Genomic DNA, 55,994 nt, shown 5'->3' with positions numbered 1-55,994 from the left:
ATGCTCACCGACGGTCCCTACGTCGAGGGCAAGGAGCACATCGGCGGGAACTAGGTGATCACCGCGTCCGACCTGGAAGCGGCACTGGCGTGGGGCCGCAAGGCGTCAGCCGCAACGACGCTGCCGATCGAGGTCCGTCCGTTCCAGGACGTCGCACCGTATTGAATCCGACACCAGAGGAGATTGCGGCCCTGTTCCGCGCCGAGTACGGCAGAGCCGTTGCCGTACCCGTGCGCGGACTCGGCGACATCAGCACGGCCGACGACGCCGTCGCCGACGCGTTCACGGCTGCCTTGCAACGCTGGCCGGTCGACGGTACGCCACCCAGCCCGGCGGCCTGAATCATTCACCACCGCCCGCAACCGGGCCACCGACCAACTACGCCGCGGATCGGTCCGCGCGCACAAGCACGCCGAGGCGCATCGCCTGCATGGCCCGGCCGAACCCGACGAGGAAGGTCCCGTGCGCGACGACCGTCTGCGGTTGGTGTTCCCCTGCTGCCACCCGGCCCTGGCCCGCCCCGCGCAGGTGGCGCTCACCCTGCGCCTTGTTCGGCGGGCTCACCGCATCCAAGATCGCCAACGCCTTTCTCGTGCCCGAACCGACGATGGCGCCGCGCATCGTTCGGGCGAAGGCGAAGATGCGCGATGCCCAGATCCCCTACCGGGTGCCCCGTGACACCGATCTGCCCGATCGTCTCGGCGCGGTACTCGCGGCCTCCCTTCGGACTGGATCTCGCAGCGGATGCCGATGGCGGCGAGGCGGGCCAGGACCGCGTGGAGGACCGTCTGTTCGGTGGCCTGTACTGTCATGAACGTGCTCCCTTGAAGAGGCAAGCCGGCGTGCGTCAGGACTGTCACAGGAGCAGCAGTTGGCCGTGCAACCACATTGACCGGCCCGGCATGGCCGGAGGCTGCCGTCGTGTCGGGCGGAGGGTGAGACGGCGGGGTCTGGATCAGGGCAGCACGGTGCCGGAGCCCGAGCCGGTGCAACGAGCCGACGAACTCGTGAAGGCTCGCGGGCAAGTCTCGAAGCGAAGTGCACGGGAGCGAGTGCCAAGGCCCAGGGCTGTTCCCATGCGTGGCGGGAACAGCCGATCCGGCCGGCGCTGTTGCACCGGCGGAGGGACTGGGCCGCGCGGGCGGGGAACAGGGAGACCAAAAGATCGTCCGCCCGACGCGATCCGGGACCTCGGGTCCGGTACGCCGGCCACCCGATATCGGGGCGACCGCTCGTACGCCTGCCCCGGAGTCGGACCGAGATCCATTCACACAGGAGGACTGTTTTATGAATGACCGACCCTTGACGCTCATGGCGGTCCACGCCCACCCCGATGATGAGGCCACTGGAACGGGAGGCGTCCTCGCGCGATACGCGGCGGAGGGCATTCGCACGGTCCTCGTTACGTGCACCGACGGCCGTTGCGGTGACGGACCGGGGGGTGTCAAGCCGGGCGATCCCGGGCACGATCCGGCGGCCATCGCCTTGATGCGGCGTCAAGAACTCGAGGCAAGCTGCCAAGTCCTGAAGATCAGTCATCTGGAGATGCTGGACTACGCCGACTCCGGGATGATGGGCTGGCCGACCAATGAGGCCCCCGGCTCCTTCTGGCAGACCCCCGTGGAGGAGGGCGCTGCCCGACTCGCGGAACTCTTGCGGCGTTACCAGCCCGATGTGGTCGTCACCTACGACGAGAACGGCTTCTATGGCCACCCCGACCACATCCAGGCCAACCGCATCACGATGGCGGCGCTGGCGATGACCGCGCCGACACCGAAGGTGTACTGGACGACGGCGCCCCGCTCGATGATGCAGCGGTTCGGGGAGGTCATGCGTGAGTTCGGTGCGGACTGGCAGGAGCCGGATCCCGCCGAGGCCGCCGCGATGGCCGAGATCGGACTCCCCGACGAGGAGATCACCACCTGGGTGGACACCACCGCGTTCGGCGGCCAGAAGTTCGATGCGCTGGCCGCACACGCCAGCCAGGGCGAGAACATCTTCTTCCTCAGGATGGGCCAGGAGAGGTTCACCGAGTTGATGGGCGTCGAGACCTTCGTACGTGTCCAGGACACCACCGGAGCAACCGTTCCCGAGAACGACCTCTTCGCCGGACTGCGCTGATCCGCCCGCCCACCGGGGGTCAGAGAGCTCATGGTCCGTACAGCTCGATCGGGCGTGCTCGCACGCCCGGAGGCTTGTACACGTGGGTTCCGCCCGGCGGCCCTTGATCATCAGGGTGGCCCTGCTCGGTTGCGTGGCGGTTACGAGGAGGCCAGTCCCCACCACCCACCCGGGCAGGGCCGCTGAGCGGGAACGTTCGACACGCTGGGCGGCGATCAACCGGACGGGCTGGTGGCCGGTGGCCACGCCGAGCTGCGGGCCGCCCCGCACAGCCCGTCCCCGGAGCAGATGCGGGCACAGTTCCCCGCTCCGGCGCCGAATGGCGGGCAGGTCCGGCGGCCGTGCAGCGGCCGCTGCCTCGGAACGGGTCAGCGCGATGCGGTGCGCAGGGTCGACGCAGGCCAGCAGGACGTCACCATCACAGCACCCAAGCGGTGCATACACTCACGTGGGGTAAGCGCAAGGGCGAGCCACAGCCCCGTTCGCGTCCAGGCAGGCGAGCGAGGAAACACACCGTCCTTATGTCGACACGGGGCCTTCAGCCGACGGGGCGGAGCGCGGCAGCGCCGCAAGGCCGGGCCAGATCTGGAAGCCGAAGGCGAACTCCAGACGGGCGAGGGTACCGAGGTCGGGCAGCACCCTGCCGTTGACGACCCGACTGACGGTGGAGTGGGTGACCCCCGTGGCATCGGCCGGCGTTCGTGGGCTGTGACCCGTGGAGGCGAGGGCGCGGCCTCGTACCGCGCGGAGAAGGCTGAGCACCTACTCTCCTCGTTCGTCCGGCCGGTCCTTGAGGCTGAGCCCCGCGCCTCGCTGCCTGCTGCAAGTACCCCTTGCGGGACACGGAGCCCGAACGCTGCAGCCGAAGGCGAGCCGGTGACGCACCCTCACCGCCCTGCCCGCCGGGGCGCGGCGGGCAGGGCGGGTGTTGTTGCTTGATCCGGTCGTGTGGGGGCGTCAGTCGAGGAGGGTGGTACCGATTCCGGAGCCGGGCGCGACGCCGTAGTCCTTGGAGCCGAAGACGCTGACGTTGCTGGTGCTCGGTCCATTGCCGGCGCCGCGAAGCTGCCAGAGGGCGCCGCTGCCCTGATTGCGGTAGACGTCCTCCTCCGGGGCAGCGACGGCGAGGTCTGCTTTGCCGTCGCGGTTGAAGTCGGCGAGGCGGATCTGGGAGCCGAAGACGTCGTTGTTCTCGGCGCTGCCAGGGATACCGGGTGTGTTCTGCGAGTAGAGTGCCGCTCCGCTGGTGGTCACCCCGCGCGCGCTTCCGCGCAGTACCAGCACGTCGCCGCCCCTGAACGCCCGGCCGAAGGACTCGTATGGGACGCCGATGGCGAGCTCGGCGCGGTGGTCGCCGGTGATGTCGGCGATGGACAGGGCCGCGCCGAAGTTGTCGTCGCTCTCGTTGGAGCCGGGGATGCCGGCGGTGTTCTGGTGGTAGACGTGCCCTGTGGTGGCGAGGCCGCCGCTGATGTCGGGGTCGCCGTAGCGGACGGTGACATAGCCGGCGCCGTGGCTGGGATCGGCCAGGCCGTTGGGGTGGAGGCGGGGGTCGTACAGGCTGATGGCGAGGTCGTCGCGGCCGTCGCCGTTGAGGTCTCCGGCCGCTGCGCGGTCTCCGCCGGCGAGCCGCGCCTTCAAGGTGAAGGAGTCGGCGTCTGTGGTGCCGGGGTTCTGGCCGTAGACGAGGGTGGCCTTGCTCTCGACGACGGCCAGTTCGTCCTTGCCGTCGCCGGTGAAGTCACCGACTGCGAGGTTCCAGCTACCGGTGAGATCGGGGTCGGTTACGTCGGTCCCGGCCGGTGCTTTGGTGCGGGTGAATCTGCCGGAGTACAGCCGCAGTGATGTCTGGCCGCTGACGGCGATGTCGGGGGCGGAGTCGCCGGTGAAGTCACCCACGGCGATGTCGGCACCGAACAGGCGGGAGGGATACGACGGTCCTGACGGCAGGGCGAGACCGCTGCGGAACGGCGAGGTGCCGCCCCACAGCACGGTCACCGAGCCGTTTCCGGATGTGCCGGCGGTGCTGTCCCCTTCGCTGCCGACCAGCAGGTCGGCGTACCCGTCGCGGTCCACATCGCCGCTGGCGAGGCTGCTGCCGAAGAAGTCCTGGTACCCGGCCGTGCCGGGGATGCCGGTGGAGTTCTGAGTGATGTAGACGTGCTTGCCGGTCAGGCCGTGGGCGGAGCCGAAGGTGAGGAGAACGGCACCGGCGCCTTCCTTGCCGTTGATCGTCTTTCCGGGCATGCCGATGGCCAGGTCCCGGTATCCGTCGCCGTTGAAGTCGTCCGCGAGCTTGGACGGAGCGGCGACGGCGCGGTCGACCGAGACGGCCATCAGACTGCCGGTCAGAGAAGCCGCTACGGCAGCTGCCACGGCGAGACGGACTGAGTGACGCACGAAAACCCCCTGCACAACCACCGGACGCCCGGCGGCGTCCGCAAACCAGATCGGTCGCCCGCATCCCCGTGCCCGGCGGGTTCCCCGCTTGATCACATGGTGCGCAGCGAAGAAGAGACTCCCCACCGGCATCGATGGTTGTACCGCGCCTCCTGAGAGGCGTCCGGAGCACCACAGCCCGGCCCCGTACTCATGCCCCGTATGTCGCCCAGGGCGGGGTGCTGCGGATGTCTCGGTGCCGGCGGCGCATCAGGGCGGTGGGGATACGCGTGCGGCCCCTTACCCACAGGGCCAGCAGAGCGTGCTGCACAGGTTCTGCAGGACTTTCCGGTCATGCGCGGGGAGATGGGGGGCGAGGCCGACGTCGATGTCGATGTCGAGCAGGCCCGGCTGGTCCAGGTCCTGGCGCAGGACAGCGAGCGCGGCGAAGGGGTAGTCGGGCGTGAAGTGCGCGGAAGCAGCGCGCTGGCCAGCGTGGCACGATCCGCGCCCGGCTGTCTCAGCAGTTCGCGCTGTAGCGGATGCAAGCGGGTGACGGGGAGTGGCTGTTGTCCCACTCATGCCGCGAGGCCGTCAGCACTCCGCCCGCCAGGAGGGCCACCAGCAGGTGTGCGATCACCGTCCAGCGGGCACGGAAGATTCCCGCGAGAACTGCCAGGATGAGTACGGCGATCAGCAGCATATGTACCCGCCCGATGTGTGCGAGGCCGGCCGCGTCGATCCGTGCTTGGTCGCCTTGCGCTGCCCATTCCTCCAGGCCGAGGCCGTATATCCAGTCCAGCGCGAGCCACGCAGTCTCCATCAAGAACAGCGGGATCGCGAAGGCGAGGTCCGCTCCCAGGCGTGTTCTGTGCGACCAGGGGCGCCGGCGTTCCGGGGCTGAAAGGGTGTCTGTCATGGGTGCAGGGTGTCGCGGTTGGTGGTGATGCGCATGAGCACTCGTACTCAACTCCGGTCCGACGGAGCGGCAGGTACTGGGTGACTTCGTCAACTGATCGTCTCAGAACGAGATCCGTCGTCGGGCCTGGCAGTTGGGCCGCATGACGGCACAGTCTTGCGGGTGTCGGGTGCTCTTGTGCCTGATGACCTGTGGGAGCACGTGGCACCGTTGCTTCCGCCCCGCCCGCCGCGTCGTGGTCGCTATCAAGGCCGTCTGCCGGTGGACGACCGGGCGGCTCCTCGCGGGATCGTCTACGTGCGACACAAAGGAGTCGGCCGGCCGATGTGTTGGCCGAACGCATCGGCTGCACTGGGGTGACGGCCTGGCGACGGCTGCGGGACTGGACCAGACGGGCGTCTGGCCACCTCTGCACGAGGTCATCCTGGCCGAGCTGCGCGCCTGATCACCGTCCGGTGTGGGACGCCGCCGGCCGTCTTGGGGGCGGCCTGACTCAGGACGGCTGCACCGCCGCCGGCCAGCGCCGCCGCTAGTGCTGTGACCGGGAAGGTTTGCCGGGTTGGCGGGTGCCGGACGACGTGGCACTGATCGGCTTCGATGGCTCGCCGATCGCGTGGCACACCAACCCGCCGCTGACAGCGTGCGGCAGCCGACGGAGGAGATGGGGCGCACGCTGGCGCGGGTACTGCTGGAGGAGATCGCCGCGCACTCGACGGCTTGTGGTGCTTGCAGTAGGCCCTGGTGTCCTAGCTCAGACACCAGCCGCAAAGTAGATCGTGTGCAGCCGGACGAGTCCCGTTTCCCTGTCCGGCCCGCCGTCGTTGGTCTGATCGAGTGATCGAGGCCAAAGGGGCGGGCGTGCGGCAAGAGTGGTCGCCAGAGGATCTGTTGGCGAACTGGACGCTGGTAGACGGCGACTGGGACTTGGTGGCGAACAAAAGCGGGGCAACCCGGCTCGGCTTCAGCCTGTTACTGAAGTTCTTCGAGATGGAAGGCCGGTTCCCTGATGTGCTGGAAGAGGTCCCGTCGGCCGCGGTGGAGTACGTCGCCGATCTGGTGAAGGTCCCGGCCACCGACTTCGCGAAGTACACGCTGGTCGGCCGGACTGCCGAGTACCACCGCAAGCAGATCCGTGAGGCCCTGGGATTCCGGCCGTCGACGGTGGCGGACGAGAAGGCGCTGGCCGAGTGGCTGGCCGTGGAGGTCTGTCCGGTCGAGCTGGTGAGGGATCGGCAGCGCGAGGCCCTGCTGGTCGAGTGCCGGGCCCGGAAGATCGAGCCGCCGGGCCGGACCCGGGTCGAGAAGGTGCTTGTCGCGTCGCGGGGCAAGTGGGAGAAGACGTTCTGCGCCCGCACGATCAACCGTCTGGGCGAGGGGGGCACGGCTCGGCTGCTGTCCCTGGTCGTCGAGGACAACGAGGCGGGGACCGCCCTGCTGGCCGCGCTCAAGCGAGACCCTGGCGCGGTGGGTCTGGACTCCCTGCTCACGGAGATCAACAAACTCAACGACGTGCGCAAGCTCGGGCTGCCCGACGGGCTGTTCGCGGACTGCTCGGAAAAGCTGGTGGCCGCCTGGCGGGCACGGGCGATCAAGATGTACCCCTCGGACTTCCGCGACACGGCGGAGGACGTACGGATCACCTTGCTCGCGGCGCTGTGCTCGTCCCGGCAGGCGGAGATCACCGACGCCCTGGTCGACCTGCTGGTCGCCCTGGTCCACAAGATCAACGCCCGTGCCGAGCGGCGGGTGGAGAAGCAGCTCACCGCCGAGCTGAAGAAGGTCCGCGGCAAGGAGGGCATCCTCTTCAAGCTGGCAACGGCCGCCGTCGACAAGCCCGACGAGGTCGTACGCCGTGCCCTGTTCCCGGTAGTCGGGGAGAAGACACTGCGCGAGCTGGTGGCCGAGGCAAAGGCGAACGAGAAGGTCTTCAAGGCCAAGGTCCGCACCACGCTCCGGTCGTCATACAGCTCCTACTACCGGCAGATGCTGCCGCCGCTGCTGAACACCCTGGGCTTCAGGTGCAACAACACCGCCTACCGGCCGGTGATGGACGCGATGAAGCTGCTGAAGAAGTACGCCGACGTCGACGGCAAGACCCGCTTCTACGACGCCGGCGATGAGGTGCCGATGGACGGCGTGGTGCGCAAGGACTGGCGCGAGGCGGTCGTCGACGACAAGGGCAAGGTCGAGCGCATCCCCTACGAGCTGTGCGTCTTGGTCGCGCTGCGGGACGCGGTCCGCCGCCGCGAGATCTACGTCGAGGGTGCCGCCCGCTGGCGAAACCCGGAGGACGACCTGCCCGGCGACTTCGAGGCCACCCGCGCCGTGCACTACGCCGCGATCCGCCAGCCGCTGAACCCGAGGGCGTTCATCGCGGACCTGAAGAAGCGCATGACCGCGGGTCTGGACCGGTTCTCCGCTTCACTCACGGACGGTTCGGCGGTCGGGGTGAAGGTCACCACCCGCAAGGGCGAGCCGTGGATCACCGTCCCGAAGCTGGAGCCGCTGGCCGAGCCCACCGGCCTGGCGGCCCTCAAGGACGAGGTTGCACGCCGATGGGGCGTCCTCGACCTCCTGGACGTGCTGAAGAACGCCGACTTCCTCACCGGCTTCACCGAGGAGTTCTCCTCGGTGGCCGCCTACGAGCGCATCGAGCGTGAGGTCCTCCAGCGCCGTCTGCTGCTGGCCCTCTTCGCTCTGGGCACGAACATGGGCATCCGCGCGATCGTGGCGACCGGCGAGCACGGCGAGAGCGAGGCGGCACTGCGGCATGTGCGCCGGCACTTCATCACCGTCGACAACCTGCGGGCCGCCGTGACGAGGCTGGTGAACGCCACCTTCGCCGCTCGCGACACCGCGTGGTGGGGCTGCGGAACCGCCTGCGCGTCGGACTCGAAGAAGTTCGGGTCCTGGTCCAGTAACTTCATGACCGAGTATCACGCCCGCTACGGCGGCAACGGCGTGATGATCTACTGGCACGTCGAGCGGAAGAACGTCTGCATCTACTCCCAGCTCAAGAGCTGTTCGTCGTCCGAGGTCGCGGCGATGATCGAGGGCCTGCTGCGGCACTGCACGGATGCCGAGATCGAGGCGAACTACGTCGACACGCACGGCGCCAGCGTGGTCGGGTTCGCCTTCACCGAGCTGCTGAACTTCCGTCTGCTGCCCAGGCTGAAGAATATCGGCAGCATCCGCCTGTACCGCCCGGACGACACCCCGCCGGGCTGGCCGGCGCTCGGCGGCTCGCTGACCCGGCCGATCCGCTGGGAGCTGATCGAGCAGCAGTACGACCAGATGGTGAAGTACGCCACCGCGCTCCGCGCACGGCGGAAGCGGAGCAGGTGCTGCGGCGCTTCACTCGAGGTGGCCCCAAGCATCCGACCTACGCCGCGCTCGAAGAACTCGGCCGCGCGGTGCGCACCATCTTCGCCTGCGACTACCTGGCCAGTCCTGGCCTGCGCCGCGAGATCCACGGCGGGCCCCAGGTCGTGGAGAACTGGAACAGCGCGAACACCGTGCTGCACTACGGCAAGGACGGAGCCCTGACCGGCCCGGACAAGGAGCACGCCGAGACCTCGATGCTCGCCCTGCACCTGCTCCAGTCCGCGCTCGTCCACGTCAACACCCTGCTGGTCCAGCGGGTCCTGGCCGAACCGATCTGGGCGAAGAAGCTGAGCGACGAGGACCGGCGCGGCCTGACCGCGCTGTTCTGGTCCAACGTCAACCCGTACGGCACCTTCCGCCTCGACATGGACAAGCGTCTCGACCTAGGGTCAGCCGTGATTGTGCCCGGACCCCGCGCAACGGTTGATGGAGCCGAACGATCCCCTGTGGACAAGAGTTGACTGTCTTCAAGATCTCGCCGGCCTCCGGATGAGCCGCAGGACACTCGCTCACGCCAGCGCGAGGACGACCTGGCTGCGGTGGTTGCCGCAACTACCCTCCCGTTCCCGCATGGCATCTCCGGTCCGCGTGCGCCGCTACTTCTCCACGGTGTAGCGGAGCTGAGCGGAGCCGCCGACGTCGATGGCCGAGTCCAGGCGCAGCGGGACGTCCTGGGTCAGTTCCCCGAAGAGGCGGTGACCGGCGCCGATGAGGATCGGGGCTGATGGTGCAGAACCAGCAAAGGTTACTCATGCGCGGTGGCCAGGGCGTCTGCTTGGATTGTAGATCGTTTTGTCCCGGCTAACTCCCCGAGGCCGTGCTGGCCCGAAAAGAGAGGCACCTGATGGTCAGGCCAACGCTGCCTGTGGAGGTCCCCCCGACGCGCCGCGTCCCTGAGAGCGGATACACGCTGCATGGCCGGCGCTACGAGGACCCGTATGTGTGGCTGGAACGGCTCGACGACGACGAGACGGTCGCCTGGATCGCTGCCCAGGAGACGGTCACCCGCACGGTGCTCGACAGCGTCCCTGGACGCGATGGTTTGCGCACTGCCGTCGCCCGTTCCGCTCGCTACGCGCGTCTGTCCCCACCGATCCCTGCGGGCCGGGGCGGGCGCACTTTCCTTTGGCAGGCCGGTGCCGATGACGAGAAGTCCGCCCTGGTGATGCACCGTTCGACCGGCGCCCCTTCAGAAACCGTGCTCGACCCGGGCGCTTGGCCGGCCAGCGACGTCCTGGTGTTCGCCGAGCCGTCGCCCGACGGCACCTTGGTGGCATTCGGCCGGGCCAGTGGCAGCACCCACAACGCGGTGATCCATGTCCTTGACGTCGAGACCGGCCAGCTGTTGCCCGACCGACTGCGAGGCACCGACCACGGCTCAGTCGCCTGGCGACCCGATTCGTCCGGGTTCTTCTACACCGCCTACCCAGAGCCCGGCGAGGTCCCGCCCGACGAGGAGGCCTGCTGGCACGCCGTCTACGACCACCGGATCGGCTCGGACACCCCGGCCCGCAAGGTCTTCGGGGACGATCGCGACAAGGACCACTGGTGCACCGTGAGCACCAGCGAGTGTGGCCGGTACGCCGTCATCACCGTGTGGGACTTCGTGCACGCCAACGACGTTACCCTGCTGCGCCTCACCGACAACGAAGTGATCCCGGTGGCCACCGGAATGCGGTCGGTCAACCAGGTGCAGGTGATCGACGACTCGGTACTCGTGTGGACCGACCTCGACGCGCCACGCGGACGCCTGTGCAGGGCTCCCCTCACCGACCCGACCTCATGGCACACGCTCATCCCGGAAAGCCCGGACATCTTGCAGACCGTCACCGGGATCGGAGGCCGCCTCTATGCCGTTTACTCGCACGCCGCCTCGCACCGGGTGGCCGTCCACGCCGAGGACGGCACTCATTTGAGGGACCTGGCGCTCCCGTCCCTCGGCTCTGTCAACCGGAACGAGGGGGAGGGCGTCGTCAGCGGGGTCACCGGCTCCTGGCACGGCGACGACGTGTGGGTGGCCTTCACCTCGTTCGTGCAGCCGCCGTCGGTCTACAAGTACCACTATGCACACGACCGCCTGGAGGCCTACCACGTACCGGACGCCGGCCTCGACCCGGCCGCGTACACCACGCAGCAGGTCTGGTATGACTCGGCCGACGGCACCCCCGTGTCGATGTTCCTCGTCTACCGCACCGACCTGCCGCGCGACGGACGGCGACCGGTCCGGCTCAGCGGCTACGGAGGCTTCAACATCCCCGTGGAACCGCGCTTCTCAGCCGTCAGCGCCGCCTGGCTCAAACTCGGCGGAGTGCTGGCCCACGCCAACATACGCGGCGGCGGCGAATACGGCCGCACCTGGCACCAGGCAGCCGTCGGCATGCGCCGGCAGAATGCCTTCGACGACTACATCGCCGCGGCCCGCCATCTGGTCGCCACCGGATGGACCACCCCCGACAGGATCGCCTCGCGCGGCAACAGCAACGGGGGCCTGATGGTCGCCGTCACCGCACTGCAAGCGCCCGAAGCGTTCGGCGCCGTCTACTGCCGCGCACCCCTGCTCGACATGCTGCGCTTTCCCACCTTCCCCAACCTCAGTGGCACCACCGTTGAATACGGCTCGCCAGACGACCCCGACGAGTGCGCCTACCTCGCCGCCTACTCGCCCTACCACAACGTACGGCCCGACCGCCGCTACCCGGTGATGGCGATCGCGTCAGCACTCAACGATCGCACCGTACCGCCACACGACCCGCTCAAGATGATCGCGGCCCTCCAAGCCGACGCCCCGCAGGGCGGCCCCTACCTGCTGGTACCGCTGCGTGACTCTGGCCATGGCGGAGGAACCACCCTGTCGGCCCTCATCGAGCAGGACGTCGACGAGCTGAGCTTCCTCTGCTGGACGCTCGGCATCTCGGCGCGGCAGAGATGATCCGTGGCTGATCAGGCGGAGTCGGACCCCCTGCCCTCGAAGAACCGGGGGTCCGCCCGCCGTCCCACTGTTTCATAGGTGGTCGCTCGTGAAACACTCGCCCGCCCCGCGGTTCACCTGTGGCGATCATGTTTCATGAGTTGTTGCAAACGACTGGACTCCTGAAACACCCTCATGAAACGCTCCGGGGCGTGAGCGACGACTTCAAGCGCGTGGAATCGCGCGACTGCCCGATGTCCACCTGCGCGGCCCCCGCAGGCTCCCCGTGCCGGACCGGCAAAGGCAAGGTGGCCATCCAGTACCACACCGCCCGCTTCCGCCTCGTGCCCCAACTCGCCAAGACGCTCAGCGTGCCGACCCCGGCCGTACGCAAGCCGGGGTCGGTGTGGACCGAGCTGCCCCGGCCCGCGAGCGCCGGCGCCCAACCGGTCGGGCACGTCCGCCTCGGCTACGCACGGGCCTCGACCGCCCGGCAGTCCCTCGACGCACAACTCGACTCCCTCGCCGAGGCCGGGGTGACCCGCGTCTTCTCGGAGAAGATCTCCACCCGCGCCACCCGGCGCCCCGAGCTGGAGGCCGCCGTGAAGCTCGCCGGGGAGATCCGTTCATCCGGCGTCGCCGTGACCCTCGTCGTCCACGAGCACAAACGGCTCGGCCGCGGCATCGCACTCGCCATGCTCGCCGAGGAACTGAAGGCCAGCGACGTCGGCCTGGAGTTCCTCACCGGAGAACTGAAGGGCTCGCACGACCCCTCCGGGATCGTGTTCACCGTGCTCGCGGCCATGTCCGGCATGGAGCGCGAGTACATCCGCGACCGCACCCTCGAAGGCCACGAGTCCGCCCGCAAGCGCGGCAAAACCATCGGCGGCGCGGGCGTCACCGACGAGTCCATGCTGTCCATGGCCCTCCACCTGCGCGACCAGGAGATGAGTCTGCGCGACATCGCCAAGCGGCTCGTCATCACCACCGGCACGAAGAAGGGCCAGCACCCCTCACCCGCCACCGTCATGCGGATGCTCCGCGAACACGACGAGCAGGCCGCCACGGCGGCGAGCGCGTGATCACCCGCTACTTTGCGGCTGGTGTCTGGGCTAGGACTCCGAGGCCCAGTAGAACTGGTCCGGTGGGAGTCCGCGTAGGGCGGGGCTCGTACGTGCTCGGCCAGGCGTTGTCATACCCCCGGTGTAGCGTCCCGACCGGAGTCAGGTTCATGCTCTGCGGTTGACGGAGGCCGGCTGATGACGAGTACGACAGGCGAGCCCGTGGTGGCGGTGTCCCGGCGCATCGGGGCCCCGACGGGCGACATCTTCCGGATCCTGGCCGACCCCGGACGGCACCCAGACCTCGACGGCTCGGGGATGCTGCGCGGTGGCGTCTCCGACGCCGTGGTCTCGGGCGTCGGGGACGTCTTCGTGATGCGGATGCACTACCGGCGGTACGGCGACTACGAGATGAACAACCACGTCGTCGAGTACGAGCCGGACCGCCGTATCGGTTGGGAGCCGAGGCCCGGTCGCGGGCACCCGGACGCCACCGGGCCCGGGGCCGCATGGGGCCACCGGTGGATCTTCGACCTGCTCCCGGACGGGGCGGGGGCGGCGGCGACCGAGATCTTCGACGGTTCGCGCATGCCGGAGGACAAACGCGCGGAAGTGGACAGCGGGCGCGCCTGGTGGCGGACGCAGATGGCGAGCACCCTGGAACGCCTCGCCGAACTGTGCGCCGCCCGGTGAACGCCGAACTCGACGCCCTCAAGGGCGCCCTGGACCGCCAGCGCGAGCACGTCCTCGGGATCCTCGAAGGGCTCTCGGAGGAGGATCTGCGGCGGCCGGTGCTGCCCAGCGGCTGGAGCTGTCTGGCATTGCTGCGCCACCTCACCCTGGATGTCGAACGCTTCTGGTTCCCCGGCGTGATCGCGGGTGATCCGGATGTGGCCGGACAGCTCACGGCAGGCGCGGAGGCGCACTGGTACGTACCCGAGGGGATGAGCACCGAAGAGGTCTTCGCCGACTACCGGGCGGCCATCGCGCACGCGGACGCCGTGCTTGCCGCCGCCGCACCCGAACAGAAGCCCGCCGCCTGGCCCGTGGAGATCTGGCCGACCTGGCAGCTGCCTGACGTGCGGCACATCCTGATCCACGTACTCACCGAAGTCGCCTGCCACAGCGGCCACTTGGACACAGTCCGCGAACTGATCGACGGCACTACCTGGCTCGGCGGCAACCCATACGACTAATTTTGTGACCGGATTAGGTTCGCCGGGTTCATCAGGCCGCGGTGGCGAGGGGGCGTCCGCCCCACCGGATGTTCGGGGCGCCGTCCGAGCGGGCCGCGCGGATCGGCCTCAGCGCGGCCAGGGTGTTCACGGCGCCCTTCTTCCCGCGGTTGACGCCCCATAGGGAGTCGTCACCGACCGAGTAGCAGCCGTGGAAATAGCGCACCCCCCTGGATGCGGTGGTAGGTCGCGGGATGTCGCTCGGGCCGGCCCTGCTCGGCCCAGCACGACCCGGCGGTGGGCCGGATCCCGAGCGGCCCGAGCTCGTCGAACGCGAACACCCGGTCCGGGAAGCGCTCCATCACCTCCTCGATCCGGTCCAGCTTGGCGTCGCGCTCCGGGTCCGGCGACTCCTTCCACGTCTTGGTCCGCTGGAAGGTGACCCCTCGGCGGACGAGCAGGCGCCGTAACGCCTCGCGTCCGATCCTGATCACGCGGCCGTGCACTTTCCGCGGGTAGGCGGCGAGTTTGCGGATGGACCAGCGGGTGAAGGGCTGACCGAGCTTGGTCGGGCGGATGGCGGCCGTCGCCACGACGAAGTCCTCGTCGTCAAGGCTGAGCAGGCGGGGACGGCCTCCCGCCCACCGAGGGTCCAGACAGGCCAGGCCCATCTCGTTGAACCGATGGATCACGTCACGGACGGTGTCCTCGTCGGCCTGCACCAGCTTTGCGATCACGGGCACCCGGTTGCCGTCGGCCGAAGCGAGCAGCATCATCACGCGCCGGTACCGCACCGAGCTGGTGCTGCCCCGGCGCACGATCTGCTGCAGCTTCTGGCCTTCCTGGTCGGTCAACCTGCGCACACGGACAGGCTCAGCCGCCACACCCCCAGCAGTCGGATCGGACGACACGCCATATCCAACCGCTTCGACCACCAACCCCGGTGAACCTTCCTGGTCACAGCACTAGCTCGGTGACCTGCTCGCCTACAGCGTCGTCCACGTCCTCTACCGCAAGGCAGCAAGCCTGGTGCGGCCACCGTCCGCCGCACCCGCCGCGCGAACTGACGGTGCCGGGCCGTCGGGAACTGTTCGTCGTCACCGTAGTGATCGCCGTCGCCACCTTCGTCGTACGCCTGTGCTACCCACTGCACGAGTAAATCCCCGTCCTCGGCTTCCTCCAGGCAGAGCCCGGCCGCCTTCCTCAGTACGCGGCCGTCTTCATCGCCGGTCTCCACGCCCACCGCAACGGCCGGCTCGACCGCTTCGACGCCCGCACGGGGTGGGTGTGGCTGACCGGCGGAAACTCCTCGGCGTAGCCGCGCTGTTCGGGATCGGCGCCGACGCGCCGTGCTTCGCCGCGGGCGGCTTCAACGCCGCATCGGCGCTCTCGGCGTCGTACGAGAGCGGTGTGTGCGTGGCGCTGTGCGTGGGCCTGCTCACCCTGTGCCGGGAAACGCAGAGCCGTAGCCATCGCCTGTCCGCAGAGCTGGCGGCGGACTCGTACGGCGTGTGCATCGGCCACCTTCCGCTGCTGGTCGGCGCGCAGTACTACTCGTCTGGCCAGGGGCTGTCGGCGGTCGGGGCAAGGAGGATCGTGTGCGTGCTCGTGGTGCCGGTGGCCTTCCTGACCACGGCCGGCCTACGCCGGGTGCCTGGCTTTCGGCGGGCGCTTTGGCCAGTGTCTATCCTGAACAGAACGCCTCGATGCGCACATGCCTGGCACCGGGGCACAGGGCGGCCTCGTCATGTACGGCCGCACGGGGGAAGGGTGACTGATGGACTGGTTCTGGTGGGTGCTGATTCTCTTCTGGACGGGTGGCTTCGCCTGGGTCGCCGACACCGCGCGTACCGCGTTGCGGAACCGGCATCAACGGAAGCTGGAACTGATGGACGCGGCGCAGCAGGAACGTCTCGCCGTCGAAGCAGCACACCAGGCACCGGAGCCCGTGTGCGGGTGCACGCACCACTTGGCCAAGCACGACAAGCAGGGCCACTGCCATGAACGAGTCGAGGTCCCGACGGCCTGGGACGAGAACAAGAAGCCGCTGCGCTACGAGGCTGGGCAATGCAACTGCCAGCAGTACGTCGGCCCGCAGCCGCTGTCGCAGGTGTACGCCGAGGACCTGACGGACCGAATCTGAGAACATACCGGCGCGGCGTAAGGAGCTGTGAACGTCGTCGGCGTAGTTACACGAGGTGTTCACCGTTTCCGAGCAATGGCCAAGACCTGTGGATCGTGATCAGCAGGTGGTTGTGGGGATGTTGGGCTGTTCAATGAGGGGGATGAACTCACCTTGGTTGTCGGCCAGTAGGCCGGGCCAGGGCGGCGCCCGGCGTAACGGCGGTAACGGCGGTAACGCCGGTCTCCTCCGTGATCTCCCTGAGGACGGCGTCGGTGAGAAGCTCTCCGGGATCCACGCCCCCTGCCGGCACCTGCGTGCCCGCGTCAGGGTGGTCCCGGTGATCGAAAACGAGCAGTTCCCGGCCGCCGGGCACGTTGCGGGTCACGTAGGCAGCTGTTCTCACGCGTGCGGACTGCATCGGATCGTCCCTCCATTGGTTCGTCAACTGTGTCATGGCGGTGCTGTGGTCACGCTGCGGCGGCCTCAGGCCGTTCGACGAGGTGGCCGTTGTCGAACCTCGCGCCGGAGCGGACCAGGGCGGCGAGTGAGGCGCCCGTGATCGCGCGCCAGCGTTCCTGGGCGGGCTCGATGAGCTTGAACACCATCGCGAGGGCCGCGACCGTGCTGCCCGCCCCGCGGGTGACCTTGGTCCGCAGTTCGACCGTGGAGAAAGTCGACTCGATGGGGTTCGTGGTCCACAGGTGGATCCAGTGCTCGGCAGGGAAGTCTTGGAACGCCAGCAGCTCGTCCCGGTCCTGGGTGGCCGTACCGGTCGGGGTGGATCTTGCGGAGCCGTACGTCGAGCTGTCGTACGTGGATGCTGTACACGAGCGTCAGCGGCGTCCGCTGCTGGACTGCGCGACGGCGCGGTTCGAGGACGTGACCGCGGTACGGCCGTTTCGCTGGTCGCGCAGTGAACGTCACTTCTCCGGCTGGTACTGGGCGGTGACGACCGGACGGCGCGTCGGCAGTTCCTGCGAGAACCGGCTTGCTACCCAGCAAGTCCACACAGGTCGAACACACGCCGAGGCCCTTGTCATCTGAGGCGAGACCGCATCGCGCAGCAGCATTAACCAGAGGCGGTCACGGAGCGCTCTGGATAGCATCCGCAGTCGCTGAACTCCACCACCCACCGATGAAGGAACCCGCCCTATGCCGCGCCGTCCCACCCCTCCGATCGCAGAATTCCCCGTGTCCGGCAGGGACGCCGGCCCCTACGGAATCACCTGCGGCCCCGACAGCGCACTGTGGTTCACCATGGTCCACCACGGACGGATCGGCCGGGTCACCCCTGACGGCGACGTCACCTCCTACCAACTCGAACCCGCTTCCAGCGGACCGTCGATCATCACAACAGGGCCCGACGAGGCTCTGTGGTTCACCGAATTCCGCAGCCACCGGATCGGTCGCATCACCACGACCGGAAACATCGCCTCGTTCCCGCTGCCGACGCCGGATGCCGGGCCGTTCGGCATCACCGCCGGCCCCGACGAAGCACTGTGGTTCACCGAAGCAAGCACCGACCGCATCGGCCGCATCACACTCGACGGTGAAGTCACCGAGTTCCCTCTCCCGCTCTCCGGAGCCTTCCCGTCAGCCATCGCCACCGGCCCGGACGGCCGACTGTGGTTCACGATGAACCAGGCGAATGCGATCGGCGCCATCGGGCTCGACGGTGATGTCACCATCCACCCGCTACCCACACCGGCCGGTGCCCCGGTCGGCATCACCACGGGCACCGATGGTGCCATGTGGTTCGTCGAGATCGGCGCCGGTCAAATCGGACGGATCACGCCGGACGGAAAGATCGACGAATTCGCCCTGCCCGACCGCACGTCACGCCCACACGCCATCACAGCCGACGCCGACGGAAACTGCTGGTTCACCGAATGGGGAGCCAACCGCCTCGGCATGATCACCCCCGACGGCCGAATCGACGAACACGACCTCCCCAGCCCGTCCTCCGAACCACACGGCATCACACTGGGACCGGACGCTGCAATCTGGACAGCCCTGGAGATCGGAACGGTCGCACGACTGACACCGCGCTGAGACCCAAGCTCCCGGACGGGAGCGATGCCGCGGGCGCGGACCTGGTCGCGGTAGAGGTCGTGGTCGTGGTCGTGGTCGTAGCCACGATCGGGGAACAGTGAGTCGGGCTTGCGGCGGGGACGGCCGGCCCGGCCACGGGCCGGGATCGCGGCGGCACCAGTCCAGCCGGGAGGCTGCATTCAGTCCGGCGAGCAGATCCTCGTGCAGCCGCTGCCAGACGCCGGCCTGGTTCCAGTCCCGCAACCGCCGCCAGATGGGCGCGCGTCCGGGTAGCTGCTACTCCTTGAAGGAACCCGAAGAACGCACAAAGTGCAGTCTCGCCTGTGCCGGCGAAGGCCCTCGCCAGCCACTCGCTCAGCCCGTCGCCTCTCCTCCGCAACGTGGGACGTCGGCGGCTGTGAGGTCGGGGCGAAGCCCGTGGCATCCCGCTGAGATCAGTCCCGGGGGGGGCGACGCGCCGCCGGGGCATCACACGAAGTCGGCTGCCGACTCCATCCTCAGCAGGACGTCCCTCCATTCCGCCCCGGACAGCTGCATGGCCGCCCGGCGCAAGTCGAGGGGGTGACCTGCGGCAAGCGATGCGGCGATCTCCAGCACGGTCAGATGGGGACCCATGGTGCCGGGCTCTCGGCGATTGTCGTCCAGCAGCTCGGGGGTCCGCAGCAGCTCCAGGACACCCGCCCAGTTCACCGAGGTGGGGCGGACGTGCGGCTTCACGGCGCCCAGCGCGGGCTCCTCGGTGAACCGGCGCAGCCAGTAGCCGCCGCGGAAGGAGGCGAGGATCACCGTCGCCCTCTTCATCTGGTGATTGCCCACTGACTCCACAAGCTGCCGTGCCAGGACCGCGGCTTGGGGGGCTTGCAGAACGTACAGCTCGTCGGCCTGATCAATAGTCATGTCGCAACTATGCGGCGGCTGGAGAGAGGGGGTCTGTGCGGCGCCAGCCCCTGTCACGCGAACGGACCAGGTTCGCCGATGCAGGCAAGATCCTCGCCCTCGAGGCGGACCTGTTCGGCTTAGGCACCCGCGCAGAGGTCCCGCCTCGGCTTCGAGTGGCCCGTGAACGCGAACGTTGAAGACAAGGACCCCCGTGACCTGCACGGCCCGGAAGACTTGGGCGACATCTGACGCGCGGGGCTTTGCGGTGCTCCCAACCTGCGGGGTGGAACTCGATGCTGACGGCGCGCACCCGACTTCCGCAGCCGGCCCCCGCTCGGAGAGAGGGCCAGGCCCACACCTCGGTCGCTGTGTTTCGCCGGGTCGCTTGAGGTGGCGCGCCGACAGTGGAAGGCTCGTCGGCCAGGCGAAGGTCCGTGGTGCTCGGCGGCGCTGCGCAGTCCGACCAGTTCGGCGATCAGCAGGACTCGGCTGCGGGCCGGGCCTGCTCAGTGCCGGCGGTCATTCCGGCTGCCCGACGAGCACCGCCAGGCGCTCCATCTCGTCCAGGCCATGATTGCAGCAGCGCCCGCAGACCAGGCGAAGCTTGTTCGGCTTGTCCGGCGTCGGGATGTTGTACGGCAGCCGGTCCTCGTCATCGCGTTGGCGCAGTCGTAGTCGCATTCGGCGCACAGCAGGCGCGCGGCCCGCGCCTGCTTCTCGCTCCAGGTCGGCCAGTCCGCCGCCAGGGCGAAGCCCATTACGGCCAGGCCCTCGGCCTTCGGCTGGAAGATAGTGAAGCCCCAGCCGGGGCAGTCCTCGGGAACGTTGCCGATGGCTTCCTTCAACGAGGGCATCCAACGCACCAGATGCGTCAGGTCCTTCCTGACGATTCGGACCTCCTCACCGCGACGCAGCTGCTTGTCACGCGAATTGGCCAGAGGGAAGCGGCACGCGGACACGACCGTGTACGGCACCTCCAGCAGGTCCATGTCCCGGCCGATCTCGGCGGCGGTGGTCTTCCACTCCCCGCAGTCCACCTCACGCCACAGCGCCAACCCGTCGCCGTTGAGCACGCCGGAGACCCGCACCGTGCTGATGACACGCCGCTGAGCGGCCCGCACCTCTGGAGGTACTGCTTCCGCCATCGGCTTCCCCCTGTCTCTCGCGGTGCCCCCCGGACGGGCCCCGTCCATCGTGGTCAACGACCGGCCGCGCCAGGACGTTCGGTGCGCTGCACTGGTTCTGCCGCCTGCGCATCCACTGGGAGATCCGCGACGACATCCACGAAGCCTTCCTCGCTCTCGGATGCGCACGCATCTGCTGGAGACGCCTGAAGTCAACCCGCCAGGAGTTTCCTACTCCGACACGATCGGGGGAAGCGGTTCACGGGCTGCGTGCCAGGCAGGGGGGAGGGCGGCGACGCCCGTGCGAGCGGCGATCACCCCGCCCGCGATAGCGCAGGTGGTGTCGATGTCGCCGCGCCCGGCGACCGTGAACCACAGACCCTCGTGCAGATCGTCGAGGTGACCCGCCGCGCACCACAGGGCGTACGGGACGGTGTCGGGCCCGGACATCCGGTAGCCGGAGCCCAGGACCTCCGCGGCATGTCGAACCGAGGTGCGCTCCGGCATCCGGGCCGCGACCCGCACCCCCGACCGGACGTCGCTGTCGGGGAGTCGTTCGGCGACCGCCTGGAGGAAGTCCGGCCTGGCCGGGGTGTGCCCGCCCCGACTACGGGTTGCCAGCGCCGCGGCGAGGGCGACCGCCACCGCCGCGGCGACCGCCTCCGGGTGATGGTGCGAAACCGCGCCCTGGCGGGCGGCCTGCTCGGCGACCGCATCAAGGTCGGCGGCGTGCCAGGCGCCGAGCGGGGCGGCACGCATGGCTGCGCCGTTGCCCCAGGAGCCCTGGCCGCCGAACTGTCCGGCGACCACCTCCCGCCAGGGCTCACCCGCGCCGATCCGACGGAGCACGTCATGCATCGAGGCTCCGTAGCCGCGGTGCGTGTCGTCGGCGTAGGCTGCCGCGAAACGCAGGGCGAGGCGCTCCTGGTCGACGGCGCCGCCGCCCTCGACGAGCTCCCGGATGAGAACGAGCGCTTGAGCGGTGTCGTCACTCCACCGCCACAGCGGCTCCGGGGGCAGCGTCCGCGCCTCCAGGCCTGCCGGACCGTCCCGGCGCAGGATGCCGAACCAACGGTCGCCGAAGGCGTCACCGAAGGCGAGCCCGTGCAACGAGTCCAGCGCAGCGGTAGGCACGTTGATCATTGGCGCAGTATCGCAACGCGATGGCGCTCCTGCACTCCGATTTTGGCGCGGACATGATTCTGACCCGGACATGGAGCTGGGCAACCGCGGTTACGACCAAGGCGATTACCGCCGCCTGGTCCGGGATCTGGAAGCCGCTGATCGCCCGCCGGTGTGCCGAGCAAGGCTCTTGCCCGGCGACCTGGAACGTGCGCGTGCCCGGACCGGGGTTGACGCTGAACCCTGACCGCTGTCGCTGGCCCGTCAGGCCGGTCACGACAGTTGCCATGGGCGAAGTTTATCCGGGTTGCGCACCGCCCAGATGTGCGTGATCCGGTCGTCGTCGGCGACCTTGAACGCGAACACCGTCTCGATCCGGCCCTCGGACTCAACCGCCAGGCCCGGCAGCCCGTTGACGGTGCGCTGGAGGATCGTGCGGGGCGGCGCGAACCGGGCGATCATGAGGTAGAGGTGGGCGATCTGCTCTGCGCCCTCGAGCGGCAGCAGGTGGGCGATGGCGCGGCCACCGCCGTCGGAGATCGCGGTGGCGCCCGGGTCGAGCAGGCTCAGCAGGGCTTCGATGTCCTGCGCCTCCCAGGCCGCCTTGAACCGCCGCACGACGCTCGCCTGCCGGGCAGCGTTCGGGCTCGCCTCGGCCCGGGCGGCGGTGATGCGACGGCGGGCCGAGGACGCCAGTTGACGGCACGCCGCCGGGCTGCGGCCGACGATCTCGGCCACCTCGGCGAACCGGTAGCGGAATATGTCGTGCAGCACGAACGCCACCCGCTCGGCCGGGGTCATCGACTCGAACACGACCAGGAAGGCCATGGTCACCGACTCGTCGAGGGTGATCCGGTCAGCCGGGTCCACCCCGGGACCGCCCGCCGCCCCGGCGATCCACTCGGCGGGGTCGGGCAGCGGCTCCGGGATCCATTGGCCGACGTAGGTCTCCCGCCGGGTGCGTGCCGAGCCGAGCATGGTCAGGCAGATGCGGCTGGCCACCTTCGTCAGCCAGGCGCCCGGGGACTCGATGGCCTCCTGCTGCGCCCGTGACATCGCGTACCAGCGGGTGTAGGTCTCCTGGACGACGTCCTCCGCGTCGGCCAGGGACCCGAGCATTCGGTAGGCGAGATTGAGCAGCTGTCGCCGCTCGCTCATGATCCTGCTCAGTCCCGGGTCCTGCTGCTCGTCTGCCTGCCGCTGTGCCTGTCCCGACGGGGTGGTCATACGCTCTCCGGCTCCCTCGCTCACGTTCCCTCTTCCATTACGACGAATCAGAGCGGCGGAATGTGAGGACGGCTGCTCGCCTCACATTCGGCGGGGCTGCGTTGTCGGACTGGTGAAGGCGACTACACCATCCACAGAACAGGTAGATCAGCATGAACGACTTCCAGGAGATCGCTGACCGCGTCGAGATCGAGGCGCTGCGCGGCGAGTTCACCGACGCGGCGATGATGCGCGACCGCGCCCGACTCGCCGCACTGTTCACCCCCGACGGGGTTCTGCGCATGCCCAACGTCCCGGTCGAGCTCATCGGCCGGGAGGAGATCCGGACCGGTGGCGAACGCCTGCAAAGCCAGTGGGACTTCTTCGTGCAGAACAGCCACCCGGGCACAATCCGGATCGATGGCGATGCCGCCACCGGTCGCACCTACATGCAGGAGATCGCGCGTGTGCTCGACGGCCGATCGGGCCTGAACTTCGCCATCTACCACGACACCTACCTGCGTACTCCGGAGGGATGGAAGTTCGCCGAGCGGGTCTACGAGGTCAGGTACGTCGACACCACCCCGCTGCGGGGTTCTGCGCCTAGCCCCGACGCTCAGGCACATGGCTCCGGCAAGGCCGGGGACGCCGGTCGGACATCGGGTGCCGGTGAGGCGGACGCGCCGACCACCGGGGCGGTCGCCGAATACAGCGCACCGGCGTCCGCCGAACGGCTGGACCGCACGATCGCCGCGCTGCGGGCGAACGGCTTTACCGCCGAACTGCTCGACGACGCCGCGGCGGCCCGCGCCCGCATCAAGGATCTGATACCCGAGGGCGCGAGTGTGTTCACCGGGGCCAGCGAGACACTTCGGCTCTCCGGCATCGCGCAGGACATCGAGGCGGGCGACCGCTACCAGGCCATCCGGCCGCGAGTGCTGAACATGGACCGCGCCACCGAGTCGGACCAGATCCGCCGACTGGTCGCCACCCCCGACGTCTTCGTCGCCAGTGTCACGGCCGTCACCGAGACCGGCTCACTCGTCGTCGCCTCCGGCAGCGGTAGCCAGCTGCCCGCCTCCGCCGGCGGCGCCGCAAGGGCGATCTGGGTCGTCGGGGCACAGAAGGTGGTGCCCGACCTGAGCACCGCACTGCGCCGGGTCGAGGAGCACGCCCTCCCACTGGAAACCGCCCGCGCCCAGGCGGTCTACGGGCAGCCGAGCGCGGTCAACCGTCTGCTCGTCCTCAACGCCGAGCCGCAGCCCGGGCGCGGCACCGTCCTGCTGCTGCGCGAGGCCATCGGTTTCTGACATCCCGCGCGGTGAGGACGAAGGACGCCAGAACGCCGCGGCGGCGGAAGGCGAACCGTATCGGGCTCGCCGTCCGCCCCGCGCCCTGCCCTGGCGGCGTCGTTGGCGACGATCTCACGGTCGGCGACCTCGCGCTCGAGCTCGCCCTCGCGGAAATCGGGTTCGCGACGCGTGTACCAGAACGTGGTGGCCACCCATGAGATCTCCTCCAGTTGCTGGAGCGTCGCCGGGGTCGCGGCGGGGGTGAGGTCGTTCGTGCGGTGTCCCTCGTGGGTGATTTCGTGTGGTGGGCGGCAGAGGCCGGAGCCGCGGCGACCAGTGCGCGGCCGAGCTCACGTGGTCGGGCAAGATGTCACCGACCCCGAAGATGGTCCAGCGCGAACTGGCGCAGAGCGGTGAACCGGGCCTCGACACGGTTCAGCCAGGAGCTGTCGGTCGGCATGTGGGCGATCTCGACGTTGTCGGCCGCGGCCCAGTCGCCGACCCGGGCGTCATTTGGCACGTTGCAGGTGGTTCGCAACACAGGTCGCGGCGCATCACCACGATGGTCAGCGGTGTACGCGCCGAACATCGGCGCTGCCGTCGCCCAACGCCATCCGGTGGAACGCGGCAATCGCCTCGTCGAGGGGATGAGGCTGCGGCTTTCCTGATGAGCCGAGTCGGTTCCACCTTTGCAGGTTCACCGCGACGGACATCTGCCGTGTACCGTCGGCGCTGGTCATGGAGAGTGCTCCGCTGCCCCAGGCGCTACCGTCGTGGCCCCAGAAGGTTCCGCAGCCGGGAACCTGGGTCTTGTGCAGGCCGAGGCCGTAGTCGATGACTCTCCCTTCGAAGGAGACGACCGGTACCGTGCGCTGCATCTCCGCCAGCGACGACGGGGCGACAATCTCGCCGGCGAGCAGCAGGCCGAAGAAGCGGTTGAGGTCCGCGACGGTCGATATCAGCGAGGCCGCCGGCCCCACCCACGACATGTCGTAGACGCTGAAGTCGCGCGGCGGGTCGATCATGCCGAACCACGCCTCGTAGTGCAGTGCGTGTGGCCCGTCGATTTCCGGCTCCGAGGGCAGGGTTGTGTCCCGAAGCCCGGCGCGCTCGATGACGTTCTCGGTGATGCACTGCTCCGCGGCGAGACCGGTGACCTCCTCCAGGAGTTGACACAGCAGCAGGTAGTTGGTGTTGGAGTACACCCCGGGAGTGTCGCCGGGGCGACTGGGGGCGGGTGCCGCGATTCCCATCCCGATCAGCTCGGTCGGGTGGAATCGTGTCATCCGGTTGTCGGTGATGCTCTCGGGCGTAGTGTCCGCCAGGGCGGGAAACGCCTTCAGGGACGGGTAGGCGTACGGGAGGTAATCGGGCAGGCCGCTGCTGTGGTTGATCAGCATCCGGACGGTGATCGCGTCACCGCGCCGCCCGGGCACCAGCTTGGGGAGGTAGTGGCCGATGGGCATGTCGAGCCCGATCAGGCCGCTCTCGACCTGCTGCAGCACTGCGGCGGCGGTGAAGGTCTTGCTGATGCTGCCGACGCGATGCCTCATATCGGTGGAGACGGGACGGCCGGTGGCGAGATCGGCGACCCCGGCGGCGCCGCGCCAGACCTGGGCGTCGTCGCGCACCTCGGCGAACACTCCCGGCATTCCCGCGCGGTGGACGTCCTCCAGGGCGGCGTGCAGCTCCATGTGATCGAGCGGATTCTTCACTGCATATGACCCTTCGTCATCAAGGGGTGAGGTAAGCGGAGGGCGAGGCAGGGGACATGCTGTCCCGGCCCGGCTGCGCACCGGACACCAGCCCGTGCGCAGCGGGAAGGTCAGCGGGTGAGGATGCTGATCCCGAGCATGCGGGCTCCGGTCTCGGTGCGTGGGCGGTGCGTGCTCCCGGGTGCGAACACCACGTAGCTGCCCGGTCCGAGACGGTGCCCGCGGTCGATGAACTCTCCGGAGATCACGTAGTAGCGTTCCTCGCCCTCGTGCACGTCCTCCTCGGGCCACTGCGCCCCTGGGGCGAAGTCGTACATCCATCCTCGCGCCCAAGGCGTGGCGGGCAGTCGACGCCGGGTTATTCCGGGAGCGACCTCCACCGGTTCGACCTCGTGTGCGTTCAGGACCTGCATGGGTTCGTGGCTCATGTGTCCCACTGTCGTCGCGTGGATCACCGAATCCCAGTGTCCAGGATGACGTGTGAGGGTACTTTTCTGCCATGACTCCTCATCGCGTGGTCGCCTTGGCGATTCCGCCGCAGTCCACCTTCGAGCTGGCATGTGCCGCTGAGGTCTTCGGCCTGTCCCGCGATGGGTTGCCTTCCCGCTACGAGTTCGGCGTGTGCGCCGAACGACCGGGCCGGATTGCGACCCTGGCGGGCTACGACATGACGGTCAGCCAGGGTCTGGACGCGCTGCAGACCGCGGACACCGTGGTCATCCCCGGCTTGCAGTGCCGCCAGGAACCTGCCCCGCTCGCCGTGCTCGACGCGGTCCGGCGGGCCCACCGCCGCGGCGCCCGCATCGTCGCGATCTGCTCCGGCGCCTTCCTGATCGCACAGGCGGGGCTGCTGGACGGCCGGCGGGCGACCACCCACTGGCGGATGGCCGCCGAGTTCGCCGCCCGCTTCCCAAAGGTCGAGGTCGAGGCCGACACGCTCTACATCGACCTGGGCGATGTAGCCACCAGCGCCGGGACCGCCGCGGGCATCGACCTGTGCCTGCACCTGGTCCGCGCCGACCACGGCGCGGCCCACGCCGCGCATATCGCCCGGCACATGGTCATGCCGCCGCACCGGGAGGGCGGGCAGTTGCAGTACGCCGCGGCCGCCCGCACCGACGCACCGCCGGACTCCCTGGCCGCCGTCCTGGAGTGGGCTGTCGAACACCTCCACGAGCCTCTCACCGTCGACGACCTCGCCGCCCGGGTGGCCGTCTCGCCACGAACCCTCGCTCGCAGGTTCACCGAACAACTCGGCACCTCCCCCGGTCGATGGCTCCTCCACCAACGCGTCATGGCGGCCCGGACCCTGCTGGAGGACACCGACCTGGCCGTGGAGGCGATCGCCGCCAAGGTCGGGCTCTCTACGGCCACGAACCTCCGAAGGCGTTTCCACGCGACGTTGCACACCACCCCCGCCGCCTACCGTCGCGCCTTCGGTCGCCGACCCCAAACGACCGCCGGGTGATCCGGCCCCGGCGGCCGTGGATGACACTGCCACAGGTCGAACCGGCCACAGCGGAGGAGTGAGCGACTGGTACGACCACAACAGCCTCCGCGGTGAGATCGGTCAGGCGGCCAATGGCAACGGCATCCGCCTCCCCGGCCAGCGCAGGGAACTCGCGCTCGACGAGCCACGCCACCGCCTCCCGCAGGCGTGTGTGGGTGACATCCGGTGCCTGAGCCCAGTGGGAGATCTCGGACAGCCTGTCTTCCGGAGCCTGCCCAGATCAGCCGAACCAGACCACCAGGCGGACGTTCTCGTCCCCGTGCACGACAGCCAGTTCACGCATCGTCGCCCATACCGGTCCCCAACTTCCGTCCGGCGAGGCGAACATACGGGGCGTGAGAATCACCGGGCGGTACACGGCGCCGTTCAGACGGACCTCGCCACCCGGTGGCCATTCCGACGGCATCAGATCCTCGCCGAAGAGCTCCTCCGCCGCGTCGAGCACCTTGATCGGCGCCCAGACCACGTCGTCCAGGACGAGCTCGCCGTCCGGCCCCGGTCGCCACTCGCCCAGACGGTTCCCGTCGGGACCGTCGCAGAGCGGCGCGTCCCAGTCGACCGCCGCGATCTCGGCCCAGGTCGCGTACGAGTGGCTGTGGTTCAGTTCGTCACACTCCTTCGGCACTTCGTCGCAGGCGTCCTCTGGCCACCCCCGCTGGTCGAACAGTGGCCGCTCCACCCCGAGGCTCCCGCCGTAGCCGAACAGGCACTCGCGGGCGTGCCGGGCCTTCCAGAGGCCGAAGTCGAGCAGATCAACCGCCATCTCCCACGCCCCGCCTGCCATACGTGTCTCGATCAATCCGTCGATGTACGTCCCCATGGACGCCGATGCTAGGGGTGTCTCGTCGATCAGGCGGCCAGTGCTCTCGGACAACCCAAGCCGAAGAGCACCTGCTTGGCATCGGGGGGAACCGACGGTATGCCCTGATCAGGCAGTACTAGCCAGCTCTTGAAGATCGTTTCCCGTGAGCTTGTAGATCATTTCCCGCTGCCTGGCCGCAGGATGCCCTGACCGCGCTGTGCAACAGCGCGTCGACGTCGGTGCCGTCGACGGAGCGCATCGCGACATGGTCGTCGGGCCGGACGAGGATCGCTCCGGCGCCGATGATTCCGCACAGGGCGTGGCAGTCGCCGTCGCAGACGAGGTCGGATCCCACCGCCAAGACATCGATGTTGACCTCCGGGCGGCCGGTTGCCGCCAGCCAAGCCGCACCGTCTTCGCCGGCCAGGAGAAGGAACCGGCCCGGTTCGGTCAGAGGGGGTTTTCGTGGCCTTGGGCCGTGTCTGGGCTGTCGGCCGTTGAGGTGAGGTGATTCGGCTGTACCGGTCGAAGCCGGACGGCTCGGCTGGTCGTGACGGCCAGGCGACCACCGGTCCCGGTACTAAATCGGCATCCATGCGCTCAGCTGACGGCGAGGAGGCCGACGTTGCTATCAGTGACCCTATCGATCCCGCGTAAGCGGGGTCGGCGGTGCCGTCTGCGGCTCGCGTCGCTCCTTGCCCTGGTGGCGGTCTTGGTGGGAGTGCTGCCGGCGGCGGCCACCAATGGGACGGTGTGGACGACACTGCCGTCGATGCCCACGGCCCGCTGGGGGCTGGCCGCGGCATCCGCACCGTGCCCAACGGGGCAGACCGGCACCTGCGTCTACGCCGTGGGCGGCAACGGCAACGGCGGCACCACCGCCGAGTCGTACAACCGGCTCACCAATGCCTGGTCGACGCTGCGTTCGCTGACCACACCTCGTCGCGACCTGGCGGTGGCGGCCGCCCCGTGCCCGTCGGGACAGACCGGCACCTGTGTCTACGCCGTGGGCGGTCTCGATGCCGGCAACACCGTCGTGGGCACGGTGGAGTCGTACAACCCCGCCACCAACGCCTGGAGCACGGTGACCTCCCTGACCACGCCCCGGTCGCAACTGGCGGCGGCCGCAGCCCCCTGTCCGCCCGGGCAGACGGGCATCTGTGTCTACGCGGTCGGCGGCAACAATAACGGCCTGGCCGTGGGCACGGTGGAGTCGTACAACCCGGCCACCAACGCCTGGAGCACGGTGGCCTCGAACACGCCTCGGCTGCTTCTGGCGGCAGCGGCCGCCCCCTGCCCGTCGGGACAGACCGGCACCTGTGTCTACGCCGTGGGCGGTCTCGATGCCGGCAACACCGTCGTGGGCACGGTGGAGTCGTACAACCCCACCACCAACGCCTGGAGCCCGGTGGCCTCACTGCCCACACGCCGGGCGGGCCTGCCGGCGGCGGCCGCTCCCTGCCCGTCGGGGCAGACGGGCACCTGCGTCTACGCGGTGGGCGGCTTCACCCCCGGAACCGTGGGCACCGTGGAGTCGTACAACCCCGTCTCCAACGTCTGGACGACGCTCCCGACGGCGCCCACATCCCGGGCGCAACTGGCGGCGGCGACCACCAAGTGTCCGCCCGGACAGACGGGCACCTGCGTCTACACCGTGGGCGGCGTCATCCCAGGGGGCGCGCCCGTGGGTACGCTGGAAGCCCTCGACCCGCCGGCGGCCAAGCCCTCGCGCTGACCCGACCGAACGAACGAGGGGCTCCCACCTGCGTGGGAGCCCCTCACCCATGCCGCACCGACTTGTGCGCCCAGGCCGTGAAGGGGTCGGGTGGCCCGGGGGTGCGATTCCCCCGGGCCACCCGACCCCATTGTCAGCAGTACAGCGACCACTTCGAAGGAGCGCCTCGAACGCGGCACCGGCATCGTGCATGCGGGATCGGTCCACCGCCAGCCCGCCTCACGTGATCCGGAGATCGGGTCTAGTAGGACGTTTGCTGCGGCACTACAGCGGGCCTCGCTACTGCCCGATACGGATGCCGTGAGGCACATCTAGCCGCGGGCGTGTGCGTGATCGACTGTGGAGATCCCAACTGCGTGCCGGTGCCCACCCCGGTTCCGTGACCCTGTGCAGGCCCGTACTGAGGCGCTTCGCCACGTCCGTGAGCACGTTGCCCGCATCGAAGTGCAGGCTGACACGGCCTGCCGGTGTCGCATCGAATCGTGCGTGTGCGTGGTATCCCACGCCCGTCGCCCGGTGCTCTGGCCGGCCAGTTCTCGTCCTGATCCCCGACCTGCAGGGCAGGGTGTGGGTGATCGCGGAGGTGTGCTCGAGGTGTGCCCGGCAGCTGCCTCGGCGCAAGATCGTCAGAAAGAGTGCGCCGCCTACCGTCAGTCGGCGTGAGCCAAGCGTCACTGCAGGAACCAGCCCCTGGCCCGGAGACCTGCTCCGTCTCCGCGATGGAGACCCGCGTGCGGACTGCAGCCGGTTCATCATCGAGGACCTCTCCGACGCTCGTCCCGGGCTGGCCGATGATGCGCTGGAGGAGATGATCGCGGACGGCTGGCTGGAGACGTCCGTATCCTCTGTCCGTGCCGCCGTACCCGGTGCTCCCGCCGCGGTGTGCGCGATGCCTGCTTTGGCCGAGGAATGGCTGGCAACGGGCATTGCGCGGCACTCCCGTCGACCCTTCAACGGCTGGGTCCAGCGGCTCATCAGCCATCCACTGCTCGGGGGCCAGCCTGCCGGTGTCCGGCTAGCCGCGCTGTACGTGCCTGCCATGAGCCACGTAAAGGGCCTTAACCAGTCCGCGGATCCTGGCGAACCGCTGCCGCTTCACCTGCGAGGACGTCAGCGGTCCGGCACCCTATGGGCGTGGCCCGGACCTGCCGCTCAAACCGGCTCGGCCATCTGTACCGGATGAGCCGCGGCGCCGAGCTGAGAATGCCCATCAGGCACGCCCTGATGGTGCTATTTGAACCTGGCCCTGTCCGCAGTTCCGTGATCGGGCAACGCCTGTGTCCCCACTGGCTCAGTAGGCTGGCCGGGTGACTGATCACGGCATCGAGTTGCCCGCTTTTCGTCTGCATGTTGTGCCGGCGGTCCTCGCTCTGGCGAGTCCCTCATGGCAACGCGAAGTGTGGCTGCAACCGGATGAGTTCGAAGACCTGGACTATGTGGTCAACGTGCTTTTCGACGACTTCTGCAGCGCTGACGACCCGGCTCCATGGCTGGGCAAGAGCCTGCGGACCGAGGAGGAGGTCACGCTCGTCAAAAAGTTGGGCACGGCCTACTCGGCAGTGCAGGAGTCTGTGGGTCGCGGCGCCCCGGATGAGGCTTATCTCGATCATCCGGGGTGGGGCATCGTGATCACCATCGCGGCCAGACTGGCTCAGCTGATGGTGACCAATGACCTTCAAGCTGCGGCTCTCCTACATGAGCAACGTCAGCGCTCCTGACGACCAGGGTCGTGCTGCAGGGGAAACGGCGGCTGGGTGAGAATGCGGGTCCGGAGGAGCTCGAACAAGGCCCGACCATGAGCATCACGGAAGCCGGTGCAGCACTCCCTCGACGGTGAAGCTCCACCCAACGAGTCGGGACCCGGACCAGTTGACGCCGATGAGTAGACCGGCTCGGCATGCGGCTGGCAATTCCGCCTCCCACCAGGCATCCAGCGGCATCGACTCGATCCGCAGATCCGCACCCCAGACCTTGGCTGCTCGACGACCAGTAGGGGGCTACGACTGCCGTCAGCACCCAAAGGCGCAGGATTATCGGCCTTCCCGGACGGACCAGACCATCTCTGCCTCACGGACTTCCCGAAAGAAGGCTGCTGCCTGTGCACCACTTTGACTCCCGTCTCCGTTAGGAGCTCTTGCACCGACGAGGTCAGCACGGTGGAGCGGGTCACGAGAAAAGGAGGTGCTAAGTCGCGAGTCGTGCAGGCACGATGCCCGCATGTCTACCGAAGTCAGCGGGATGATCGAGTGTCGGCCGGGTGCCCGTCTCTGGGGCCCCGATGACGAGGACTCCGTGTGGCACGCAGCCATCGACCTCTTCCTGCTCAACACGGGCAACGCGTACGACGCCCTCGCCTGCCTCTTCGGTATCCGCAATTCCTTCAGCTTCCGCCCCCTGGCCGAAGGCCGCGGCATGCCCGCTTTATGGACCGGTGGATAACCACCCAACTGATCTGGGATACACGGGCCGACTTCCAACGCTCCGCCCGCTCTGCGCTCGCAGACGACATGACGGTGCCGGACTTCTCCGACCGCTGGCGTGAACTGGCTGTGCCCGGACGCAACGGCGACCCGGAGTCGAGGCTGAGGCGAGCCAGACGGTTCGCCCTCGGAACGAATGCCGGACGCAGCCCCTGGACCGCGGGGATCGACGCCGCGGGACGCGCCCAGCTACTGGCCCTGCCCTGGTCCGCGTACAAGGCCGCGACCAGCGGCACCGTAGGAGCGGACTACTTCATGCCGTTCCACCTGGACGCGATGTTCCAGACGCTCCGATTCACGCACTGGGCGCTCTACGGATTCGTCTACGGCTACTTCTACGCACTGGTGCGCGGACTCACCCCTGTCAGCAAGGCGGCCTGGCTCACGCTGGCGATCCTGCCGGCCGAAATCCTCCCTCTCGCGACCCTCACCGTGGACCCGCAGTACACACAAGCCCCTTCCGTGAATGACCTGGTCACGGGGTGCGCCGGTGTCGCGGGGCAGACCCTGGTCCTGTGCATGCTGCTGGCACTCTGGTGGGAATGGTCTCTGGCCCGGGCCGCCGGAATCAAGTGGTCGCAGGTCAGGAACTTCCGCCGGCTCTCGTCTATCACCGTCCCCGCCGGCACGATCCTTGTAGCCGGTGCCACCGCGTTCGCAACCACGGTCGCCGGGACCTGGGCGCAACCGGAGCTCAAGCCGCCCGATGCCGTGCAGTCCGCCCAGCCGACTCAGCAGTCGGAGCCAAAATCCTCCCCCACCGGCTGACAGGGACCGACGCTGGTCTGTGGGTTCCGGCTCGATCAGCGGCTTCTGCCTCACAGGGCTCCCCGATGCCCGGCACTGCCACACGGAACATGTCACCCGGACCGTGAAGCGCAAGCTCAAGGTGCGGCAGTATCGGCCCCATCTGCCCGACGGCTGCCTCACCGGCACCGGCCTGGCCTGGCCTGGCCTGGCCTTCGAGGCATGACCAGATTGGGAACCTGTCACCGAATGCGCGTTCGGTAACATCCCGTCGCCTGGATGAGGTTCCGCCTGACGAATCGAGTGAGCCCGTGGGTGACGATGTCCTCTCTGTCATTCCGACCGACCCGCACTGGCAGCCCGGGCAGGCCGCGGCTGAGCGTGCTGCGTCGATCGTGGAGGACCTGGCCCCCGGGCTCCCCGAGGGCGTCGACGTCGAGATCGACGTCACCTGGCACGACACACTCACCGTTGTCGACTGCGGTCAGAATCTGCAGAAGATCGGTTGTCCCCCATGCGGCGCGTCGATCGACACCGAGTGGTGGGCTGACCTACTAGAAGCTCACTGCGACGACGGCTTCGCAACGCTCGCCGTGGTGGTCCCCTGCTGCGGCGCCGCGACCTCGCTGGACGCGCTGGAGTACGACTGGCCCTGTGGCTTTGCCCGATTCGAGATCGCCATCTGGAACCCAGAGCGTGCCTGGTTCAGCGACGAGGAGCTGACCGCCATCGGGAACGCACTCGGTCATCCAGTGCAGCAAGTCAGGGCCCACATCTGACGCACGTCAGCCCGCGCGGAACCCGACACCACGAGTTCAAGTTCAGTAGCGGTAGCCGGCCAGCGCAGCGGCACTCAGCTGAAGGAACTGCATTACCAGCAGGCCGAATACGAGCGCACGGTGCGGAAGGCGAGCATCAGCGGCATCACTGAGCGGGTACGTGCGCGATCGGAGCGCATGAGCGGACAGGCGGTAGTCAGCGACGCCTGCAGGGGGTGAGGCCTGGCCATCCCCCCTGCGACGACAGATGGAGCACGACGCCTCACCGCCCCCACTAGGACCGCCGGCGCCTCGCCCATAGGATCAGGCAGCGTGTTGTGGGGGCACTCGACCTCCCTCCGGACTGACCGGTGATGTGCGTGATCAAGCGTTGCCCTCAGCGCGAGCACCGAGGTCAGCCGAGATAGGGCCGCCCCCGGTGCTCCAGGAAGTGACGGATCCGGAGCCGTTGCGTGTGATGCATCGACAGTTGATCAATCTCTTCTGGCTGGACGAACCGCAGCTCCGTGGACTCGTCCGAGATCGCGAGTCGGCCGGCGACCATACGGGCTGTGAAGCACCACTTCTAGGACTGGGCCCGGGCCGACATCACCGACGATCGGCCCGGCCACCGTCACCTACTCGTCCGCCGCAACCGCCGCACCGGCGAACTCGCCTTCTACCGTTGCTACTCGGCGGCGCGAGGGCCGCTGTCCACCCTCGTGAAAGTGGCAGGACGCAGGTGGACAGTCGAGGAGACCTCTCAGTCCGGCAAGGGCCTGGCCGGGCTCGACGAACACCAGGTCAGGCGCTGGACGTCCTGGCACCGCTGGGTCACCCTCGCGATGCTCGCCCACGCCTTGCTTGCCGCGGCCACCGCCGATGAACGTGCACAGGAATAGGCTCCGGACGACTTGGTCCCGCTGACCTGCAATGAGATGTCATCCACAATCTCCGTTGGTCCGAGTGGCGACGACGCCACCAGGCCCGGGCCCGCACCTGCCACTACCAACGGCGGACCGCCCAACAACCATGAAGATCACGATCTACGACTGGAGTACTAGGAGAGAAAGCAGGTCGGGAGGGCTCTTCAAGGGGCGGGAGCGCTGTACGAACGGCCGTCCGCCGCCCCCTCCTGAAAGTCCGTGGTGTCTTCCAGGGCGGGGAAGGAGCCGACAGCGCTCGCCCCGTATGCCGTCTGCCCCTTGGAAGGCCCTCAGGAGGAATTCCAGGTCGCGTCCTGGCGGGGCGTCACCTGATCACAGGGGTCATGAGCGTTGGGCAACAGCCGTCCTTGTGCGTTGGTGTTGGCGTACAGGTTGGCGTAGCCCTGCAACAAGTGAAGGCCTTTACATCGGCGGCTTTCAAGGCAGGTGTCTTGCGGAGCGCGGCCACGTCGCCCGAACCGTCTCATACGGCATCGAACCACTTCGTGACGGCAGTATCCATGTCCCGTAGTTGTTTCAGCAGGACGTCGGCGACATCTGCGATTACCTTCGGGCGGTAGTGGTGACTGGCAGTGTGTGCGAGAACGAGAGGCGTTTGTAGGGGCATTCGGGCGTCCCCGGGGCCCGGCCCGTGATCGATGTCGCTGAGTTTGAGAGTCACTGTGGCCTTCCGCTCGGGGCGAGTCGCCGTCTCACCCAGCTCAGTCGGGGCTCCCGTGTCCGGCAGCCGTCCAGGCCGTTGGACTGGTATGACGGACGGATGCAGTGCAGAACCACGCGGCTGGCGAGTCGGAAAGGGGCACCGCGAAGCTCCCCGCCGTGGCCTGCAGGGCATCGGCACCAGATTTCCGACGTCTGTTCGCTGAGCCCAACCACGGACCCGTGCGAAGCATGACGTCTCCACCCTCGACGGTGCCGGACCGAAGATGAGCGGCCTTCGGAAGAGGACGTCGTCGATTGCGAATCCGAGGCCGTGGGTGCCCCGGGCACCCGATTCCAGGACGGTGAGCGGCGCTGGCACCGATCTGCGCGGCGGGGATCGTCGGGAATAGCCTGGAGAAGAGCGGCACCGGGACGGAACGGACTCCCGATGCATTCCCTTGGCCTTCACCGAGAGGGACGTAAGAGAGGGAGGCGAAGAACCATGCCCTGGAATCTGAACGGCACGTATCTGGAGAGCTGCAACTGCGACGTGGTGTGCCCCTGCACCACCTCGGGCCTCACCGCACCGGCCGACCACGAACGCTGCCAGGTGACCTTCGCGTTTCACGTGGACAGGGGGAACGTGGATGGCGTGGACGTCTCTGACCGCAGCGTCGCCGTCTTCATCGACGCGCCCCGGGTGATGGCCGAAGGCGGCTGGCAGGTGGCACTGTACCTCGACGCTGCGGCCGACGACGGCCAGGCGGATGCGCTGGGCAAGGTCTTCTCCGGCCAGGCCGGCGGGCCGATGGCGGCGCTCACTCCACTCATCGGCGAGGTCCTCGGCGTGGAGCGCGTTCCCATCGACTACAGCAACGAGGGCCGCCGCCACGCCGCACGGGTGGGCGACGCCATCGACATCGAGATCGAGGACCAGGTTGCCCCGCAGTTCGGCGAGGACGGTCCGGTCATGGGCCTGACCGGCATGTTCCACCCGGCGAACAGCACGCTGACCATTGCCCGGTCCACCCGGGCGACGGGCGCCGGCGTGTACGGCCGTTCCTGGGACTTCTCCGGAGGCAACGGGCACTCGGCGCCCTTCACGTGGTCCGCGTGACCGGTCGACCGGTCCCCGTCCGGCTCAGGGCGGGCCCCGCCGGACTGCTGCTGGTTGCGGCGGCTGCCGCCTGGGTCTGGGTGGTGACGCGCTGGGGCGGTATGCAGGCGATGCCGGGCACCATGGGCCTGGGCCTGCCCGACTTCCTGGCCGTGTGGACACTGATGATGGCTGCCATGATGCTGCCCGCCACAACGCCGGTCGCCGCGCTGTACGCACGCACTATCACCGTGCACCGGGCGCCGCGCATGGTCGTTTTCACGGTCGCCTACCTGCTTGTCTGGGCCGCGGCCGGGCTGCCGGCGTACGGGCTGTCCGCCGGCCTGGGCCGGGTGGCGAGCCTCCCCGCCGTGGCGGGGACCGCAGTGGCCGCGGCCGTGTTCGCGGTCAACGGCGTCTACCAACTCTTGCCCTTCAAAGATCGCTGCCTGGCGAGGTGCCGCTCACCGATCGGGCTGATGCTGCGCTACGCCTCGTACCCGAGGCCCTCACGCGATCTGCGTGCCGGAGCCCACCACGGGGCCTTCTGCCTGGGCTGCTGTTGGTCGCTGATGGTGCTGCTGGCGGCGTTCGGTGTGATGAACCTGTGGGCCATGGTGGTCCTGACTGCCGTGATCACCGCTGAGAAGCTGGCTCCGGCCGGCCGCCTGGTGGCCCGTGGCGTGGGGATCGCCTCGATCGCCCTGGCCGTCGCCGTCTTCTGGGTCCCGGCGCTGGCTTCGGGCCTCACCGGTAGCGGTACGGCCGGGATGTGAGAACGGAGGCCGTGCCCGCCGGGAAATCACACGCCGGGCGCGCACGAGGGTGCGCCTCACCGGGCCGCCGGAGGGTGGGGGCAAGCTCGTCGGGGAGGTCCCGGTCGCCGGCCGACCGCTCGACGGTGAGGGTGGCGCGTGCGGCGGCCCGGCGATGGGGGCGCCGCTGATGCGGGTGAAGTAGATGTTGACCGGATGCGGGCAGAAAGTGTCGGCTGCTCTGCCCAGCCTTCCCCGAGCCGTGGGCCGGCGAGGTTCTGGGAGGGGCGCGACTTCGGCGGTGTCTGCCTGCTCGGCCGTGCGGTCGGTGACGGCGTAGACGCGCTCGAGGGGTGGGCTAAAGACCCGGGCCTGCGTCCGGGATCGTTGTTCAGGACTCGTCGGAGAGGAAATGCTCGGCGAGTGGGGTGCCAGCGAACTTCTCGCGCATCAGACGGGAAAAGAGCAGCAGCGAGTTGCGCGGCCGGTGGAGCACCGCGAGGTCCTGGGCCTGCCCCGCGGCGTTGCGGGTGACTGTAACGACAACCTTCAGGGGCTCACCCTGGACTGAAGACTCGTAGATCTCCAGGAAGCCGTTGTCGCCGAAGTCGCCGGTGAAGCTGAAGTCCTGGAACTCATACAGCTCGCGGGCCTTGACCACGATGGTTCGCACCGCTTCCGCCCCCTGTGCTGCGCCGTTCATCGCCCCGCCTTCCAGCGTGGCGTCGTCGGCCAGGTTGTCCAGCCACCACGGGTAGTAGCTCAGGCCTTGGCGATCAGCGTCGTCACGCTCCGTGTTCGCCACGTCATGCCTCCTTCGTGGTCCGGTCGCGGGCCGGATCGCGGGTGGGTCACATGCTTCAGCTCGTGGCCGTCTCGTACTGCGGGCGACCGGTGGTGCGGTAGGTCTGGATCGTCAGCCCCTTCGGGGTGGACTGCAAGTCGACCAGCTCGAGTCCTGTGTCCGGGCCGGTGGCGGGGAAGAGCCACGTGCCCTGGCAGACGACCATGGGGTAGGTGAGCAGGACGATCTCGTCGACCAGCCGCTGGTCAATGCCGTGGCCCCGGACGAGCTCGACGAAGACCGAGTCGAGCCAGCCGACCTGGCTCTCGCCCTTCCGGTGAGTGGCCATTTTGTCGCGGTGGGCGAGTACACGGCGGTGACGTCCAGTGGACCGGCCGTCGCCTCGCGCAGCCCCGGGACCCGCCGTGCGTCGGCGCGGGCCAGCACTGGCCTGGGCAGCGCCTTGCTCGGCTCACAGGCCCAGTACGAGCACTCGCCGCCGATGAGTTCGCTTTCCACGATCACGGTGCTGAGCCCCGCGGCGCGGGTCCGGTCGGCGACGTTCTCCCCGAGCGGGCCGGCCGGCGCCGATGACGACCACGTCGTAGGTTCGGGTCGTTTCACTTGCCGCCGATTCGCTCATCGCTGCTCCTGTGCATTTTCGTCTCGGTTGGGTGCTCCGGTTGTCGAGGTGCCGGCCGCGATGAGGCCTGGGCATCTCATGGGGCGCAGTACGGCTCCCGGCTGCGGTTCGGATCCGTGAGCCGGTGGGCGATGGCCCCTGCCGTGGCGCCCACGAGCGTGCCGCAGCCGCTACGAACTGCAGGTGAGGGCGCGGCCGCCTGGGTGCTCAGCAGACCGGCTCCCTGGGGCGCGGTCAACGTCCGGGCGCGCGCTGCGTGATCTCCTGCAGCACCCAGCCGTTGCCGTCCGGGTCGCTGAAGGTGGCGTAGGAGCCGTAGCTGGCGCGCTCGGGGTGCGGGCCGGCGTTGCGCCGTTGGCCCTGGCCGTTGTGGGTGACCTCTCCCGCGTCGTGGCCGTGGAAGAAGAGGCCCTTGTCGTCGTGGAAGACCTCGCTCACCTCGATGCCGCGTCCGGCAAGCTCCGCACGGGCCTTTTCGATGTCCGTGACGACGAGGTAAAGCCCCTGGGTTGAGCCGGGGGCAGCGGTGGTGAGGCCCTTACCGAAGATGATCGAGGCCTCGGAGCCCGGCGGCGTCAGGTGGACGACCCGGAAGTCCTCGGTGACGTCCTTGGCGAGGTCGAGCCGGAAGCCCGCCTTCTCGTAGAAGGCCCTGGCGCGGTCGACGTCCGAGACGGGCAGCACGAAGAGTTCGAGTTTCATGTTCATTTTCTGCATTCACCTTTTGTCGTCCGAGTCCCGTGCTTGGTGCGGGACATGGGGGTAGGGGTTCACCACCGGCTGTTCCACTCGTGAACGGGCGTTGGCGGATCAGGCCATGACCACCCGGGCCAAAGAGGACGCAGTGCGAAGGAATCGCCCCAGTAGGTCCGGGGTGTGCGGTGGGGGCGTGGCGCAACGGATGGACGTGCGGTCCCCGTATGCGGTGGACACTGCGCAGACGGCGGGCGGCGAGCCGCCCGGGAGCCTGTCAAGCCAAGTAGAAGTCCTTGCGGGCCGCCACGTACTCCTCGATCGTCTGGGCGGGGACGCCCGTCAGGCGCTCGACGTCGCCGGAGGCCCGGTCGTACCGGTTCTGCTGGTGCAGGCGGCACATGGTGACGATGTGCTGCTCGATGTGGGGCGACAGACCGATCTTCGAAAGCACCTGTGTGCGCCACTGTTCGAGCGGCACGTCCACGTACGAGACCTGCCGCCCCAGGGCTGTGGAGAAGGCGTCGGCCATCTCCGTCATGTCGACCGTGCGGGGCCCGGTCAGCTCGTAGACGTGGCCCACGTGGGGGACGGGATCGCGCAGCACGGTGGTGACCACTCTGGCAATGTCGTCCACGGCGATCGGAGAGGTTCGCCCGGTTCCGAATGGCAGCTCGATCGTGCCCCTCTTGCGGATCGTCTGCGCCGGCAGCGTGGTGAACAGCGGGTTGTCCAGGAACGACGTGGGCCGGATGTGGACGACCGGGAGGCCGGACCAGTTCAGTACCTGTTCGGCCAACCAGTGCAGCCGCTGCTGGTGGGACTCGGTGGTGCTGGTGGCGGTCATCTGCGACACCGTCATCTGCGACATGCCGATGAGGGCGTCCAACCTGCCGTACTCCCGTGCGACGCTCGCCACGACAGTGGCTGCGAGGAGGTGGTCGGGCGACACGGGCATGGCGAAGTACATGCTGGTGGCGCCGTCCAGGGCGGCAGCGACGGTCTCGGGTCGTGTGAGGTCACCGAGGACGACCTGCGCACCGAATGCCCGCAACTGCGCGGCACGGTCGTCGTCTTGGCGGACCATGACGCGCACGGGCACGTCGTGCGAACGCAGCTTCTCGAGCACGCTGCGGCCCACACCGCCTGCGCCCGTGATGAGGACGAGGTTGTTGTCGGTCATCGGCCGGTCTCCTTCCAGTGACGGGGCGAGATCGCGCCCTCCTGTGCCTGCGTATACGGGATCCGCGGCACGCAGGATGCCTTCGGCGGGTGTTGACGCAGGCGCCACGCAGACCGTGGGGAAGCGGATTCGCGTCGGCACCACCGGGCGACACTTAAGAGCATATGCTCGTATTTTCCAAGTGGCAAGCACTCACCGCCCGTCCCTACACGTGGTGGCGGACGGGCCGCTACATCCCGGACGTATGGCCACTCCTCCTCAGCGGCATTGCTCGACCCCTTCAGTCAGACCGTGCAGCAGGCCACCCGACGCCAGCCGAGTCGTGCGACCCGCCCCCGCGCGCCACTCCCACTCCGGGCACCTCGCCGCCTGGGTGACCCTCTTCCGATTAGGAGTAGGTACTCCTATCATGGAAGGGAGCCCTGGAGGAGAAAAATGGCCCTTAGCCCCACGGACCCCACCCCTTCACGTCCCCTGGAAGCGGACTCGATCGAGACGGACTCCGTCGGCTCGTGCAACAACCTGGCTCTGCGCAAGGCGGCCCGATACCTGGGTGCCACCTACGACAAGGCCCTCGCCCCGACAGGCCTGCGCGCCACGCAGTTCAGCATCCTTCAGCACCTGAGCAACCACGACGAAATAACGATCACCAGCCTCGCCGAGACGATCGCCATGGATCGCACCACTCTGGCCAGCAACCTCAAACCGCTCGCACGCGAAGGCCTCGTCACCGTCGAAACCTCAGCCACCGACCGCCGCGCCCGCATCGTCACCATCACCCCGGACGGCGTCGCCCGCATGGAGGCGGCCCTCCCCCACTGGCGCACCGCACAAGCCCAGTTCGAAGACAACTTCGGCGCAGAGAGGGCCGCCCAACTCCGCGCCATCCTCGAAGACGTCCTCGACACCGGTTTCCACCCCTGGGCCGAGTAGACGGCGACAGCCAGAGCATCGAACGGTCGGCGACAGCGCACCTCATACTGACCGACGCGTTCGCCTGCGCAGGCGCAGGCCCGGCGCCCAGGCCTTCTGCCGCGCACGTCCTTACGCGCGAAGGCGTGTCCTGATACCCCGCCGACGAGACAGGTGATGGGCCTGCAGCCTGAGGCCGATTGATCGGTGCTGCACTGGCGGTCCGTCTCGTGAGCAACCCTCGTATCCGATGTGACCGGCTTCGCAGAGCAGCTCTCCCGGGCCCGGCCCCGGTGGGACCGCGAGGACCGCCGCAACCGGTGCACCAGGGGCGAACCCGCCAGGCCGCCTTCCGCATCAAACGCTCCGGCGATGACTCCTGGCAGGCTTCGGCCAGAGGACGTGAAGGAAGCATCCGACCGCGACCGCTCCGGCGGCTGCGATCGATGTCAGCCGGACAGGGATCTTCCGGGACTTCCCAACGACCTCTCTCGGGACTCGTGCAGCGCACGAAGGACGGCGCTGCGCTGCGGATCCATGAGGACCCCAGTCGGAGCAGTACCCGGTCACGGTGGTGCCGACGGGCGGGCCCCCGGCCGGCCGGGGCAGCAACTCACAGGCCGCCCATGCGTATGAGCCACCAATCCGGGTTGTAGGCGCCGCTCACCGAGTCGTGCGCCACAGCCGGCCGCTCTTCCACGGTGTCCTTAAGCCGGATGGGCTCCGGCAGCTTGGAGAACCGCAGACTGCGCTGCCGATGTGCCTCGTCGGCGGATGTGCGTTCGTGTTCCATTCCAGCGTCTCCTCATTGCGGCGTTCACGCCGCGCTCGACGGCATCCGCCCTGTCGGCGACAGGGACGGAAGCGGACTTTGCGGTGACTTCGAGCAGCCCCGACGAGTCGCGCGTGGCGGCTCCGGCCAGTCGTTGGCGGCCGCGTCACCCCGAGGGCCCGGCCCCGGGCCCCGCAACTGCAGGTGCGGGGCCCGGGGCGTCGGTCAGGCGACGGCTGCTCGGCGTCGCATCAGGCGGGGACGCAGGCTCAGCAGGATCCCGGCGACGATGGCCCACACAGCCAGGGTGATCACGGGGCCGCCCAAGTGCGAGCCGTTGTAGTAGCTGAGATCGGCGATGCCCCTCACGGCCGCTCCGGGCGGCAGCAGGGCGGAGACCGCCCGGGCCCCGGCGGGCAGCAGGTCGGCTCCGATGACCGCGCCGCTCGTGGCGTTGCCGACGGTCAGCAGCAACAGCGTGGTGACCGGTAGCCCGATCGGGGCCGAGCACGGCGCCCAGGAGCTTGGTCGTGAACGCCGTCGCGACGGCCAGCAGGGCCAGGACGAAGACCAGCGGCACCAGCGGGGCCGGGGCGGCGCCCAGGACGGGGCCGACGACGAGCGCCCCGACGGCGCCGATGGCGGCGGAGGCTCCGATGAGCAGGAAGAACCGGTGGCGCAGACGCATGACGCCGGCCAGCCCCAGGACGTTCGAGCCCAGAACGAAGCCGGCCAGGCTCACGCCGAAGGCCACATAGAACCCGACCAGGCCCCGGGCGTCGTGCTCGGCCAGAGGGACGACGTCCGCGGTGGTCGCGTGCGCGCCGGCACCGCGGGCGTAGGCGTCGACAAGTGTGCGCACGGCCGATGTGGTGGACATACCGGCGGCTCCGGCGATCTCCAGTCTCAGGTGGCCAGGCGCTGCGGTACCGAGCACCGCCACGACGTCATGCCGCTCCAGCGCGTGGCGCGCCGTCGCGGCGTCCGCAGCGGGGTGGACCTCGACGGCGTCCCCCAGGGCCTGCTGTATCTCGCCCGGCAGGCTGGGCCCGGTGACGGCGACGGGCACCCGGTGGGGCTGCGGGTCGCGCTGGAGACCGACGTAGCACGCGATGAAGGCGGCCACGACGACCAGGGAGATCAGGGCCGGCTGGAGCCACGCCTTCACGGGCGGCCGACGAGCGCCCCGCCTCGGCCTGAGGGCCTGCTCCACCGCCGCGGCGCGCGTCCACTCACGCTCAGCGGCCGATCCAGTGGAGATAGTCATGGCACAACCTTTTGAGGGGAAAGCACGGGAGGGAAAGAAGGCTCGGTGTGGACCCCACTTGCAATACGAGCATATGCTCCTATCATGGAGACGGCAAGCGCGTGGAGGCCTTGTACCTGTGACCACCCACTCCACGGATGCCAGCAGCGGGGGAAAGCTGAGTGACATCGCGAATCACAGAGGAGAGATCACCATGCGCATCGCTGTCGCCGGAGCAACCGGGAACATCGGGGCCCGCACCGCCGCCGCCCTGGAACAGGCCGCACACGAAGTCGTGCGCATCAGTCGCTCACTCGGCGTGGACCTGATCACCGGGGACGGCCTCAACGCCGCCCTGAGGGGTGTCGACGCCGTCGTGGACGCCACGAGCTACGAGGCAGCCGACCGGGACGACGCGGTGGCGTACTTCGGCACCGCCACCCGCAACCTGCTCGCCGCCGAGGAACTGGCCGGTGTCCGGCACCACGTACTGCTCTCGATCGTCGGCATCGACCGTGTTGAAGGCAACGCACACTACGCCGGTAAGCGTGAGCAGGAGCGCCTCGTGGCCCAGAGCCCGGTGCCGTGGACGATCGTCCCCTTCACTCAGTTCCACGACTTCGCCGCGACGGTGACCAGCTGGACCGAACGGGACGGCGTCGCCCCGATCCCACCGCTACTCGTCCAGCCGATCGCGCCCGCGGATGTGGCCGACATCCTCGCCGAGATCGCCACGGGCACACCGCAGGGGCGCTACCGTGACGTCGCCGGCCCGGAACCGCAGGACCTGGTGGACATGGCCCGGCGTACCAACGACGCGCGCGGCCACGCGGTCAAGCTCGTACCGACCTGGTCATCGCTGCTGGGACCAGAGATGGCCGGCGACATACTCCTGCCCGGCAAGGACGCCCGCATCGCGCCCACCACCTTCGACGAATGGCTCGCAAAGCCGCAATAGCACCACCCCAGCCCAGCACCTCCTACACCGCCGCGATCGCGGCACCGGCAAGGACGCAGAGCCCGAAAGACAGCCGGGCCGTCGGTGAAGGTGCGACGTCGACGGCGACATTCTGGCCATGACAGCGGCACAGGGGGCACGGATCTTTGGCGGCGTCCTGGCAAGTACGGTCTCGGGCTACCCCCGCAATGCCGGAACTCGTACCGTGAGACCGCGTGCTGCGGGAGACCGGGAGCATGGCCCGCCGAGTCTTCGGCACCCAGCGCGCAGCCGCAGTGGGGCATCTGCTCGGCCTCAGAACTCCTGACAGAATGGGCCGTCCTCTGGTCCTCGCGCGGCAGGGCGAGGCGAGCGCGAAGGAAGATCACTACTCTGCATGAGTGCTCTCATACGACGAGTTGACTCCACCAGAGCGTGAGCTGTGGGATGCGTTCCCCGAGGGACGCCGCGTGGATCTGCGCACGGCTGTGCTTGAGGACGACCGTGTCACCGAGGGTGGGCAGTGGGGCCCGGAGCGGACGGTTCGGGCCGCCGTGATCGTGGCGCTCCTCCAAGGAGCGAACACCGCGCAGTCGGGCGCGGTGCCGTGCTTGAGGCTCGCCGGGGCGCGGATATCCGGGCACCTCTACCTGGCCGGCGCGCAGATCGCTCACGTCTTCTGGCTTGAGGACTGCTGGTTCGAGGAGGGTGTGGACCTCTCTGGAGCGTCGACCCAGTCGATTGCGATCGTGGGCAGCCGGGTGCCGGGGGTGGAAGCCGGCTTGATCCGTATCGAGGGGCGCCTCGACCTGCGGCGCTCTCGCCTGGAAAGCGGCTCTGCCTCGCCCTTCCATCGCAGGGTCACTGCCTTGTCGCTCATCAACGCCCACGTGAGCGGCGCCGTGAACCTCAGCGGCGCCGAAATCACCGCACCTGGGGAATGGGCAGTGTCCGCTGGCGGACTGGTCGCGGAGGGCGGCGTCTACTGCGCAGACGGATTCGTCGCGCACGGCGAAGTCCGTCTCATGGGGGCACAGCTGCCAGGCGGACTGCACATGCGGGGCGCACTGCTGGAACGCCCCGGCCGGCACGGGGTGGCGCTCGCCCTGGACAACGCCATGGCCTCGACGCTCGACTTCTCCGACGGGTTCACCGCGAACGGAACCGTACGGCTGCGGGGTGCCCGGATCTCGGACAACCTGACCTTTGATGGAGCCGTCCTGAACGGGCCACCCGTCGGCCACGGCCCGTCACTGGTCGCCCTACTGATGCAGGCCGTCGACTTCGACTTCACCCTCGCCCGGCCACCGTCCGGCACCGTGGACCTGCGGGGCGCGCAGGTGTCCTACCTCCACGACAGCGAGCACAGCTGGCCGGAGGTGGTGGAGCTGGACGGCTTCGTCTACGGCTCCATCAAGGTGGACGAGGCAGGCGAGCGGCGGGAGGCAGTAGGGCGGCGGGACTCCGTTACCCGCCGCGTTGCGTGGATACGACGCAGTCCGGGCTACAGCCCCCAGCCCTATGAGCAGTTGGCGAGCTGGTACCGGAAGGCCGGCCACGACGACGACGCCCGCCGCGTACTCCTGGCCAAACAGCGCCATCGGCGTCAAACTCTGCCCCCGGCCGCGCGTGTGTGGGGGCACCTGCTCGACGTGACCGTCGGCTATGGCTACCGCCCCTGGCTAGCCGGTGTCTGGCTCCTCGTGCTGGCCTTGCTGGGCACGCTGTCCTTCAGTACTCACGCCCCCACTCCGGTCCAACGAGGCGAAGGCGCTGCGTTCCAGCCCCTCGTCTACACGCTCGACCTCTTGATCCCGATCGGTGGTCTGGGGCAGCGCACGGCCTGGTATTGGCCGAACGACAGCCTCCAGTGGCTGGCCTACCTGCTGATCGCCTTCGGCTGGGTGCTGACGACCGCGGTCATCGCGGGTGTCACCCGCGCCCTGCAGAAAAACTAGCCCGCCAGTACGGGGCAAACGCGGCCGGCCCCGGCGCCGCCCGGACGTGGTGCTGGGCGACCGCGGCTACGACCACGACAAGTACCGCCGTCCGGTCTGGGATCTCGGTGTGAAGCCGGTGATCGCCCGCCGGGGCACCGAGCACGGCTCCGGACTTGGCACCCAACGCCGGGTCGTGGAGCGCGCGTTCGCTCACCTGCACTGGTTCGCCGCCTGCGGATCCGCTGGGAGACACGCGACGACATCCATGAAGCCTTCCTCACCCTCGGCTGCGCAGTGCTCTGCTGACGCGACGTGACCGGCTCCGAGCCGTCGCCCACCGCGTGCTCGGATCACACGCCGACGCGGAAGACGTGGTCCAGGAGGCGTGCCTGCGTCTCTCCCGCCAGGACACCGGCACCATCGACAACCTCGGCGGCTGGCTGACCACCGTGGTCGGCCGCATCAGCCTCGATGTCCTGCGGTCGGGCCGGACCCGCCCGGAAGTCGCCCTCGACGACCAGCTGCCCGAATTCACCGTGACGCTCGACGACACTCCTGCTCCGGAAGACCTCGTGGCGCTCGGGGACTCCGTCGGCCTCGCGCTCCTCACGGTCCTCGACTCGCTGCGCCCGGACGCACGGCCGGCGTTCGTGCTGCACGACGAGTTCGTCGTGCCCCACGGGGAGATAGGCACGATTCTCGGCATGTCCGCCGACGCGACCAAAATGCTCACCAGCCGCGCCCGCAGGAAAGTACAGGCCGCCCAGCAGCCGGCAAGCGCCGGACGACAGCAACGCGAGGTGGTCCAGGCCTTCCTGGCCGCGGCCCGCGACGGTCAGTTCGAGCAGCTGCTGCAGGTTCTCCACCCCGAAGTGAAGTTCACCGTCCACACCCCGGATGGTCGGTTCGTCACGCTCGGAGCCACCGAAGTCGCCACCCGCGCGCGAGTGGCCGGCAGCGCAGCTCGAGGACATGCGGCAACCGTCAACGGCCGCCCCGGCGTCATCTCCTGGAGCGAAGACGGCACCCCGCTCTCCATCCTCGCCTTCATCGTCGCCGACGGCCGCATCACCGAGATCACCGCTGTGATCGATACGGCCAGACTCGCGTTCATGGACCTGCCGGACCCGGTGTGACTCCCCACCGGCGATGGCCGCTCGTCCTCGATGTGGACCATGCCGGATCCCGCAGAGACGGTGAACGCAGCCACCTGATGGGCGGGGCCTACAGGCGGAAGACCTCGTAGCGGCCGAGGAAGTTGATGTGGTCGAACGGGAGCGGTGAGAGGCGGGCGAGCAGGTCGTCGGTGACGGGAAGGCCGTCGGCGGCGAGCTGCTTGGCCGCCCGGTCCAGGTAGAGGCTGTTCCACAGCACCACGGCGTTCAGCGCCGGGCCGAGGGCGCCGAGCTGGTCCTCCATACCCTCGCCGCAGTTCTGCCGCAGCTCGCCGCGCTGGCCGGAGAAGACCCGACGGGCCATGCGATGGCGGCCCTCGGTGAGGATCCGTGCGCGACGTAGATCGGGGTGTACCGCGCAGACCTGCCGTTCCCCGCGAGGGCCTCACGCGCTCCGCTTCCCGGCCCACTCGGGGTGGTGGCCGCCGAGCCCGCGCGTATGCCGTAAGCTGGGCGTACCGACGCGGGGTGGAGCAGCTCGGTAGCTCGCTGGGCTCATAACCCAGAGGTCGCAGGTTCAAATCCTGTCCCCGCTACCAACGCACCGGCCCCCTCGACACCCACGTCGAGGGGGCCGGAAGCATGTGAAGCGCTGGGCCTACGGGGTGGGCGAGGCTGCCGCGGCCGGCCGGGTGGCGATGCGTATCCGGCCGCCGTCGTACTCCGCCACCTCACCGGGCAGGATCAGCAACCCCGCCTCCCCGTCCTGCCACGCCCCTCCGATCCGGCGGACCTGGACAGCCGGACCCCGCGCGCCGGCCATGAACACCGTCGGATCGACCTCCCACCCGTGCTCGCCGAGCCACTGCTCCAGGGCCGCAAAGTCCTCGCTGCTCGCATCGCGCGGCCACTCGTACGTACTCGTCACGACGTATCCCCCTGTCCGTGAACGGATCACCGAGCCGATCCTGCCACCGGGCACTGACAGCACGGTCGCGGGAGCTTTCGGCTCAGTGCTCGCCAGCCCTACGAACGACAGGCCGTGGCTGGCGCAGTGCGGTGGATTCTTAGGTGCGCCCGCGCGGTGGCGCCTTCCAAACATCGGTCAGGTGCTGCCCTGACTGTTGCCGGACTTGCTGGGTGAGCACTACGACGTCACTGCCGTTGAGGATGTAGGCGAACGAGAACACCCCTGCGGCCACAGGCCGCAGGGGTGTTTGGTGCTCACGGTGTCGGCTTCATGTTCACGATGTCGGCATGGACAGTGGGCCCTCTGGGCCTGGCTCCGTGCGGGGAGCCGGTGTCCTGACTGCCTGGGACGGCTGGAAGACTGAACACCTGTGACGCATATCGATCTTGCTCGCCGTATCCATGCTGCCTCTCATCTGACCGGGCAGTTCACGCTTCGGTCTGGAAGGACCGCCACGGAGTACTTCGACAAGTACCGGTTCGAAGGCGATCCCGTTCTGCTGGACGAGGTTGCCCAGCGGATGGCGCCACTGGTGCCGTCCGACACGGAGGTGCTGGCCGGTCTGGAGATGGGCGGCATTCCTGTCGTGACCGCGCTCGGCCGGCATACGGGTCTGCCCTGTGCGTTCGTGCGCAAGCAGGCCGAGCCGTATGGCACTTGCCGTCTCGCCGAAGGTGCCGATGTCGAGGGTCGCCGGGTGCTGGTCGTTGAGGATGTGGTCACCAGCGGAGGACAGATCGTGCTGTCGACCGCGGACTTGCGTCGTCTGGGGGCTCAGGTGCATGAGGCGCTGTGCGTGATTGACCGTGAGCAAGGAGGTGCCGATGCCCTGGCCGCCGAGGGCATCAGGCTGTCGTCGCTGCTGACGGCAGCGGATCTGCGAGCCGCTGCCGCCTGACCGACGGGAACTGGCGGTCACTCGGCAGCCAGGCCACGTGCCGCTGGGGGGCGTGTGCGGCCAGCGCCACGGACGCCTGAGCTGCGAGAGCGGCCGAGTGCTGGTTGGCCGCAATGGGAGGGGCACCGACGAAATGCGGACCGTGAGATGACGGAACGGCCTGGCTCCGCCTCATCGTGGCACCGATTGCTCGCCGGACAGCGGGCGATCCTTTACTGATCTCGCTGGTCGCCTCGGATCTGCCATCTTGAATTGGCCGGGTTCCAGACCAGGCGGATCCGGCCACGGTCGGGCCGCTGGGCGGTCAACTCGTCGAGATCGAGAGAAGCCAGGGCCCGCAAGGCCTCGTCCGTGACGTCTGACCACAAGCACAAGGTGATGTGTGCGTCGGGGTCGTCCGCGATGAGCAGTGTCGCCCCGTTGCCGGCCTCGTGCTGAGTGGAGGACCGGCGGAGCATGCGTTGGACCAGTGCGCGTGCTTGCCCGTACGCGTCCTCGGCTGCTTTGGAGATCAGGGCCTGCACGAAGGGGAGGACAGCGGTCGCGACCACGGCGGTCACCACGACCGTCCCCGTGCCCGCTCGTCTGAAGAAGGAGCGATTTACGTTTGACTCCCAGTTGAGGATGCGCTTCGCGCGGTCGCGCCACTGGGTTGCCTCGTCGAGGCGGCCCTGCGCAGTCAACAGTGCCACGAGATCAAGACATGCCTGGTGCCGCGGACCGAGGCCGGCATCGATCTTGGCCGGGTCGAGTGGCTCGACCCACTGTTCGCCGCCGTCCTCGGCCGCTGCGCGGAGCCAGCGTTCCGCCTCTTCGGGCAACTCCCGATCACGGAGTGCGCGGCCAAGCTCCAGCTTCGCGTCGACATGACCCTTCTGGGCAGCGCGACGCAGCCATCTACCGCGCTCCTCGAGGTCGTCGCCTGTCGTGCCCATCGCGTACATGGCTTGGAGGTGTTCCGCCTCCGCGGCCCGCCGGTACCAGTGTCGGGCTTGGTCTGGCTGTCGTGCGATGAGGAGCTCAGCGAGACGGTACATCGCTTCGCTCTCACCGGCCTCAACGGCATCATGAAGCCACCGTTGAGCCTGGTCGGGATCGCGGCGCTCGAAGAAGCGGGCCAGACGCATCATCGCCCGTGGATCACCAAATTCAGCGGCTTGCTCCAGACCAGGGTCTGGCTTGCCCCGCGAACTCCGCTCGAACGCCACTGAGCCCTCCCGCCCCAACCCCGCGGTTCCCCGCCGCGTGACTGACACTCTTCATACCGCACGCCAAGGCGAGGCGGGGAAAGACCATGCCGCTCTGGGAATTCGACGAGTTCAACAGCGGAACGCTCGCATGTCCCGAGCAACATGTGCGCAGGTGGACGCTATTCGTCAGCGAGCCTAGGACGGCGGCCGACCCCCACAGGTCGGGGCGGCGGGCCGGGGTGGCGCCGACGGGCCACACCACCCGTACCAGAACGCCGGTCCGCTCGGCGTAGGCGACGACGTCAGCGGTTCCGCAATCCGGCGCCCGGCCGCCGAGCCACGCTGACTCGTGCATGTCCATGGGTTGGTACGGCGGGCATGAAGTTCTCAAACCACTCGCCATCCACGTGGGTGACGGCGCAGCATCAGCACAGGACCAGATCTCCTCCTCCCCCGCAGTCGGCGGCACCGGCCATCACCGCATCGCCCGCCCACACACATCGCATTCCACGGGCGGATCCCGGCACGCCTACGCGCGCGGCCAGGTACTCGCGGAGGGCACGTGAACGGCGACAAGGAGTACTGCCGGCCTCGATTCCCGTCGGGGCCGGGGCCGCTGCGTGACCGCCCCCCCTCATCACCCGGTTCAAGCAATCCTCACCCAGTAGTCCGGCAGCCCCCCGGAAAGACACTGGACGCAAGATCGTGGGATCGGCCATGATCCCGGCGTGCACATACCGAGACGACACGCCAGGGTTCTCGCCGCAACCTTCCTGACGGCAGTGCTGGCCGGCTGTTCAACGCCACGCTCCCAGCCTTCGCCGGCGACCACGGACTCGGCGGCTTCATCTCCCTCGGCCCCCGCAACCTCCTCCTCGGGCTCGGACGCACCTGCGTCGGGGGCGGGAGCACAGCTCATGGCCGCCATCCTGCCGGCCCCGGCAGGCACGCATGCTTGGACCGACCGCAACGGCGCGCTGGACTTGGACGGCTTCGCCCACGGGCTCTTCGCCGCGGACGCCGTCTCGCGGGAAAAGGCCGTACTCGTACGCCGACGCTTCGTCGCGGCCGCGCGGCAAGGCTGGATCAGTACCGATGGAAGCCAGACCGACATCTTCCTCGTTCGGTTCGCTGCACCCACCGGCGCCGAGAGCATGTACAAGTCCATGGCACACACCTGGCAGACCAGCAGCACGCCGCACAAGCAGACCTTCGCGGACCCTGCGGACCATGCCACCGGCTCCGTCATCAGCACCCTCGACAACCTCGGCAACGCCGGTGTCAAACTGATCAGCGTCCGCAACAACGTGTTCGTCTACATCCACTACTTCACCGCCGCCACCCCCGACCGCAGCGGGGCGCAGAATCTCCTCCATCGCCAACTCGACGCCCTCGACAAGTAGGAGGCGGCCCGTCGCCCCCCCCCCCGACGGCCAAACGGGCGGCGGGCAGCTCCGGGCCCTGGCGTCAGGACAGCCCGAGCGTCGCCGGAGGCAGGCGGCAGGGCGTTCCCTTCGGGCGTAATGCCGACCGGCGGGCGCCACGGCGCCAGGTCGGGATGCTCCTTCAGCATGTCGTCGGTCGTCGCATAGAGTGCTGTCGCGAGGGTGTCCACGTCGTTCGTCACAAAACGATCTTGGACACCCTTGTTCTCATCTCCACAGGCCCCCCTTGGACCACACCACCAGGAGGAACCAGTGTCATACCCGCAACTGCTCACCCCCGAGGAGAAGCTCGCCGACGCGAAGAAGCTGTTGAGCCTCCCGCGTATCGTCGTGATCTGCGGCTCCACCCGCTTCATGACCGAGATGAACGAGGCCGATCTGCGGGAGACCAAAGCCGGAAAGATTGTCGTCAAACCGGGCTGTGACATGAAGTCGCCGCACGAAATTTGGTCCGATCCTGTCGAGGCCGAGGCGCTGAAGGTTCGACTCGTCGATCTGCACCGGGCGAAGATCCGGCTCGCTGATGAGGTGCTCGTAGTCGGCGACTACATCGGAGACAGCACCCGAGCCGAAATCGCCTACGCCCGGTCGCTGGGCATGCCCGTGCGGTTCACGCACCCCGAAGTCGACCCTGACGCCTGACCGCCCGCTGCCACCTCGACAACCAGGGCCGGCAGCCCGCCGCCTGACCGTCTCGCGGTGGCTTCGGCCGCCGCCCACCCCACACCCTCCGCAGGCATCCCTTGGAATTGATCATCTAGTTGCCCGCGCATCACGACCCCGGAATCATCCGGTCCTGCGTAGCCCTCGGGCGTGTGGCGAAAGTGCACGTCCATTGCCTCGGCATACGCGATTGCGTCGCTCTCCAGCTCCGACAGGTCTCTCCCGACCAGCGGGAGTCCGTCATACGCGACCTGAGGTCCGTGCACGGCGTCGTCAGCGATGCAGAACAGCCCCACAGCTTGGCTCACATAGGCCGTGACGGCAGGCGGTGAAGGAGCCACCCCACGACGGTGGACTTCGACCTTCCAAGACCCGTGAAGATCGCGTGGTCCCGTGCACAATCGCTGACCTTCGTCCGGCCGAGCACCTCAGCCGCCTCGACCACTTCGTCGACGGTCATACCGAACCGGAGCGGTCCGACGCCGACAGTCGGCGAATAGGACCACTCGTCCCGTTCGGCGACTCCGGTCTTGAACGCCATAGTCGCCCCTCTAGAGACACCTGAGACTTGCCGCCGCCCATCATGCCAATCGCCGACCAGCAGACTGCCGGGTGCCGCCGAGCTCGCGCAGATCACTCAGCGCGAGCCCCATCTGGGCTCGGCCGCGAATACGCGACACCTGCATGCGAGCTCACCAGTCCCAAGGCCGTTCCTGGTCCTGGAGGCAAAAGGGACGTTCACGCCTTCACGGTCGAGGCGCGGGAAATCTTCGGCCTGCGCCTGTTCCAGGAACGCGATCAGGTGCTACATCGTCGAGCCGGGTGGATCCATTAGGTCTGACGAGGTCGAAGACGCCTGCCGCGAGCACCAGATCACGCTTACACACACAGGCATCAGACTGTTCCGCCACGGACGACACCTGGGTCCAAGCAGACGATCGCGGGGACTTTGTGCCTCTGTCCACTGATCCCCAGAGCGATCAGCCATTGTCAACCCGAACTGCTGAGCAAACCGGTGAACCCATACGATCAGAGCACTAGGTCTGTTGCGAAAGTGGATCATTTGGCAGGGGGCGGTCTGGGCAGGAGCCGTGGCCGATGTTGTCAGACCTGCCTGGCATCCTCCGGGTATGGATATGACGCTGCAGCTGGTGATCGACTGTGCTGACCCGCAGAGGCTGGCGAGCTTCTGGGCCGAGGCTCTGGGATACGTTCCGGAGCCTCCGCCGGGCGGGCACTCCACGTGGCGGGAGTATTGGGTGGGCATGGGGGTGCCCGAGGAGGAGTTGCCCACCGGCGCCGGGGAGACGCCGGAGTCCATCATCGATCCTGCGGGACAGGGGCCACGGGTGTGGTTCCAGCAGGTCCCCGAGCCGAAGGTCACCAAGAATCGGGTGCACCTTGACTTGAAGGTGGGCGGAGGGCGTGAGATCCCGTTGGCGGTCCGCGCTCAGCGGGTCACCGCCATGGTGGAACGGCTCACCAAGGCCGGTGCCACCGTGCTGCGGATCATGGATGAGCCGGACATGGAGCACTACGCCGTCGTTCTGCAGGACCCCGAGGGCAACGAATTCTGCGTCGTTTAGAACCCCGTCAGGCGGTGCTGGTCACAGCCACTCGTTGGTGACCGCGACCAGCACCGTCGCCTCGTAACGGACGGCGAGTTTGTCATAGCGGGTCGCCACCGCGCCGTGCCGCATCAGGCGGTTGATCCCGCGTTCCACGGCGTGACGCTCGCGGTAGTCGGTCTCGTCGGGTTCGGCGGCCGGCCTCCGCGTGAGCCGAGCTTCCTGCGGTTGCGGATCTGGTCCCATCACCACGCACCACGGCCGGTGACCATCCACGACCTTGATCCACTTTCGCAACAAACCCTATATAGGGCCCTAGTACCGCAACGGTGCTTGTCGTGACTGATGGCCAGGTCGGTCGTCGGTACGGTTGTGGGTGGGGACCTTGCTGATGTCAGGTTATGGGCGCGCGAACTGGACGCTGTGCATGAGCGTTTCGTGCACCGCTTCAGCGAGTCGGAGCCTCGGGAGTCGACACTGGCTTATATGCGGGGCCTGATCGCTCCGCTGCAACGGAAGAACGGCTGGACGCTGGCGGAGGAGGCCGGCCATGCGGGCCCGGACCGGCAGCAGCGGCCGGCAAGGACCATCCTCCCGTCAACCTGCAGTTCCCTACCGGGAGATGAGCAAGAAAGTCCCCCTGTTATCGTGCGCCTGTGTCATCGATCAAGCAGTTCCAAGTGACCTTTGACTGCGCAGAACCTGAGCGCGTCGCTCGCTTTTGGTGCGAGGTGTTGGGGTACGTCGTACCGCCGCCACCTGCGGGGTTCGCCACGTGGGACGATTTCGACCGTTCCCGGCCTCCTGAGGATCAGGGTTCATGGTTCGCCTGCAGTGATCCCTCAGGTGTGGGCCCGCGACTGTTCTTTCAGCGCGTTCCCGAAGGGAAGGTGGTCAAGAATCGGGTCCACCTTTGCGTGCGGGTCGGCACCGGACTCGTGGGTGAAGAGCGCCTGGCGGCGCTCGAAGCCGAGTGCGCACGACTGGTCCCGCTCGGCGCGGTACGCGTGCGACTCCTGTATGACGGCAACGATTCGTGCATCGTGATGCAGGACATCGAGGGCAACGAGTTCTGTCTCGACTGAGCATCCTCCGAGTCGGCGAGGTGGGGAGCCGTCTCCCTCGGGCCTCGCTTAGAGGTGGCCTCGTGTGGGACGGGAGTTACCCCGTGGGGGCAAGGTTGTGCAGCCGGGCGATGCCGAGCATCACGGTGTGAATGCCGTCGCCCTTCAGACGACAGTCGCGAAGGATCTTCCAGGTCTTCATCCACGCGAAAACGCGCTCGACGCGTGCCCGGACCTTGCGGTGGGATGTGTTGTGCTCCTCAGTCCGTGCAGGCAGTTCGGTCCGGCCGCGCTCGCGGCGGTGCGGGATGACCAGGCCGGTGCCCCGGTAGCCGCCGTCCGCGATGACCGTGGTCCGGCCGACGGCGGCCTTCGGACCGGACAGTTCCCACACCGTGCAGTCGTTGCGGTTGAGATAAGGAACTTCGTCCGTTCATCGATGCCGTCCGCGCTCAGCAACGCTCCTCGATCAGGGACATCGGTCTCGGTGCGATGAAACCCAGCGGCGAGCGACTGGCGATCGGACTCCTCAAACGTCTCTCAGCAATGGCTCCGGAAGGCAACCGAGCAGTGGGCGATCGACGATCTTCCCTGTCAGCGAGGGAAGCCCCCCATCCGCCCGTTCAGTATCAGCATCAACTCGAGCGCCACTCGAAGAGCCTTCGTCTGCACCGCGACGGCGACGGCCGTGATTCGTGCCTCTGAGCACATCAGGTGCGACATTCTTGTCCGCGTGGCGCTGGGCCTAGGTGTGCCGATGGACGTAGAGGTAGATCTTCGACTTGTCGAAAGGCAACCTTTTCTTGACCCGCTTGCCATCCTCCTCCACGACGACACGGGTCAAGATCTCCGGCACGGAGGAGACCCCTGACCGGCGGTGGACGTGGCCGACCCAGGCGCTGCCGAGGGCCTTGGTGCCGTCGGGGTTGGCCACCGGCTAGGTGTATTGACCCGGGACGTTGTTGACGCGGCTGATGGGTGGCTTGCCGTCCAGTGCGGTGTGGCAGCGGTGGTGGTTGTAGGTGTGGAGGAAGTCT

General features: G+C 68.4%; 49 protein-coding genes, 1 tRNA gene and 16 pseudogenes. 34 read left to right on the top strand and 32 right to left on the bottom strand.

Annotated features, from left to right (window positions below):
* Positions 1-161 precede the first annotated feature (161 nt).
* Both ACIF83_RS44260 and ACIF83_RS44255 read left to right on the top strand, forming a co-directional pair.
* Positions 162-715, top strand: a pseudogene (locus tag ACIF83_RS44260) (RNA polymerase sigma factor); the annotation flags it as partial.
* A gap of 572 nt (positions 716-1,287) precedes the next feature.
* Positions 1,288-2,121 carry a PIG-L family deacetylase gene (locus tag ACIF83_RS44255; protein ID WP_393484784.1) on the top strand — a complete coding sequence of 278 codons (834 nt, stop codon included), beginning with the start codon at positions 1,288-1,290 and terminating at the stop codon, positions 2,119-2,121.
* A gap of 519 nt (positions 2,122-2,640) precedes the next feature.
* Here the strand turns inward: ACIF83_RS44255 and ACIF83_RS44250 are convergent.
* From ACIF83_RS44250 to ACIF83_RS44240, 3 genes are all read right to left on the bottom strand, one after another.
* Positions 2,641-2,883, bottom strand: a complete 243-nt coding sequence (locus tag ACIF83_RS44250; RefSeq protein ID WP_398141546.1) for a helix-turn-helix domain-containing protein — start codon at positions 2,881-2,883, stop codon at positions 2,641-2,643.
* A gap of 195 nt (positions 2,884-3,078) precedes the next feature.
* Entirely contained in the window at positions 3,079-4,497 is a 1,419-nt protein-coding gene (locus ACIF83_RS44245; protein ID WP_399736126.1) for an FG-GAP-like repeat-containing protein, read from the bottom strand.
* 523 nt (positions 4,498-5,020) lie between these two features.
* Positions 5,021-5,419 (bottom strand): DUF6234 family protein, encoded by a 399-nt coding sequence (locus ACIF83_RS44240; protein ID WP_393484787.1) that lies wholly within the window; start codon positions 5,417-5,419, stop codon positions 5,021-5,023.
* A 162-nt stretch (positions 5,420-5,581) separates the two neighbouring features.
* Between ACIF83_RS44240 and ACIF83_RS44235 the strand changes: the two are divergent.
* The 7 genes and pseudogenes from ACIF83_RS44235 to ACIF83_RS44205 form a co-directional block, all read left to right on the top strand.
* A pseudogene (locus ACIF83_RS44235) lies at positions 5,582-5,861 on the top strand (transposase); the annotation flags it as partial.
* A 115-nt stretch (positions 5,862-5,976) separates the two neighbouring features.
* Positions 5,977-6,257: pseudogene (locus ACIF83_RS44230) on the top strand (substrate-binding domain-containing protein); the annotation flags it as partial.
* Positions 6,254-9,264: pseudogene (locus tag ACIF83_RS44225) on the top strand (Tn3 family transposase). The pseudogenes ACIF83_RS44230 and ACIF83_RS44225, both read left to right, overlap by 4 nt.
* Before the next feature lie 383 nt (positions 9,265-9,647).
* Entirely contained in the window at positions 9,648-11,732 is a 2,085-nt protein-coding gene (locus tag ACIF83_RS44220; RefSeq protein ID WP_398141542.1) for a prolyl oligopeptidase family protein, read from the top strand.
* Positions 11,733-11,923: 191 nt separating this feature from the next.
* Positions 11,924-12,793 (top strand): recombinase family protein, encoded by an 870-nt coding sequence (locus ACIF83_RS44215; protein WP_393484789.1) that lies wholly within the window; start codon positions 11,924-11,926, stop codon positions 12,791-12,793.
* A gap of 177 nt (positions 12,794-12,970) precedes the next feature.
* Positions 12,971-13,465 carry a hypothetical protein gene (locus ACIF83_RS44210; protein WP_399736121.1) on the top strand — a complete coding sequence of 165 codons (495 nt, stop codon included), beginning with the start codon at positions 12,971-12,973 and terminating at the stop codon, positions 13,463-13,465.
* Positions 13,462-13,968, top strand: coding sequence for a DinB family protein (locus tag ACIF83_RS44205; protein ID WP_393484791.1), 507 nt, complete (start codon positions 13,462-13,464; stop codon positions 13,966-13,968). Before ACIF83_RS44210 ends, ACIF83_RS44205 begins: the two co-directional genes overlap by 4 nt.
* 73 nt (positions 13,969-14,041) lie before the next feature.
* Here ACIF83_RS44205 and ACIF83_RS44200 read toward each other — a convergent pair.
* Positions 14,042-14,723 (bottom strand): annotated as a pseudogene (locus ACIF83_RS44200) (helix-turn-helix domain-containing protein); the annotation flags it as partial.
* A gap of 1,001 nt (positions 14,724-15,724) precedes the next feature.
* Between ACIF83_RS44200 and ACIF83_RS44195 the strand changes: the two are divergent.
* On the top strand, positions 15,725-16,090 hold the full coding sequence (locus ACIF83_RS44195; protein WP_393484793.1) for a hypothetical protein: 366 nt from the start codon (positions 15,725-15,727) through the stop codon (positions 16,088-16,090).
* 148 nt (positions 16,091-16,238) lie between these two features.
* On the opposite strand, the gene ACIF83_RS44190 is transcribed toward ACIF83_RS44195, so the two are convergent.
* Positions 16,239-16,490 (bottom strand): NUDIX domain-containing protein, encoded by a 252-nt coding sequence (locus ACIF83_RS44190; protein WP_399736117.1) that lies wholly within the window; start codon positions 16,488-16,490, stop codon positions 16,239-16,241.
* A 49-nt stretch (positions 16,491-16,539) separates the two neighbouring features.
* Positions 16,540-16,827 (bottom strand): annotated as a pseudogene (locus ACIF83_RS44185) (transposase); the annotation flags it as partial.
* 4 nt (positions 16,828-16,831) lie between these two features.
* On the opposite strand from ACIF83_RS44185, the gene ACIF83_RS44180 reads away from it, so the two are divergent.
* Both ACIF83_RS44180 and ACIF83_RS44175 read left to right on the top strand, forming a co-directional pair.
* On the top strand, positions 16,832-17,116 hold the full coding sequence (locus ACIF83_RS44180; protein ID WP_399736114.1) for a hypothetical protein: 285 nt from the start codon (positions 16,832-16,834) through the stop codon (positions 17,114-17,116).
* Between the two features lie 108 nt (positions 17,117-17,224).
* A complete protein-coding gene (locus ACIF83_RS44175; RefSeq protein WP_399736111.1) occupies positions 17,225-18,124 on the top strand; it encodes a virginiamycin B lyase in 900 nt (299 codons plus the stop codon).
* Here the strand turns inward: ACIF83_RS44175 and ACIF83_RS44170 are convergent.
* The 5 genes and pseudogenes from ACIF83_RS44170 to sigJ form a co-directional block, all read right to left on the bottom strand.
* A pseudogene (locus tag ACIF83_RS44170) lies at positions 18,100-18,382 on the bottom strand (hypothetical protein); the annotation flags it as partial. The gene ACIF83_RS44175 and the pseudogene ACIF83_RS44170 overlap by 25 nt on opposite strands.
* 210 nt (positions 18,383-18,592) lie before the next feature.
* On the bottom strand, positions 18,593-19,021 hold the full coding sequence (locus ACIF83_RS44165) for a hypothetical protein (RefSeq protein WP_393484797.1): 429 nt from the start codon (positions 19,019-19,021) through the stop codon (positions 18,593-18,595).
* Between the two features lie 488 nt (positions 19,022-19,509).
* A complete protein-coding gene (locus ACIF83_RS44160; protein WP_399736108.1) occupies positions 19,510-20,148 on the bottom strand; it encodes a hypothetical protein in 639 nt (212 codons plus the stop codon).
* 210 nt (positions 20,149-20,358) lie between these two features.
* Complete coding sequence (locus ACIF83_RS44155; protein WP_393484799.1) at positions 20,359-21,270, bottom strand: ADP-ribosylglycohydrolase family protein; 912 nt, start codon at positions 21,268-21,270, stop codon at positions 20,359-20,361.
* A gap of 252 nt (positions 21,271-21,522) precedes the next feature.
* Entirely contained in the window at positions 21,523-22,476 is a 954-nt protein-coding gene (gene sigJ / locus ACIF83_RS44150) for an RNA polymerase sigma factor SigJ (protein WP_399736105.1), read from the bottom strand.
* A gap of 152 nt (positions 22,477-22,628) precedes the next feature.
* On the opposite strand from sigJ, the gene ACIF83_RS44145 reads away from it, so the two are divergent.
* The gene (locus ACIF83_RS44145) at positions 22,629-23,765 is read left to right on the top strand and encodes an LUD domain-containing protein (protein WP_399736102.1); all 1,137 of its coding nucleotides are present in this window, start codon (positions 22,629-22,631) and stop codon (positions 23,763-23,765) included.
* A 370-nt stretch (positions 23,766-24,135) separates the two neighbouring features.
* Here ACIF83_RS44145 and ACIF83_RS44140 read toward each other — a convergent pair.
* From ACIF83_RS44140 to ACIF83_RS44130, 3 genes and pseudogenes are all read right to left on the bottom strand, one after another.
* Positions 24,136-24,252: pseudogene (locus tag ACIF83_RS44140) on the bottom strand (IS630 family transposase); the annotation flags it as partial.
* Between the two features lie 61 nt (positions 24,253-24,313).
* Positions 24,314-25,441 carry a serine hydrolase domain-containing protein gene (locus ACIF83_RS44135; protein ID WP_399736098.1) on the bottom strand — a complete coding sequence of 376 codons (1,128 nt, stop codon included), beginning with the start codon at positions 25,439-25,441 and terminating at the stop codon, positions 24,314-24,316.
* A 131-nt stretch (positions 25,442-25,572) separates the two neighbouring features.
* On the bottom strand, positions 25,573-25,890 hold the full coding sequence (locus tag ACIF83_RS44130) for a cupin domain-containing protein (protein WP_393484803.1): 318 nt from the start codon (positions 25,888-25,890) through the stop codon (positions 25,573-25,575).
* A gap of 71 nt (positions 25,891-25,961) precedes the next feature.
* Here ACIF83_RS44130 and ACIF83_RS44125 point away from each other — a divergent pair, with 71 nt between their 5' ends.
* Positions 25,962-26,930 (top strand): helix-turn-helix domain-containing protein, encoded by a 969-nt coding sequence (locus ACIF83_RS44125; RefSeq protein ID WP_399736094.1) that lies wholly within the window; start codon positions 25,962-25,964, stop codon positions 26,928-26,930.
* A 262-nt stretch (positions 26,931-27,192) separates the two neighbouring features.
* Here the strand turns inward: ACIF83_RS44125 and ACIF83_RS44120 are convergent, their stop codons facing one another.
* Both ACIF83_RS44120 and ACIF83_RS44115 read right to left on the bottom strand, forming a co-directional pair.
* Positions 27,193-27,792, bottom strand: a complete 600-nt coding sequence (locus ACIF83_RS44120; protein WP_399736091.1) for a hypothetical protein — start codon at positions 27,790-27,792, stop codon at positions 27,193-27,195.
* Between the two features lie 118 nt (positions 27,793-27,910).
* Entirely contained in the window at positions 27,911-28,228 is a 318-nt protein-coding gene (locus tag ACIF83_RS44115; protein ID WP_399736184.1) for a hypothetical protein, read from the bottom strand.
* Between the two features lie 318 nt (positions 28,229-28,546).
* On the opposite strand from ACIF83_RS44115, the gene ACIF83_RS44110 reads away from it, so the two are divergent.
* From ACIF83_RS44110 to ACIF83_RS44090, 5 genes are all read left to right on the top strand, one after another.
* Positions 28,547-29,509 carry a Kelch repeat-containing protein gene (locus tag ACIF83_RS44110; RefSeq protein WP_399736088.1) on the top strand — a complete coding sequence of 321 codons (963 nt, stop codon included), beginning with the start codon at positions 28,547-28,549 and terminating at the stop codon, positions 29,507-29,509.
* A 1,307-nt stretch (positions 29,510-30,816) separates the two neighbouring features.
* Positions 30,817-31,227, top strand: a complete 411-nt coding sequence (locus ACIF83_RS44105) for a hypothetical protein (RefSeq protein ID WP_393484925.1) — start codon at positions 30,817-30,819, stop codon at positions 31,225-31,227.
* A 499-nt stretch (positions 31,228-31,726) separates the two neighbouring features.
* Entirely contained in the window at positions 31,727-31,948 is a 222-nt protein-coding gene (locus tag ACIF83_RS44100; RefSeq protein ID WP_399736085.1) for a hypothetical protein, read from the top strand.
* A gap of 68 nt (positions 31,949-32,016) precedes the next feature.
* Positions 32,017-32,757, top strand: a complete 741-nt coding sequence (locus ACIF83_RS44095; RefSeq protein WP_399736082.1) for a hypothetical protein — start codon at positions 32,017-32,019, stop codon at positions 32,755-32,757.
* Between the two features lie 290 nt (positions 32,758-33,047).
* Entirely contained in the window at positions 33,048-33,515 is a 468-nt protein-coding gene (locus ACIF83_RS44090; protein ID WP_399736079.1) for a hypothetical protein, read from the top strand.
* 394 nt (positions 33,516-33,909) lie between these two features.
* Here ACIF83_RS44090 and ACIF83_RS44085 read toward each other — a convergent pair.
* Positions 33,910-34,074, bottom strand: a pseudogene (locus ACIF83_RS44085) (DNA mismatch repair protein MutT); the annotation flags it as partial.
* A gap of 10 nt (positions 34,075-34,084) precedes the next feature.
* On the opposite strand from ACIF83_RS44085, the pseudogene ACIF83_RS44080 reads away from it, so the two are divergent.
* The 3 genes and pseudogenes from ACIF83_RS44080 to ACIF83_RS44070 form a co-directional block, all read left to right on the top strand.
* Positions 34,085-34,530 (top strand): annotated as a pseudogene (locus tag ACIF83_RS44080) (IS701 family transposase); the annotation flags it as partial.
* Positions 34,531-35,585: 1,055 nt separating this feature from the next.
* The gene (locus ACIF83_RS44075) at positions 35,586-36,200 is read left to right on the top strand and encodes a DUF1326 domain-containing protein (RefSeq protein ID WP_393484931.1); all 615 of its coding nucleotides are present in this window, start codon (positions 35,586-35,588) and stop codon (positions 36,198-36,200) included.
* Positions 36,197-36,955, top strand: coding sequence for a DUF2182 domain-containing protein (locus ACIF83_RS44070; RefSeq protein ID WP_399736076.1), 759 nt, complete (start codon positions 36,197-36,199; stop codon positions 36,953-36,955). Before ACIF83_RS44075 ends, ACIF83_RS44070 begins: the two co-directional genes overlap by 4 nt.
* 370 nt (positions 36,956-37,325) lie before the next feature.
* On the opposite strand, the gene ACIF83_RS44065 is transcribed toward ACIF83_RS44070, so the two are convergent.
* From ACIF83_RS44065 to ACIF83_RS44050, 4 genes and pseudogenes are all read right to left on the bottom strand, one after another.
* Complete coding sequence (locus tag ACIF83_RS44065; protein ID WP_393484933.1) at positions 37,326-37,739, bottom strand: hypothetical protein; 414 nt, start codon at positions 37,737-37,739, stop codon at positions 37,326-37,328.
* Positions 37,740-37,989: 250 nt separating this feature from the next.
* Positions 37,990-38,361: pseudogene (locus ACIF83_RS44060) on the bottom strand (pyridine nucleotide-disulfide oxidoreductase); the annotation flags it as partial.
* Positions 38,362-38,595: 234 nt separating this feature from the next.
* The gene (locus ACIF83_RS44055; RefSeq protein WP_393484934.1) at positions 38,596-39,069 is read right to left on the bottom strand and encodes a VOC family protein; all 474 of its coding nucleotides are present in this window, start codon (positions 39,067-39,069) and stop codon (positions 38,596-38,598) included.
* A 262-nt stretch (positions 39,070-39,331) separates the two neighbouring features.
* Complete coding sequence (locus ACIF83_RS44050; protein ID WP_399736072.1) at positions 39,332-40,237, bottom strand: NmrA family NAD(P)-binding protein; 906 nt, start codon at positions 40,235-40,237, stop codon at positions 39,332-39,334.
* A 435-nt stretch (positions 40,238-40,672) separates the two neighbouring features.
* Between ACIF83_RS44050 and ACIF83_RS44045 the strand changes: the two genes are divergently transcribed.
* Complete coding sequence (locus ACIF83_RS44045) at positions 40,673-41,170, top strand: MarR family winged helix-turn-helix transcriptional regulator (protein ID WP_399736069.1); 498 nt, start codon at positions 40,673-40,675, stop codon at positions 41,168-41,170.
* A gap of 592 nt (positions 41,171-41,762) precedes the next feature.
* Here ACIF83_RS44045 and ACIF83_RS44040 read toward each other — a convergent pair.
* Complete coding sequence (locus ACIF83_RS44040; protein WP_399736066.1) at positions 41,763-41,942, bottom strand: hypothetical protein; 180 nt, start codon at positions 41,940-41,942, stop codon at positions 41,763-41,765.
* 145 nt (positions 41,943-42,087) lie between these two features.
* On the bottom strand, positions 42,088-43,188 hold the full coding sequence (locus tag ACIF83_RS44035; RefSeq protein WP_399736063.1) for a hypothetical protein: 1,101 nt from the start codon (positions 43,186-43,188) through the stop codon (positions 42,088-42,090).
* Between the two features lie 193 nt (positions 43,189-43,381).
* On the opposite strand from ACIF83_RS44035, the gene ACIF83_RS44030 reads away from it, so the two are divergent.
* From ACIF83_RS44030 to ACIF83_RS44015, 4 genes and pseudogenes are all read left to right on the top strand, one after another.
* Positions 43,382-44,125 (top strand): SDR family oxidoreductase, encoded by a 744-nt coding sequence (locus ACIF83_RS44030; protein ID WP_398141874.1) that lies wholly within the window; start codon positions 43,382-43,384, stop codon positions 44,123-44,125.
* A gap of 380 nt (positions 44,126-44,505) precedes the next feature.
* Positions 44,506-46,062: an oxidoreductase gene (locus ACIF83_RS44025; RefSeq protein WP_399736060.1), complete on the top strand. Its 1,557-nt coding sequence runs from the start codon at positions 44,506-44,508 to the stop codon at positions 46,060-46,062.
* Position 46,063: 1 nt separating this feature from the next.
* A pseudogene (locus tag ACIF83_RS44020) lies at positions 46,064-46,350 on the top strand (transposase); the annotation flags it as partial.
* A complete protein-coding gene (locus tag ACIF83_RS44015) occupies positions 46,332-47,180 on the top strand; it encodes a sigma-70 family RNA polymerase sigma factor (protein ID WP_399736181.1) in 849 nt (282 codons plus the stop codon). The pseudogene ACIF83_RS44020 and the gene ACIF83_RS44015, both read left to right, overlap by 19 nt.
* Before the next feature lie 88 nt (positions 47,181-47,268).
* Here the strand turns inward: ACIF83_RS44015 and ACIF83_RS44010 are convergent, their stop codons facing one another.
* The gene (locus ACIF83_RS44010) at positions 47,269-47,547 is read right to left on the bottom strand and encodes a Tn3 family transposase (protein ID WP_399736178.1); all 279 of its coding nucleotides are present in this window, start codon (positions 47,545-47,547) and stop codon (positions 47,269-47,271) included.
* A gap of 134 nt (positions 47,548-47,681) precedes the next feature.
* Between ACIF83_RS44010 and ACIF83_RS44005 the strand changes: the two genes are divergently transcribed.
* Positions 47,682-47,758 (top strand) — tRNA-Met (locus tag ACIF83_RS44005).
* Positions 47,759-47,817: 59 nt separating this feature from the next.
* Here the strand turns inward: ACIF83_RS44005 and ACIF83_RS44000 are convergent.
* Positions 47,818-48,087 carry a hypothetical protein gene (locus tag ACIF83_RS44000; RefSeq protein WP_399736057.1) on the bottom strand — a complete coding sequence of 90 codons (270 nt, stop codon included), beginning with the start codon at positions 48,085-48,087 and terminating at the stop codon, positions 47,818-47,820.
* A 412-nt stretch (positions 48,088-48,499) separates the two neighbouring features.
* Here ACIF83_RS44000 and pyrE point away from each other — a divergent pair, with 412 nt between their 5' ends.
* Positions 48,500-49,027 carry an orotate phosphoribosyltransferase gene (gene pyrE / locus ACIF83_RS43995; RefSeq protein ID WP_399736054.1) on the top strand — a complete coding sequence of 176 codons (528 nt, stop codon included), beginning with the start codon at positions 48,500-48,502 and terminating at the stop codon, positions 49,025-49,027.
* Positions 49,028-49,239: 212 nt separating this feature from the next.
* Here the strand turns inward: pyrE and ACIF83_RS43990 are convergent, their stop codons facing one another.
* Entirely contained in the window at positions 49,240-50,157 is a 918-nt protein-coding gene (locus ACIF83_RS43990; RefSeq protein ID WP_399736051.1) for a tetratricopeptide repeat protein, read from the bottom strand.
* A gap of 977 nt (positions 50,158-51,134) precedes the next feature.
* On the opposite strand from ACIF83_RS43990, the gene ACIF83_RS43985 reads away from it, so the two are divergent.
* The gene (locus tag ACIF83_RS43985; RefSeq protein WP_399736048.1) at positions 51,135-51,620 is read left to right on the top strand and encodes a hypothetical protein; all 486 of its coding nucleotides are present in this window, start codon (positions 51,135-51,137) and stop codon (positions 51,618-51,620) included.
* 113 nt (positions 51,621-51,733) lie between these two features.
* Here the strand turns inward: ACIF83_RS43985 and ACIF83_RS43980 are convergent.
* A pseudogene (locus ACIF83_RS43980) lies at positions 51,734-51,844 on the bottom strand (IS982 family transposase); the annotation flags it as partial.
* Positions 51,845-51,914: 70 nt separating this feature from the next.
* Here ACIF83_RS43980 and ACIF83_RS43975 point away from each other — a divergent pair.
* Positions 51,915-52,304, top strand: coding sequence for a hypothetical protein (locus ACIF83_RS43975; RefSeq protein WP_399736044.1), 390 nt, complete (start codon positions 51,915-51,917; stop codon positions 52,302-52,304).
* A gap of 325 nt (positions 52,305-52,629) precedes the next feature.
* Here the strand turns inward: ACIF83_RS43975 and ACIF83_RS43970 are convergent, their stop codons facing one another.
* Positions 52,630-52,866, bottom strand: coding sequence for a hypothetical protein (locus ACIF83_RS43970; protein WP_398141842.1), 237 nt, complete (start codon positions 52,864-52,866; stop codon positions 52,630-52,632).
* A gap of 589 nt (positions 52,867-53,455) precedes the next feature.
* On the opposite strand from ACIF83_RS43970, the gene ACIF83_RS43965 reads away from it, so the two are divergent.
* Positions 53,456-53,911, top strand: coding sequence for a VOC family protein (locus ACIF83_RS43965; RefSeq protein ID WP_399736176.1), 456 nt, complete (start codon positions 53,456-53,458; stop codon positions 53,909-53,911).
* 21 nt (positions 53,912-53,932) lie between these two features.
* On the opposite strand, the gene ACIF83_RS43960 is transcribed toward ACIF83_RS43965, so the two are convergent.
* Positions 53,933-54,139 carry a hypothetical protein gene (locus ACIF83_RS43960; protein WP_399736041.1) on the bottom strand — a complete coding sequence of 69 codons (207 nt, stop codon included), beginning with the start codon at positions 54,137-54,139 and terminating at the stop codon, positions 53,933-53,935.
* Between the two features lie 126 nt (positions 54,140-54,265).
* On the opposite strand from ACIF83_RS43960, the pseudogene ACIF83_RS43955 reads away from it, so the two are divergent.
* Together ACIF83_RS43955 and ACIF83_RS43950 are read left to right on the top strand one after the other, a co-directional pair.
* Positions 54,266-54,469: pseudogene (locus tag ACIF83_RS43955) on the top strand (IS701 family transposase); the annotation flags it as partial.
* 80 nt (positions 54,470-54,549) lie between these two features.
* Positions 54,550-54,978 (top strand): VOC family protein, encoded by a 429-nt coding sequence (locus ACIF83_RS43950; RefSeq protein ID WP_393479976.1) that lies wholly within the window; start codon positions 54,550-54,552, stop codon positions 54,976-54,978.
* A 76-nt stretch (positions 54,979-55,054) separates the two neighbouring features.
* Here ACIF83_RS43950 and ACIF83_RS43945 read toward each other — a convergent pair.
* From ACIF83_RS43945 to ACIF83_RS43935, 3 genes and pseudogenes are all read right to left on the bottom strand, one after another.
* A pseudogene (locus ACIF83_RS43945) lies at positions 55,055-55,369 on the bottom strand (transposase); the annotation flags it as partial.
* A gap of 333 nt (positions 55,370-55,702) precedes the next feature.
* Positions 55,703-55,891 (bottom strand): hypothetical protein, encoded by a 189-nt coding sequence (locus tag ACIF83_RS43940; protein ID WP_399736038.1) that lies wholly within the window; start codon positions 55,889-55,891, stop codon positions 55,703-55,705.
* A gap of 3 nt (positions 55,892-55,894) precedes the next feature.
* A pseudogene (locus ACIF83_RS43935) lies at positions 55,895-55,994 on the bottom strand (IS481 family transposase); the annotation flags it as partial.

This window comes from Streptomyces sp. NPDC085866 (assembly GCF_044541035.1).
GTDB lineage: Bacteria > Actinomycetota > Actinomycetes > Streptomycetales > Streptomycetaceae > Streptomyces.
This window is presented reverse-complemented; position numbering and strand designations above follow the sequence as displayed.

Bases quoted from the DNA above. Each gene is read 5' to 3' on its own strand.
- ACIF83_RS44255 (WP_393484784.1), top strand. From the start codon at position 1,288: ATGAATGACCGACCCTTGACGCTCATGGCGGTCCACGCCCACCCCGAT.
- ACIF83_RS44240 (WP_393484787.1), bottom strand. From the start codon at position 5,419: ATGACAGACACCCTTTCAGCCCCGGAACGCCGGCGCCCCTGGTCGCAC.
- ACIF83_RS44220 (WP_398141542.1), top strand. From the start codon at position 9,648: ATGGTCAGGCCAACGCTGCCTGTGGAGGTCCCCCCGACGCGCCGCGTC.
- ACIF83_RS44210 (WP_399736121.1), top strand. From the start codon at position 12,971: ATGACGAGTACGACAGGCGAGCCCGTGGTGGCGGTGTCCCGGCGCATC.
- ACIF83_RS44195 (WP_393484793.1), top strand. From the start codon at position 15,725: ATGGACTGGTTCTGGTGGGTGCTGATTCTCTTCTGGACGGGTGGCTTC.
- ACIF83_RS44190 (WP_399736117.1), bottom strand. From the start codon at position 16,490: ATGCAGTCCGCACGCGTGAGAACAGCTGCCTACGTGACCCGCAACGTG.
- ACIF83_RS44175 (WP_399736111.1), top strand. From the start codon at position 17,225: ATGCCGCGCCGTCCCACCCCTCCGATCGCAGAATTCCCCGTGTCCGGC.
- ACIF83_RS44165 (WP_393484797.1), bottom strand. From the start codon at position 19,021: ATGACTATTGATCAGGCCGACGAGCTGTACGTTCTGCAAGCCCCCCAA.
- ACIF83_RS44160 (WP_399736108.1), bottom strand. From the start codon at position 20,148: ATGGCGGAAGCAGTACCTCCAGAGGTGCGGGCCGCTCAGCGGCGTGTC.
- ACIF83_RS44155 (WP_393484799.1), bottom strand. From the start codon at position 21,270: ATGATCAACGTGCCTACCGCTGCGCTGGACTCGTTGCACGGGCTCGCC.
- sigJ (WP_399736105.1), bottom strand. From the start codon at position 22,476: ATGACCACCCCGTCGGGACAGGCACAGCGGCAGGCAGACGAGCAGCAG.
- ACIF83_RS44145 (WP_399736102.1), top strand. From the start codon at position 22,629: ATGAACGACTTCCAGGAGATCGCTGACCGCGTCGAGATCGAGGCGCTG.
- ACIF83_RS44135 (WP_399736098.1), bottom strand. From the start codon at position 25,441: ATGGAGCTGCACGCCGCCCTGGAGGACGTCCACCGCGCGGGAATGCCG.
- ACIF83_RS44130 (WP_393484803.1), bottom strand. From the start codon at position 25,890: ATGAGCCACGAACCCATGCAGGTCCTGAACGCACACGAGGTCGAACCG.
- ACIF83_RS44125 (WP_399736094.1), top strand. From the start codon at position 25,962: ATGACTCCTCATCGCGTGGTCGCCTTGGCGATTCCGCCGCAGTCCACC.
- ACIF83_RS44120 (WP_399736091.1), bottom strand. From the start codon at position 27,792: ATGGGGACGTACATCGACGGATTGATCGAGACACGTATGGCAGGCGGG.
- ACIF83_RS44110 (WP_399736088.1), top strand. From the start codon at position 28,547: ATGCCCACGGCCCGCTGGGGGCTGGCCGCGGCATCCGCACCGTGCCCA.
- ACIF83_RS44100 (WP_399736085.1), top strand. From the start codon at position 31,727: ATGTCTACCGAAGTCAGCGGGATGATCGAGTGTCGGCCGGGTGCCCGT.
- ACIF83_RS44095 (WP_399736082.1), top strand. From the start codon at position 32,017: ATGACGGTGCCGGACTTCTCCGACCGCTGGCGTGAACTGGCTGTGCCC.
- ACIF83_RS44075 (WP_393484931.1), top strand. From the start codon at position 35,586: ATGCCCTGGAATCTGAACGGCACGTATCTGGAGAGCTGCAACTGCGAC.
- ACIF83_RS44055 (WP_393484934.1), bottom strand. From the start codon at position 39,069: ATGAACATGAAACTCGAACTCTTCGTGCTGCCCGTCTCGGACGTCGAC.
- ACIF83_RS44050 (WP_399736072.1), bottom strand. From the start codon at position 40,237: ATGACCGACAACAACCTCGTCCTCATCACGGGCGCAGGCGGTGTGGGC.
- ACIF83_RS44045 (WP_399736069.1), top strand. From the start codon at position 40,673: ATGGCCCTTAGCCCCACGGACCCCACCCCTTCACGTCCCCTGGAAGCG.
- ACIF83_RS44040 (WP_399736066.1), bottom strand. From the start codon at position 41,942: ATGGAACACGAACGCACATCCGCCGACGAGGCACATCGGCAGCGCAGT.
- ACIF83_RS44035 (WP_399736063.1), bottom strand. From the start codon at position 43,188: ATGACTATCTCCACTGGATCGGCCGCTGAGCGTGAGTGGACGCGCGCC.
- ACIF83_RS44030 (WP_398141874.1), top strand. From the start codon at position 43,382: ATGCGCATCGCTGTCGCCGGAGCAACCGGGAACATCGGGGCCCGCACC.
- ACIF83_RS43990 (WP_399736051.1), bottom strand. From the start codon at position 50,157: ATGATGCGTCTGGCCCGCTTCTTCGAGCGCCGCGATCCCGACCAGGCT.
- ACIF83_RS43985 (WP_399736048.1), top strand. From the start codon at position 51,135: ATGGCCGCCATCCTGCCGGCCCCGGCAGGCACGCATGCTTGGACCGAC.
- ACIF83_RS43970 (WP_398141842.1), bottom strand. From the start codon at position 52,866: ATGGCGTTCAAGACCGGAGTCGCCGAACGGGACGAGTGGTCCTATTCG.
- ACIF83_RS43965 (WP_399736176.1), top strand. From the start codon at position 53,456: ATGGATATGACGCTGCAGCTGGTGATCGACTGTGCTGACCCGCAGAGG.
- ACIF83_RS43960 (WP_399736041.1), bottom strand. From the start codon at position 54,139: ATGGGACCAGATCCGCAACCGCAGGAAGCTCGGCTCACGCGGAGGCCG.